This window comes from Paraburkholderia sp. CNPSo 3076, assembly GCF_026343935.1.
In the GTDB taxonomy this organism is placed as follows: domain Bacteria; phylum Pseudomonadota; class Gammaproteobacteria; order Burkholderiales; family Burkholderiaceae; genus Paraburkholderia; species Paraburkholderia nodosa.
The window spans coordinates 1-57,210 of record NZ_JAPMAL010000030.1 but is presented as its reverse complement, the minus strand read 5'-3'; the positions used below and the strand labels follow the sequence as shown (position 1 = coordinate 57,210).

At 61.6% G+C, this 57,210-nt stretch carries 50 protein-coding genes and 8 pseudogenes (1 of these 58 only partly in view); 34 read left to right on the top strand and 24 right to left on the bottom strand.

Annotated features, from left to right (window positions below):
- From M3A49_RS30700 to M3A49_RS30690, 3 genes are all read left to right on the top strand, one after another.
- Window positions 1–443: the 3' portion of an MFS transporter gene (locus M3A49_RS30700; protein ID WP_266232334.1), read on the top strand. 841 nt of this gene lie to the left of the window's left edge; the window shows 443 of its 1,284 coding nt (coding positions 842–1,284); the start codon falls outside the window, past its left edge; it ends in the stop codon at window positions 441–443.
- Between the two features lie 118 nt (window positions 444–561).
- Window positions 562–1,677 carry a porin gene (locus M3A49_RS30695; protein WP_416339046.1) on the top strand — a complete coding sequence of 372 codons (1,116 nt, stop codon included), beginning with the start codon at window positions 562–564 and terminating at the stop codon, window positions 1,675–1,677.
- A gap of 178 nt (window positions 1,678–1,855) precedes the next feature.
- Window positions 1,856–2,473, top strand: coding sequence for a histidine phosphatase family protein (locus M3A49_RS30690; RefSeq protein ID WP_266232332.1), 618 nt, complete (start codon window positions 1,856–1,858; stop codon window positions 2,471–2,473).
- A 20-nt stretch (window positions 2,474–2,493) separates the two neighbouring features.
- Here the strand turns inward: M3A49_RS30690 and M3A49_RS30685 are convergent, their stop codons facing one another.
- Complete coding sequence (locus tag M3A49_RS30685) at window positions 2,494–3,573, bottom strand: serine hydrolase (protein ID WP_323183440.1); 1,080 nt, start codon at window positions 3,571–3,573, stop codon at window positions 2,494–2,496.
- A 206-nt stretch (window positions 3,574–3,779) separates the two neighbouring features.
- On the opposite strand from M3A49_RS30685, the gene M3A49_RS30680 reads away from it, so the two are divergent.
- The 10 genes from M3A49_RS30680 (at window position 3,780) to M3A49_RS30635 (ending at window position 14,020) form a co-directional block, all read left to right on the top strand.
- Entirely contained in the window at window positions 3,780–4,460 is a 681-nt protein-coding gene (locus M3A49_RS30680; RefSeq protein WP_266232330.1) for a MarC family protein, read from the top strand.
- An 85-nt stretch (window positions 4,461–4,545) separates the two neighbouring features.
- Entirely contained in the window at window positions 4,546–5,301 is a 756-nt protein-coding gene (locus M3A49_RS30675) for a GntR family transcriptional regulator (protein WP_266232328.1), read from the top strand.
- A gap of 36 nt (window positions 5,302–5,337) precedes the next feature.
- A complete protein-coding gene (mtnK, locus tag M3A49_RS30670; protein ID WP_266232326.1) occupies window positions 5,338–6,597 on the top strand; it encodes an S-methyl-5-thioribose kinase in 1,260 nt (419 codons plus the stop codon).
- 60 nt (window positions 6,598–6,657) lie between these two features.
- Window positions 6,658–7,734 (top strand): S-methyl-5-thioribose-1-phosphate isomerase, encoded by a 1,077-nt coding sequence (gene mtnA / locus M3A49_RS30665; RefSeq protein ID WP_266232324.1) that lies wholly within the window; start codon window positions 6,658–6,660, stop codon window positions 7,732–7,734.
- 71 nt (window positions 7,735–7,805) lie between these two features.
- Entirely contained in the window at window positions 7,806–8,441 is a 636-nt protein-coding gene (locus tag M3A49_RS30660; RefSeq protein WP_266232383.1) for a class II aldolase/adducin family protein, read from the top strand.
- 137 nt (window positions 8,442–8,578) lie between these two features.
- Window positions 8,579–9,694, top strand: coding sequence for a sugar ABC transporter substrate-binding protein (locus M3A49_RS30655; protein ID WP_266232323.1), 1,116 nt, complete (start codon window positions 8,579–8,581; stop codon window positions 9,692–9,694).
- Between the two features lie 82 nt (window positions 9,695–9,776).
- On the top strand, window positions 9,777–11,315 hold the full coding sequence (locus M3A49_RS30650; protein WP_323183444.1) for a sugar ABC transporter ATP-binding protein: 1,539 nt from the start codon (window positions 9,777–9,779) through the stop codon (window positions 11,313–11,315).
- Window positions 11,312–12,316: an ABC transporter permease gene (locus M3A49_RS30645; RefSeq protein WP_266232321.1), complete on the top strand. Its 1,005-nt coding sequence runs from the start codon at window positions 11,312–11,314 to the stop codon at window positions 12,314–12,316. The genes M3A49_RS30650 and M3A49_RS30645 overlap by 4 nt, the downstream gene beginning before the upstream one ends.
- 58 nt (window positions 12,317–12,374) lie before the next feature.
- A complete protein-coding gene (locus tag M3A49_RS30640) occupies window positions 12,375–13,403 on the top strand; it encodes a dihydroxyacetone kinase subunit DhaK (RefSeq protein WP_266232320.1) in 1,029 nt (342 codons plus the stop codon).
- Complete coding sequence (locus M3A49_RS30635) at window positions 13,400–14,020, top strand: DAK2 domain-containing protein (protein ID WP_266232319.1); 621 nt, start codon at window positions 13,400–13,402, stop codon at window positions 14,018–14,020. Before M3A49_RS30640 ends, M3A49_RS30635 begins: the two co-directional genes overlap by 4 nt.
- A gap of 10 nt (window positions 14,021–14,030) precedes the next feature.
- Here the strand turns inward: M3A49_RS30635 and chrA are convergent, their stop codons facing one another.
- Window positions 14,031–15,266 carry a chromate efflux transporter gene (gene chrA, locus M3A49_RS30630; protein WP_266232317.1) on the bottom strand — a complete coding sequence of 412 codons (1,236 nt, stop codon included), beginning with the start codon at window positions 15,264–15,266 and terminating at the stop codon, window positions 14,031–14,033.
- A gap of 155 nt (window positions 15,267–15,421) precedes the next feature.
- Here chrA and M3A49_RS30625 point away from each other — a divergent pair, with 155 nt between their 5' ends.
- Together M3A49_RS30625 and bfr are read left to right on the top strand one after the other, a co-directional pair.
- Window positions 15,422–16,075 (top strand): hypothetical protein, encoded by a 654-nt coding sequence (locus tag M3A49_RS30625; RefSeq protein WP_266232316.1) that lies wholly within the window; start codon window positions 15,422–15,424, stop codon window positions 16,073–16,075.
- Window positions 16,076–16,250: 175 nt separating this feature from the next.
- On the top strand, window positions 16,251–16,727 hold the full coding sequence (gene bfr, locus M3A49_RS30620) for a bacterioferritin (protein ID WP_254354672.1): 477 nt from the start codon (window positions 16,251–16,253) through the stop codon (window positions 16,725–16,727).
- Window positions 16,728–16,794: 67 nt separating this feature from the next.
- On the opposite strand, the gene M3A49_RS30615 is transcribed toward bfr, so the two are convergent.
- Window positions 16,795–16,980 carry a hypothetical protein gene (locus M3A49_RS30615; RefSeq protein ID WP_266232315.1) on the bottom strand — a complete coding sequence of 62 codons (186 nt, stop codon included), beginning with the start codon at window positions 16,978–16,980 and terminating at the stop codon, window positions 16,795–16,797.
- Between the two features lie 75 nt (window positions 16,981–17,055).
- On the opposite strand from M3A49_RS30615, the gene M3A49_RS30610 reads away from it, so the two are divergent.
- The 4 genes from M3A49_RS30610 (at window position 17,056) to M3A49_RS30595 (ending at window position 21,805) form a co-directional block, all read left to right on the top strand.
- On the top strand, window positions 17,056–17,388 hold the full coding sequence (locus tag M3A49_RS30610; protein WP_266232314.1) for a hypothetical protein: 333 nt from the start codon (window positions 17,056–17,058) through the stop codon (window positions 17,386–17,388).
- A 98-nt stretch (window positions 17,389–17,486) separates the two neighbouring features.
- Complete coding sequence (locus M3A49_RS30605; protein WP_266232313.1) at window positions 17,487–17,669, top strand: hypothetical protein; 183 nt, start codon at window positions 17,487–17,489, stop codon at window positions 17,667–17,669.
- Window positions 17,670–17,918: 249 nt separating this feature from the next.
- Window positions 17,919–19,664 carry a methyl-accepting chemotaxis protein gene (locus M3A49_RS30600; RefSeq protein ID WP_266232312.1) on the top strand — a complete coding sequence of 582 codons (1,746 nt, stop codon included), beginning with the start codon at window positions 17,919–17,921 and terminating at the stop codon, window positions 19,662–19,664.
- Window positions 19,665–20,056: 392 nt separating this feature from the next.
- On the top strand, window positions 20,057–21,805 hold the full coding sequence (locus tag M3A49_RS30595) for a thiamine pyrophosphate-binding protein (RefSeq protein ID WP_266232310.1): 1,749 nt from the start codon (window positions 20,057–20,059) through the stop codon (window positions 21,803–21,805).
- 119 nt (window positions 21,806–21,924) lie between these two features.
- On the opposite strand, the pseudogene M3A49_RS30590 reads toward M3A49_RS30595, so the two are convergent.
- Both M3A49_RS30590 and M3A49_RS30585 read right to left on the bottom strand, forming a co-directional pair.
- Window positions 21,925–22,044: pseudogene (locus M3A49_RS30590) on the bottom strand (site-specific integrase); the annotation flags it as partial.
- A 318-nt stretch (window positions 22,045–22,362) separates the two neighbouring features.
- Entirely contained in the window at window positions 22,363–22,983 is a 621-nt protein-coding gene (locus M3A49_RS30585) for an FMN-dependent NADH-azoreductase (RefSeq protein WP_266232308.1), read from the bottom strand.
- A 109-nt stretch (window positions 22,984–23,092) separates the two neighbouring features.
- Here M3A49_RS30585 and M3A49_RS30580 point away from each other — a divergent pair, with 109 nt between their 5' ends.
- Window positions 23,093–23,527: a winged helix-turn-helix transcriptional regulator gene (locus M3A49_RS30580; RefSeq protein WP_028203666.1), complete on the top strand. Its 435-nt coding sequence runs from the start codon at window positions 23,093–23,095 to the stop codon at window positions 23,525–23,527.
- Between the two features lie 145 nt (window positions 23,528–23,672).
- On the opposite strand, the pseudogene M3A49_RS30575 reads toward M3A49_RS30580, so the two are convergent.
- Window positions 23,673–24,079: pseudogene (locus M3A49_RS30575) on the bottom strand (nuclear transport factor 2 family protein).
- 75 nt (window positions 24,080–24,154) lie between these two features.
- On the opposite strand from M3A49_RS30575, the pseudogene M3A49_RS30570 reads away from it, so the two are divergent.
- A pseudogene (locus M3A49_RS30570) lies at window positions 24,155–24,463 on the top strand (LysR family transcriptional regulator); the annotation flags it as partial.
- Between the two features lie 233 nt (window positions 24,464–24,696).
- Here the strand turns inward: M3A49_RS30570 and M3A49_RS30565 are convergent.
- Window positions 24,697–26,403: a site-specific integrase gene (locus M3A49_RS30565; RefSeq protein ID WP_266232307.1), complete on the bottom strand. Its 1,707-nt coding sequence runs from the start codon at window positions 26,401–26,403 to the stop codon at window positions 24,697–24,699.
- Between the two features lie 333 nt (window positions 26,404–26,736).
- Between M3A49_RS30565 and M3A49_RS30560 the strand changes: the two genes are divergently transcribed.
- Entirely contained in the window at window positions 26,737–27,483 is a 747-nt protein-coding gene (locus tag M3A49_RS30560; RefSeq protein ID WP_266232305.1) for a carbonic anhydrase family protein, read from the top strand.
- An 89-nt stretch (window positions 27,484–27,572) separates the two neighbouring features.
- The gene (locus tag M3A49_RS30555) at window positions 27,573–29,138 is read left to right on the top strand and encodes an alpha/beta hydrolase (protein ID WP_266232304.1); all 1,566 of its coding nucleotides are present in this window, start codon (window positions 27,573–27,575) and stop codon (window positions 29,136–29,138) included.
- Between the two features lie 158 nt (window positions 29,139–29,296).
- Here M3A49_RS30555 and M3A49_RS30550 read toward each other — a convergent pair whose 3' ends face one another.
- The 4 genes and pseudogenes from M3A49_RS30550 to M3A49_RS30535 form a co-directional block, all read right to left on the bottom strand.
- Window positions 29,297–29,557, bottom strand: coding sequence for a DUF4148 domain-containing protein (locus tag M3A49_RS30550; RefSeq protein ID WP_266232303.1), 261 nt, complete (start codon window positions 29,555–29,557; stop codon window positions 29,297–29,299).
- A gap of 222 nt (window positions 29,558–29,779) precedes the next feature.
- Window positions 29,780–31,071, bottom strand: a pseudogene (gene oxlT / locus M3A49_RS30545) (oxalate/formate MFS antiporter).
- A 152-nt stretch (window positions 31,072–31,223) separates the two neighbouring features.
- On the bottom strand, window positions 31,224–32,216 hold the full coding sequence (locus tag M3A49_RS30540) for a YncE family protein (protein WP_266232302.1): 993 nt from the start codon (window positions 32,214–32,216) through the stop codon (window positions 31,224–31,226).
- A gap of 64 nt (window positions 32,217–32,280) precedes the next feature.
- The gene (locus tag M3A49_RS30535; RefSeq protein ID WP_063750823.1) at window positions 32,281–33,444 is read right to left on the bottom strand and encodes a porin; all 1,164 of its coding nucleotides are present in this window, start codon (window positions 33,442–33,444) and stop codon (window positions 32,281–32,283) included.
- Between the two features lie 614 nt (window positions 33,445–34,058).
- Between M3A49_RS30535 and M3A49_RS30530 the strand changes: the two genes are divergently transcribed.
- Window positions 34,059–34,721, top strand: coding sequence for a response regulator (locus M3A49_RS30530; protein ID WP_254354683.1), 663 nt, complete (start codon window positions 34,059–34,061; stop codon window positions 34,719–34,721).
- Between the two features lie 82 nt (window positions 34,722–34,803).
- Window positions 34,804–35,457: a response regulator transcription factor gene (locus tag M3A49_RS30525; protein WP_051481388.1), complete on the top strand. Its 654-nt coding sequence runs from the start codon at window positions 34,804–34,806 to the stop codon at window positions 35,455–35,457.
- 22 nt (window positions 35,458–35,479) lie between these two features.
- Here the strand turns inward: M3A49_RS30525 and M3A49_RS30520 are convergent, their stop codons facing one another.
- Window positions 35,480–36,082 carry a phosphatase PAP2 family protein gene (locus tag M3A49_RS30520; RefSeq protein WP_266232301.1) on the bottom strand — a complete coding sequence of 201 codons (603 nt, stop codon included), beginning with the start codon at window positions 36,080–36,082 and terminating at the stop codon, window positions 35,480–35,482.
- A gap of 315 nt (window positions 36,083–36,397) precedes the next feature.
- On the opposite strand from M3A49_RS30520, the gene bktB reads away from it, so the two are divergent.
- Window positions 36,398–37,585 carry a beta-ketothiolase BktB gene (gene bktB / locus M3A49_RS30515; RefSeq protein WP_266232300.1) on the top strand — a complete coding sequence of 396 codons (1,188 nt, stop codon included), beginning with the start codon at window positions 36,398–36,400 and terminating at the stop codon, window positions 37,583–37,585.
- Between the two features lie 34 nt (window positions 37,586–37,619).
- A complete protein-coding gene (locus tag M3A49_RS30510; protein ID WP_266232299.1) occupies window positions 37,620–38,471 on the top strand; it encodes a 3-hydroxybutyryl-CoA dehydrogenase in 852 nt (283 codons plus the stop codon).
- Window positions 38,472–38,956: 485 nt separating this feature from the next.
- On the opposite strand, the gene M3A49_RS30505 is transcribed toward M3A49_RS30510, so the two are convergent.
- Window positions 38,957–39,403, bottom strand: coding sequence for a hypothetical protein (locus M3A49_RS30505; RefSeq protein WP_266232298.1), 447 nt, complete (start codon window positions 39,401–39,403; stop codon window positions 38,957–38,959).
- A 242-nt stretch (window positions 39,404–39,645) separates the two neighbouring features.
- Window positions 39,646–39,903, bottom strand: a pseudogene (locus M3A49_RS30500) (DUF3331 domain-containing protein); the annotation flags it as partial.
- 138 nt (window positions 39,904–40,041) lie between these two features.
- Between M3A49_RS30500 and M3A49_RS30495 the strand changes: the two are divergent.
- From M3A49_RS30495 to M3A49_RS42780, 4 genes are all read left to right on the top strand, one after another.
- On the top strand, window positions 40,042–40,383 hold the full coding sequence (locus tag M3A49_RS30495) for a hypothetical protein (RefSeq protein WP_266232297.1): 342 nt from the start codon (window positions 40,042–40,044) through the stop codon (window positions 40,381–40,383).
- Window positions 40,376–40,771 (top strand): hypothetical protein, encoded by a 396-nt coding sequence (locus M3A49_RS30490; protein WP_266232295.1) that lies wholly within the window; start codon window positions 40,376–40,378, stop codon window positions 40,769–40,771. Before M3A49_RS30495 ends, M3A49_RS30490 begins: the two co-directional genes overlap by 8 nt.
- Before the next feature lie 124 nt (window positions 40,772–40,895).
- Window positions 40,896–41,537: a DUF6436 domain-containing protein gene (locus tag M3A49_RS30485; protein WP_266232293.1), complete on the top strand. Its 642-nt coding sequence runs from the start codon at window positions 40,896–40,898 to the stop codon at window positions 41,535–41,537.
- Between the two features lie 117 nt (window positions 41,538–41,654).
- A complete protein-coding gene (locus M3A49_RS42780; protein WP_416339045.1) occupies window positions 41,655–41,924 on the top strand; it encodes an SCO family protein in 270 nt (89 codons plus the stop codon).
- Between the two features lie 371 nt (window positions 41,925–42,295).
- On the opposite strand, the gene cyoE is transcribed toward M3A49_RS42780, so the two are convergent.
- The 5 genes from cyoE to cyoA are packed head-to-tail and all read right to left on the bottom strand — an operon-like array spanning window position 42,296 to window position 47,081.
- On the bottom strand, window positions 42,296–43,201 hold the full coding sequence (gene cyoE / locus M3A49_RS30480; protein WP_266232291.1) for a heme o synthase: 906 nt from the start codon (window positions 43,199–43,201) through the stop codon (window positions 42,296–42,298).
- A 36-nt stretch (window positions 43,202–43,237) separates the two neighbouring features.
- Entirely contained in the window at window positions 43,238–43,570 is a 333-nt protein-coding gene (gene cyoD / locus M3A49_RS30475) for a cytochrome o ubiquinol oxidase subunit IV (RefSeq protein ID WP_266232290.1), read from the bottom strand.
- Window positions 43,571–43,572: 2 nt separating this feature from the next.
- Window positions 43,573–44,193, bottom strand: a complete 621-nt coding sequence (gene cyoC / locus M3A49_RS30470; protein WP_266232289.1) for a cytochrome o ubiquinol oxidase subunit III — start codon at window positions 44,191–44,193, stop codon at window positions 43,573–43,575.
- On the bottom strand, window positions 44,171–46,168 hold the full coding sequence (gene cyoB, locus M3A49_RS30465; protein ID WP_266232382.1) for a cytochrome o ubiquinol oxidase subunit I: 1,998 nt from the start codon (window positions 46,166–46,168) through the stop codon (window positions 44,171–44,173). Before cyoB ends, cyoC begins: the two co-directional genes overlap by 23 nt.
- A gap of 7 nt (window positions 46,169–46,175) precedes the next feature.
- On the bottom strand, window positions 46,176–47,081 hold the full coding sequence (gene cyoA / locus M3A49_RS30460) for a ubiquinol oxidase subunit II (protein WP_266232381.1): 906 nt from the start codon (window positions 47,079–47,081) through the stop codon (window positions 46,176–46,178).
- Window positions 47,082–47,637: 556 nt separating this feature from the next.
- Here cyoA and M3A49_RS30455 point away from each other — a divergent pair.
- Complete coding sequence (locus M3A49_RS30455; protein ID WP_266232288.1) at window positions 47,638–48,120, top strand: hypothetical protein; 483 nt, start codon at window positions 47,638–47,640, stop codon at window positions 48,118–48,120.
- A gap of 255 nt (window positions 48,121–48,375) precedes the next feature.
- On the opposite strand, the gene M3A49_RS30450 is transcribed toward M3A49_RS30455, so the two are convergent.
- From M3A49_RS30450 to M3A49_RS30440, 3 genes are read right to left on the bottom strand one after another with little or no spacing between them, the layout of a single operon-like run.
- The gene (locus tag M3A49_RS30450; RefSeq protein WP_266232287.1) at window positions 48,376–49,065 is read right to left on the bottom strand and encodes a response regulator transcription factor; all 690 of its coding nucleotides are present in this window, start codon (window positions 49,063–49,065) and stop codon (window positions 48,376–48,378) included.
- A gap of 31 nt (window positions 49,066–49,096) precedes the next feature.
- Window positions 49,097–49,468, bottom strand: coding sequence for a response regulator (locus M3A49_RS30445; protein ID WP_266232285.1), 372 nt, complete (start codon window positions 49,466–49,468; stop codon window positions 49,097–49,099).
- Window positions 49,468–52,368, bottom strand: a complete 2,901-nt coding sequence (locus tag M3A49_RS30440) for a PAS domain S-box protein (protein ID WP_266232284.1) — start codon at window positions 52,366–52,368, stop codon at window positions 49,468–49,470. The genes M3A49_RS30445 and M3A49_RS30440 overlap by 1 nt, the downstream gene beginning before the upstream one ends.
- Before the next feature lie 357 nt (window positions 52,369–52,725).
- Here M3A49_RS30440 and M3A49_RS30435 point away from each other — a divergent pair, with 357 nt between their 5' ends.
- Window positions 52,726–54,507: a winged helix-turn-helix domain-containing tetratricopeptide repeat protein gene (locus M3A49_RS30435; protein ID WP_266232283.1), complete on the top strand. Its 1,782-nt coding sequence runs from the start codon at window positions 52,726–52,728 to the stop codon at window positions 54,505–54,507.
- Between the two features lie 34 nt (window positions 54,508–54,541).
- Here M3A49_RS30435 and M3A49_RS30430 read toward each other — a convergent pair.
- Window positions 54,542–54,910, bottom strand: a pseudogene (locus M3A49_RS30430) (GlxA family transcriptional regulator); the annotation flags it as partial.
- A gap of 987 nt (window positions 54,911–55,897) precedes the next feature.
- Window positions 55,898–56,161: pseudogene (locus M3A49_RS30425) on the bottom strand (DUF3331 domain-containing protein).
- Window positions 56,162–56,959: 798 nt separating this feature from the next.
- Here M3A49_RS30425 and M3A49_RS30420 point away from each other — a divergent pair.
- A pseudogene (locus M3A49_RS30420) lies at window positions 56,960–57,210 on the top strand (gluconate 2-dehydrogenase subunit 3 family protein); the annotation flags it as partial.

Here is a 57,210-nt window from a genome sequence, read left to right as displayed (position 1 = left end):
GGTTCGCGCTGGCCACGCTCTCGCACATGCTGCTTAGGCGCAACGTCTCGACGCGCATCGCGCGAGGCGTGCTCGTGAGCGCCTGCTGCACGGTCGGCGGCATCTTGCTGTGCGTCTCGTTTGCAGCGTGGCCGCCGCTCGCGAAGGTGGCGCTGGTGGGCTTGGCCTGCGCATTCGCCACTCAGGCGTTCACGTTCGGGCCGCAACTCGTGGCCGAAGTGGTGCCGGGCGCGAACCGCGCGGCCATGCTCTCAAGCGTTCATGCGCTCGCGACGACAGCCGGTTTGTTCGCGCCGGCGCTCATGGGACATCTCGTCGATTCGACTGCGGGCCCACGCGGCTACGAAGCGGGTTTCGGCGCGATGGGCGTGCTGCTCGCCGTAGCGGGCGTGGCGGGCTTTCTGTGGCTGCAGCCTGCAAAGGAGGGCCGTGGGGCGCGCTGAGGTTCGCGTACCCGATTCAACCGGAAGATTTTTGGGCCGGGTTTTTTTAGTAATTCGCAGTGCGATCCATTCCGCCAGCGAGCGGATACCGACAACACAAGAGGAGACATGCATGCGTTTGAAGCTGATTAGCCAGGGTGTGATGGGCGCGACGTTCGCAATGACCGCGAGCGCAGCTTGCGCCCAGACGAGCGTGACGCTCTACGGCGTGGCCGACACGTTCTTCCAGTACCTGAACAACGGCGGTACCGCGTCTGTTTCGCAGCGCAGCGGCGGTTCGACGGGCTCGATGTTCGGCCTGAAGGGTTCCGAAGACCTGGGCAACGGATTCAAGGCCAATTTCGTGCTCGAAAACGGCTACAACATCAACAACGGCGCGGGTTTTGCGGACACGACCGCCTTGTTCTATCGCCAGGCGTGGGTAGGGGTGGCGCACGGTGACTACGGCGCGCTCACGTTCGGCAGGCAGTACCAGCCGAGCTTCCGGGCCGTCTATCCGAGCGATCCGTTTCGCGCCAACGAGGTGCTTTCGCCGCTTTCGGCCGCCGTGCTCGCGACCGATCGCAACACGCTTTCCGCGCAATACGCCGCGGGCCGCACGAGCAACTCGATCCTGTATGTCTCGCCGAAACTGGCCGGGTTTCAGCTCAACGCCATGTATGGCTTCGCTGCGACCGTCACGCAGCCGGTGCCGGCGACCACGGGCAATATTCTCGACGTTTCCGCGACCTACACCGGCTATGGCCTCTTCGTCGGCCTGGCCTACATGAACGAACATGCAGGCACGGAAACCGTGCCGGGCCTGCCGTCCGCCCTCACGCTCGTGGGCACGGAGCACTACACGGCGGCGCTCGCCTACCGTATCGGCATTGTCAACCTGCAGGCGAACTATTCGTATGCGAGCCCGAAAACACCGCCCGCGCATTCGCTCGCGGCTGCGCTCGGCACCGCGCATGCGTATAACGTGACGGAGGTTGGCGCGACGATTCAGGCCACTTCGTTCGACGCGATCCAGATCGCCGGTATTCAGCGCAACATTCACGGCGTCAACGACGAAACACTCGGCATTGAGCTTGGCTACGATCGCCAGATATCGAAGCGCACGAGCCTTTACGCACGCGCGGGCTATCTGAAGAACCACGGCCAGGCGACGATGAGCTGGCCCGGCATTTCCGTCACAGCCCCGCATTCTTCGCAAACGCTTGCGGTGCTCGGCATCTCGCATCTTTTCTGAAGCACATTACTACGGAGTGCAAATAGATGGTGGCGCGGCATGACAGCCTCGTCGCTTTCGATATGCCTTCATTTTGCCATGTGCAACAAGAGGGTAGCGGCACGGCGAAACGCCCTCAAAACAGGTATGCTGCTGGCATCCCGTGTGTCCCGCGCGGGGCACGAACGTGGAGTTCCCGATGTCTGCCAATCCTGTCAGTGTGTCCTCCGGACTGCGCGAAGTCTGGTTGATCCGTCATGGTGAAACGGAATGGAGCCTTTCCGGGCAGCACACCGGTCGCACCGATATCGCGCTCACGGGTCACGGACGCGAGCAGGCGCGCTCGCTGGCGCCGTCGCTCGCCGCACAGCACTTCGACGCGGTGCTTTGCAGCCCGATGGCGCGGGCCATCGAGACGTGCCATCTCGCGGGCCTCGGCGACGAGATGACCATTTCGGCCGAGTTGCACGAGTGGGACTACGGGATTTACGAAGGCCTCAAGACAGCGGATATCCGCAAGACCGAACCCGACTGGAGCGTGTGGCATTCGCCCATCGCGCATGGCGAGGATCTCGCACGCGTCCAGGCGCGCGCTTCGGCGCTGATCGAGGGGCTGCTGGCGATGCGGGGCCGCGTGGCGCTCTTTTCGCACGCGCATTTCCTGCGCGCATTGGGGGGCTGCTGGGCTTCCGGTTCGGCGGCGCTCGGCGAGCATCTGTATCTCGACACGGCTTCGGTCAGCATTCTCGGCTTCGACCACGAAAGCCGCGCCATCCGCCGCTGGAATGCGCTCGGCGAGCGCAGGGCGTTGATGTGAAGGAGCCCCGACGCGCTCGCTCAGCGCAAGGAGCACGACAGCCAGTGCGCGATACGCACGCCGTCCAGGCGCGAGCCCTCGGGCGTGGCGCTCCCTAGCAGGGTGACGATCACGGGCCGCCGGCCGTGCACCATCACGCGCATCACCATATTGTGGCCGGACTCGTTGATGAAGCCGGTTTTCTGCACGCTCGCGCGCACCCGCCCGTAGCGGACCAGCCGATTGCTGTTCACATACTGCAACTGCCCCTGGCCGGTGGTCACGCGTTCCTGATGGTCGATCGAATAGCGGCGAATGAGCGGATAGCCATTGGCTGCGCGCACGAGGCTCGCCAGTTCGCGCGCGGTTGAGACGTTCTGCGGCGAGAGTCCCGTCGCATTGACGAAATGCGTGTGCGTCATGCCAAGACGCTGCGCTTTCGCGTTCATTGCCGCGACGAATGCAGGCCGCCCGCCCGGATAGTCGCGGCTGAGCGCCGAAGCCGCACGATTTTCCGAGGACATCAGCGCAACGTGCAGCATGGTCGCGCGCGTGAGCGACGCTCCCACGCCGAGGCGCGAATGCGTGAACTTGAGCGTGTCGAGATCGGCGGTCGTGACGGAGAGCCGCTGTCGCAGCGGCGCATGCGCACTATCGAGCCAGACGATGGCCGTCATGAGCTTCGACACCGAGGCAATGGGCGCCACCGTATCGGCGTGGCGCGCGTAGAGCGGCGTGTGGGTGTTTTCGTCGACGACGTAGATCGCATGCGAAAAGAGTTGCTTGCGCGATGCCGGCGTAAAGCCGCAGCGGGCGAGCAGGCGAGGGGCGTGCGCGTTGCTGGCGCTCGCGTGCGCGGCGTGATGCGGCACCGGCGGCGGGCCGTGTCTGGGCTTCGCGCGTTTGGTGCGGCGCTTCGGCCCGGAGAGTCTGGTGGAGGGCGCGTCGGCAGGCATCGAACGATGCGCGGGCTTCGTTTTGTGCGCGACTCTCTTTTTCTTTTTTGGCGTGGCGTGGACGGTTCTTTCGGCCACGGTGTGATGAGCGGCTGCATGGGCGCCGACCGGCGCCGCGCCGGCCGCGAGGCCCGCGACGATCAGGGCGAGCAGGCTGGGCAGCAATCGAAGTCGGGAAGCAAGGGGCATCGACAGATGAGCTTGAACGTTGGGTCTGCGCGGCGCGCGTCGAGATTTCGCGGCATTGTTCGAGCCGCATCGGCCCATGAAGTTCCATTCCGGTTCCATAATCGTCATTCAATCGGACCATCGTCGTATTGAACGGGCGGCGAGCCGGCCCGTATACTCCGTGATGCCAAGGGGGAACAGAGATGCTCAACCAACTCTCCGACACCTTCCTGCTCGTCTTCGCCGGACTCTTCCCCGTGCTCAATCCGCCCGCGGCCGGGTTCATCGTGCTGAGCATGCTGCCGCATGCGACCGCCGGCGAACGCGCATTTCTCGCGCGGATCATCGCCATCAACAGCCTGTTCATTCTGCTCGGGGCGCTGCTGATGGGCGCCTATGTGCTCTCGTTCTTCGGCATATCGATACCGGTGTTGCGGGTTGCGGGCGGGCTGGTCATCGCGTTCGCCGGCTGGAATCTGCTGCACAAATCGCCCGATGGCGCGGAGGCGGCACAATCGCAGGCGCCGCCGGACTCGGTGCGCCGGGCGACGCTGCGTGCCACGGCGTTCTATCCGCTCACGCTGCCGGTCACCGTCGGACCGGGGTCGATTGCGGTCGCGATTGCGCTTGGCACTGGCCGGCCGCGCGGTCATGTGCAACTCGTCAATGTCGTCGGCGTGCTGCTCGCCCTGATCGTTCTTTGCGGCTGCATCTATCTCTGTGTGCGTTTCGCGGGGCACGTCGGCAAGCGCCTCGGACCGGTCGGGACGGAAGTGCTCATGCGCCTGCTCGCCTTTGTGCTGCTGTGCATCGGTCTGCAGATCTTGTGGCTCGGGATCGAAGATCTGCTCGAGTCGGTGCCGCTTTCGGTGAGCGTCAAATAGCGCAGCGCGCCGCCGCCGCCCTCGTCATGTTGCGGCGCATGAAAGGGAAAACCACGAGCCCATAACATCAGACGTCTGATGTAGATTGGAGCCCAACGTAGCCAACCCACGCAACCTTGCGGAAGACATGCGCCTGAGCGTCGATCAGTCGATGTGCGAGCGAATCCAGGATTCGCTGCTGGAAATGATCCGCGAGCGCTCGTTCAAGCCGGGCGATCAAATCCCCCCGGAGCCCGAGCTTTGCGAGCTGTTGGGCGTGGGCCGCTCGAGCCTGCGGGAGGCGGTCGCGCAGATGATTTCCCACGGTCTCCTCACGCGTGTGCACGGCAAGGGGACCTTCGTCAGACAAATCACGCTCAAGCTGCAAGGCGGTCTGGATGATCTGATGTCTGTGACGGACATGATACGCAGTGTCGGTGCGGTGCCTTCGACGAGCCGCTTGCAGGTGAAGACGATCGCGGCTTCGGGCAGTCTCGCGCACAAGCTCGGCCTCGCCGAGGGCGAACCCTGCGTGCGGTTCGAGCGCGTGCGGCGTGCCGACGATGCGATCGCCGCTTACTGCATCGACATCGTGCCCAAGGCACTGCTCGAAGGGCAGGAACTGGGCGAGTCGCTGTTCGGCACGCTGGAGCGGGCGGGCGTTCGGCTCTCCCACACCCATAGTTCGATCCAGCCGACCGTTCTCACGCCGCGGGATTTGCCGGAACTACAGGAGAGCATCGGCATGTTCCTGCTGATCGACGAAGTGGATTTCGACGAGACCGGCCGCGCGGTCTGCTACAGCAACGACTATTACAACGCCAGCATTTTCAAGTTCGATCTCGTGCGCAAGCGACGTTAGGCGGGCCAGCGGCCCATTTCCGGACAGGAAGAACGTATGCACTTCGAAGCTTTCAACTCTGCCGAATTGACCGCCTATCTGCTGGGCATTCCGGCCGTTTGCGCAAGGCTCGGCGACGACAGGGAATTACAGGTCGTCGAAGTGGGCGATGGCAATCTGAACTACGTCTACTTCGTGAGCAGCACGCGCGACCCGCGCCTGAGCGTCGTGGTGAAGCAGGCGCCGCCGTACCTGCGGCTGGTCGGCGAAGCGTGGCCCTTGCCGCGCGAGCGCATGGAGCGCGAAGTGGCGGCGTTGCGCCGCTTCGGCGCGCTGTGTCCCGAGCACGTGCCGAGCGTCTTTCACGCGGATAGCGAGAAGTTCCTGATGGTGATGCAGCGGCTCGATTCGCATCGCGTGCTGCGCGGAGGGCTGATAGACGGCATCGTGTATCCGCGGCTCGCCGATCACATTTCCACGTTTCTGGCCCGCACGCTCTTTCATGGCTCCGATCTCTATCTTGCGCCGGATGCCAAGAAAGCGGCCGTCGGCGGCGACATCAACACGGAACTGTGCAGAATTACCGAGGAACTCGTCTTCACGTTTCCGTTCGAAGATCATCCTTCGAACGTCTATAGCCCCGGGCTGCCTGCGGCTGCAATCGAACGGCTGCGCACGCACGAACCGCTGCGGCGTGCGGCAGGCGAGATGAAGTGGGCCTTCATGAACCATGCGGAAACGCTCGTGCACGGCGATCTGCATACGGGCTCGATCATGGCGAACGAGCATGAGACGTATGTGATCGACCCCGAGTTCGCGTTCTACGGGCCGATGGGCTTCGACACGGGCGCGTTCATTGCGAACCTGCTGCTCGCCTGTTACGCGCGCGACTGGCACGACCGCGAGGCGGGACGCGATCCAGCAGCCTATCAGGGCTGGCTGCTCGAGCAGGTGGAGGCCGTGTGGAACGCCTTCGCGCAGAAGTTCGGGCAGATCTGGCGGCTGCACGAGCGCGAAACCGGCCACGCCTATATTGGCGGTCCGGCGGGTACGCGCGCTGCGGACGCTTTCCGCGACGATTTCATCAAACGCCTCTTCGCCGATACGCTCGGCTTTGCGGGCTGCAAGATGATCCGCCGCATCGTCGGCATGGCGAAGGTGGCGGAGATTACGAGCATCAAGGACGACGCGGTGCGCGCGCGCGTGGAAGTGCGCTGCCTGAAGCTCGCCGAAGGGCTGCTGGTACGGCGCCGCGAGCTGGCGTCGATCGAGGCGGTCACCGCGTTGGCCGCACAGGTGCTCACCGAACCTGCGTAAGTGAATACAGACTGCCGCATGAGCGGCAGAGCCCGGACAACCGGCATCGACGGAGAGCTTATGACGTTGCAGGCGCAGCAATCGAGTCTTCCGCCCACCATCGAGTGGCGCGACGGCACCCTTTATCTGCTCGACCAGACGCGATTGCCGCGCGAATGCGTGGTCGAGGCCGTGGACAGTGTCGAGGCCGTCTGGCGCGCGATCCACGAGCTGCGCGTTCGCGGCGCACCCGCGATCGGCGTCGCGGCCGCCTATGGCCTGTGTGTGGCGATGCGGCACGAGCGGGCAGATTCGCGCGATGCGTTCCTTGCGCGTCTTGAAGCGCACGCCGCGTATCTGGACAGCGCGCGGCCCACCGCGGTCAATTTGCGCTGGGCGCTGGAGCGAATGCTCTCACACGCACGCGCGCAGTCCGACGCGACAGGCGCCGCGCTGTATGAAGCGCTCGTTGCCGAGGCGAAGCGCATTCATCAAGAGGATATCGAGCTGTGTGCGCGGATCGGTGAAGCCGGACGCGCCCTGATCGCGCCCGGCAGCGGCGTGCTCACGCACTGCAATGCCGGTGCGCTCGCCACTGCCGGCATCGGCACGGCGACCGCGCCGCTCTATTGCGCGCACCGCGACGGCGTGGCGTTTCGCGTCTATGCAGACGAGACTCGGCCGCTCCTGCAAGGCGCGCGGCTCACCGCTTACGAACTGCAGCAGGCGGGCCTCGACATCACGCTGATCACCGACAGCATGGCGCCGACCCTGATGGCCCAGGGTCTCATCGATCTCGTGATCGTCGGCACGGATCGCGTGGCCGCGAACGGCGACGTCGCGAACAAGATCGGCACGCTCGGCGTGGCGATCGCCGCGAAGCATTTTGGCATTCCCTTTTATGTGGCGTGTCCTTCGTCCACGCTGGATCTGCGCACCGCCAGCGGCGCGGACATCGTGATCGAGGAGCGCGGCGCGGCGGAGGTGACACATCTCGCAGGGCAACGCACCGCGCCCGAGGGCATACAGGTGCGCAACCCCGCGTTCGATGTGACGCCCCATGCGCTCGTGTCCGGCATCGTGACGGAGCGGGGCATCGTGCGCGCGCCGTTCGAGGCGGGTCTTGCCGCGCTTTTCGCGACCGGAGCGGCAGCGTGAGCGGCGCGAGCGAAGGCCGTCGTGCGGGCGAGACGGCGGAACGTGCGCGCGACACGCGGGCGGAAACCGAAGTGCGCCAGCAGATCGTCGATACCGCGCGCGAGATGGAGCGTCTCGGCATCAATCAGGGCACGTCGGGCAACGTGAGCGCGCGCTGGCATGACGGACTCCTGATTACCCCGAGCGGCGTGCCGAGCGCCGCGCTCACGCGCGAGGGCATCGTCTGGATGCCGCTCGACGTGCGCGACGACGATCCGCTCTTCGAAGCGCACCGGCCTTCGTCGGAGTGGCGTTTTCATCGCGACATCCTGCGCGCGCGCGCCGACGTGAACGCCGTGGTCCACACGCATTCGCAAGCCGCGACGGCGCTCGCGATTCACGGCCGCGGCATACCCGCGCACCACTACATGGTGGCCGCGGCGGGCGGCAATTCGATTCGCTGCGCGCCGTATGCGACCTTCGGCAGCCAGGCGCTCTCCGATCACGCGCTCGAAGCGTTGCACGAGCGGCTCGCGTGCCTGCTCGCGCATCACGGCGTTATTGCGCTGGGGCGCGATCTTGCACGGGCGTTGTGGCTGGCGAACGAAGTGGAGGTGCTCGCAAAGCAGTATTTGCTGGCCTGCCAGCTCGGCGAGCCGCCGCTGCTTTCCGACGCGCAAATGGAGGAAGTCATCGAGAAGTTCAAGGGCTACGGCCCGCGCAAGTAATACGCACTCGCTCGCGCGTCCAGGCAGTCGTTGCAATGCAAAACACACGCGGTAGATACGCGGTAGACACGATTACGCAGTCGGTTGGCGGTTCGCAGGTCAGTCAAAAACCAGCAGATCAAAGACAGGAGACGGTGATGGCGTGGAGTTCAGCAGGGTTCGACAGATGGGTGGCGCGCAGCGCGCGCATGGGAGCCGCGGCCGGCGTGACGATGTTCGCCGCCGCGGCAATGCTGGCAGGCTGTTCGAAGAGCGAGTCGCCTTCGACCACGGCGACTGCGTCCGACGCCGCCGCCGCGAGTGCGCCGGCGCAGGCCGCAGCGGCGGCGCCGGCAGTCACGAAGATCAAGGTTGGCTTCTCGATCGCCACGCTCAATAACGCGTTCTTCGTCGGCCTGAAGAATGGTGTGGAGCGCGGCGCGGATAAGCAGGGCTTCGATCTCGTGCAGACGAACGCCAACGGCGACGCACAGCAGCAGGTCAACGACACGCTCAATCTGCTGAGCCAGGGCGTGCAGGCGATCGTGCTCAATCCGATTGATTCGAAGGCGATCATTCCGGCCGTCGAGAAGGCCAATTCGATGAACGTGCCGGTCTTCATGCTCGACCGGGGTTCGGACGGCGGCAAGGTGACCTCGTTCGTCGCTTCGGACAACGTAGCGCTTGGCGCCACCGGCGCGAAGTGGATCGCCGACCAGTTGAGCAAGCGTTATGGCTCGCCGAAGGGCAACGTGGTCGATTTGATCGGCCTTATCGGCACCACGGCGGCGACGGATCGCGAGAAGGGCTTCTCGGAAGAGATCGCGAAGTATCCCGACATCAAGGTCGTCGCGCGCCAGGAAGGAGGCTTCGACCAGGAGAAGTCGCTCAACGCGATGACGAGCATTCTGCAGAAGTATCCGCAGATCGACGCGGTATTCGGCGCCAACGACGACAACACGGTGGGCGCGGAAAAAGCCATCGACAATGCGGGCCGCTACAAGCCGCTCGGCGACCCCGGCCACATTATGGTGATCGGCGCGGACGGCACGGCGCAGGCGCTTTCGGCGATCCGCGCGGGCAAGCAGGACGCGACGATCTCGCAGAACCCGATCGGCATGTCCGCGAAGGCGATGACGTTCATCACCGACTACGAGGCGAAGAAGGACGTGCCCGCGAACTACGCGTGGCCGACCTATCTGATCGACAAGTCGAACATCGATTCGGACGCCGCGAAGCAATACGGTCTGTGGGCTCTCGAAGTCAAGCAGTAACGGGCGGTCTTAAGCGCCGGCCGCGCGCGACGCGTGCGCCGGCGCCCGGGATGAACGGATGAAACGCGAATCAGGTTCCGCAATGGACGTATCGCAGCAGGAGTACACCAGCGCGGGCGGCAGGACAGGCGCGCCGCCGCTGTTGCGCATGAGCGGCATCGTCAAGAGCTTTCCCGGCGTGAAGGCGCTGCGCGGCGTGAGCCTCGAGCTGCATGCGGGGCACGTGATGGCGATCGTCGGCGAGAATGGCGCGGGCAAGTCGTCGCTCATCAAGACGCTATCCGGGGCTTACGAGCCGGACGAAGGCACGATCGAGATCGACGGCGTACGCCTCGCGCGCGGGACCCAGGCCGCGATCGACGCGGGCGTGGCCGTGATCTATCAGGAGCTTTCGCTCGTCAACGACATGACGGTGGCCGAAAACCTCTTTCTTGGCCGCATGCCGCGGCGCTATGGCCTCGTCGATCATCGCAGCGCCAACGCGATGGCGCACGAGGCGCTGGGCCAGGTCGGGCTGGAAGGGGTGCCGCCTGCCATGCGCCTGGGCGATCTGCCGCTCAACAAACGCCAGCTCGTGGAGGTCGCCAAGGCGCTCGCGCGCGACGCCCGCATTCTCGTGATGGACGAGCCCACGGCCGCGCTCCAGCATCATGACATCGAGCATCTCTACGCCGTCGTGCGGCGACTGCGTGCGGCGGGCATGGGCATCATCTTCATTTCGCACCATCTCGAAGAGGTGTTCGAACTGGCCGATTCTGCCGTGGTGATGCGCGACGGCGCAACGGTCGGCGCGCGGCCCATGTCTGAATGGAACGAACCGGCGCTCGTGCAGGCGATGGTCGCGCGCAATCTCGACTCGTTCTATCCGTGGGAGGCGCGGCCTTATGGCGACGTCGTGCTGGAAGCGCACAACGTGGCGAGCGCGCCCGTGCTGCGCGACGCGAGCTTCGGCATTCGCGCGGGCGAGATCGTGGGCATTGGCGGCATCGCGGGCGCGGGGCGCACCGAGCTTCTGAAGACGCTTTGCGGCGCGCTGCCGCTCACCGGCGGCGAACTGCGGCTGCGCGGGCGCAGGCTCGCGCTGCGCTCGCCCGCGCAAGGCATGCGCGCGGGCATTGTCTACACCGCTGAGGACCGCAAGCTCGAAGGGCTCGTGCTCGACGCGAGCATCGAAGAGAACGTCGCGCTTTCGAGCTTGCGGGCGCTGGTGCGCGGCGGCTTCGTGAGCGCGGCGAGAAAGCGCCGGCTCGCGCGCGAGGCGGTCGAGCGCTTCGCGGTGCGCGCGCCTTCGGTCACGTCGCTCACCGGCAATCTTTCGGGCGGCAATCAGCAGAAGGTGATTCTCGGGCGCGCGAGCGCGACCTCGCCGGCCGTGATCCTGCTCGACGAGCCCACGCGCGGCATCGACGTCGGCGCGAAGACTGAGATCTATGCCCATATCGTCGCGATGGCGCGCGCGGGTGCAGCCGTCGTACTCGTGAGCTCCGAACTGCCCGAACTGCTCGGCATGTCGGACCGCGTGCTCGTGATGTATCGCGGCAGCATCGTCGGCGAAGTCGCGCGCGAGCACGCCAGCTCGGAGACGATCATTCAATGGGCTACCACCGGAGTTGCAGCATGACGTCCACCACGGTTCGACCGCGTGAAGAAACGCCAACCCTGCAACAGCGCGTACTGCGCCAGCTGCGCAGCGGCCTCGGGCCGCTCATTGCGGCGCTCGTGCTGATCTGTGTCGCGCTCTCGCTGGCGTCGCCCGAATTTCTCACCACGAGCACGCTCACCAACATCATGGTGCAGGTGTCCGTGGTCGGCATCGCGGCAGTGGGCGGCACGTTCGTGATTATCACGTCGGGCATCGACCTTTCGGTGGGCTCGCTCGTCGCGCTGAGCGGCATGGTGGCCGCGACCGTCATGGCCGGCGCAAGCCCGGACGCAGTCGGGCTCGGCGTGGCGGGGCTCGTCATTGCGCTCGTCACCGGCGCGGCAGTGGGCGCGTTCAACGGCTTCGGGATTGCGTGGCTGCGACTCGTGCCGTTCATCGTCACGCTCGCGATGATGGCGATGGGGCGCGGCCTCACGCTCGCGATTTCGGACGGGCGCACGAAATTCGACTTTCCCACCGTGTTTACCGCGTTCGGCGCGAAGACGTTTGCGGGCCTGCCCGCGCCGATGCTCGTGATGCTGACCGTATTCGTCATTGGCCACGTATTGCTGCGCAAGACCGAATTTGGGCACCAGGTGTTCGCCGTGGGCGGCAACAAGGAAGCGGCGCGGCTCGCGGGCATTCCGGTGAGCCGCGTAATCTTTCTCACCTACATGTTCGCGGGCGTGACCGCGGCCATTGCGGGCATCGTCCTCGCGGGGCGGCTCAATTCGGCGCTGCCTTCCGCGGCCAACGGGCTGGAGCTGCAGGTGATCGCAGGCGTCGTGATCGGGGGCACCTCGCTCGCGGGCGGGCGCGGCTCGATCGTCGGCACTTTCATTGGCGTGGTGCTGATCGGCGTGATCAATGTCGGGCTCTCGCTGCTGGGCGTCAATCCGTTCTGGACGCAGTTCATCCAGGGCGGCGTGATTCTCGCGGCCGTTTTGCTCGACGCGCTGAGCCAACGGCGCAAGCTTTGAACGGAGAAGTCAACGTGAGCGGTGGTGCGAAGACCACCCATTACTGGAGACGCGACACGTGAAAAAGATCATTAATCATCCTGATCATTTTGTCGACGAGATGATCGACGCCTTGCTACTCGCCCATCCGGGCTGGCTCAAGCCGGTCACGGCCGACCGCCGCGCGCTCGTGCGCGCCGACGCGCCGAACGCGGGCAAGGTCGGCATCGTGACGGGCGGCGGCTCCGGGCACCTGCCGGGCTTTCTCGGCTACGTGGGCAAGGGGCTCGCGAGCGGCGTGGCGGTGGGCAACGTGTTTTCGTCGCCATCGTCGGAGCAGATCTACGAGGCCGCCAAGGCGGTGCACGGCGGCGCGGGCGTGCTCTACCTGTACGGCAACTACGGCGGCGACGTCTTCAACTTCGACCTCGCCGCGGACCTGGCCGACGCCGACGGCATCGAGACCCGCACCGTGCTCGTCGCTGACGATGTCGCTTCCGCGCCGTCCGAGCGGGCCTCGGATCGCCGCGGCGTGGCGGGCATGGTGTTCGGCTTCAAGTGTGCGGGCGCGGCAGCCGAACGCGGCGACACGCTCGACGACGTCGCGCGCATTGCCGCAAAGGCGAACGGCGCGACGCGCACGATGGGCGTGGGCCTTTCGCCGACGATCCTGCCGGCGGCAGGCAAGCCCACCTTCACGCTGCCCGATGGCGAGATGGAGATCGGCATCGGCATTCATGGCGAGCCGGGCACGCACCGCGGCAAGCTGGAGAGCGCGGATGCCATCGCCGAGCGGCTTGCGGGCGCGATCCTCGGCGACTTGCAGGCCAAGGCGGGGGCGAGCGTGGCGCTGCTCGTCAACGGACTCGGCGCGACGCCGCTCGAAGAACTGTATCTGCTGTACCGGCGCGCCGCGCAGGCCGTTGCCGCCGCCGGACTGCGCGTGGCGCGCGCCTATGTGGGCGAGTACGTGACGAGCCTCGAAATGGCGGGCGCTTCGATTTCCGTGATGCAACTCGACGACGAACTCGACACGCTGCTCGACGCGCCGGTGCGCTCGCCGTTCTGGCGCGAAGGATGGCGCGTGGACGAGGGAGGTGCGCGATGAGTCTTTCCGTAAGCGAAGTAAGAGCGCGGCTCATCGGCGCGTTGAATGCGATGCCTGCCAGCGCGGAGGAACTGCGCGAGCTCGACGCCGCGCTCGGCGACGGCGACCTGGGCGTGACCGTGAAGGCAGGCTCGCTCGCGGCAGCCGATGCCATCGCGAAGCTGCCGCCCGACGCCGCGCTGGGCGACGTGCTGAACGCTACGGGCAAGGCGTTTTCGACGGCGAACCCTTCGACGTTCGGCGCGCTCGTGGGCGGCGGGCTGCTCGCCGCGGCGAAGACCGTGGTGGGCAGCCACGTTGCGGGCCGGGCCGAAGCGCTCGCCATGGGGCGCGCCGTGGCCGCGCGCATAGCCGAGCGGGGCAAATCGCAGCTCGGCGACAAGACGGTGCTCGATGCACTCGTGCCGAGCCTCGATACGCTCGAAGCGTTCGAATCAGGCGTCGACGAGCGCGCGCTTCTCGACGCGATGATCGACACGGCGCAGCGACAGGTGCGCGCCACGGCCGCGTTGCAGTCGAAGAAAGGGCGCGCGGCCTGGGTGCAGGAACGCAGTATCGGTCACGCCGATCCTGGCGCGACGGCGTGGCTCAGGTTTCTTCAAGCCTGGCGAGGGTGAGTTTCGCCACTCAGCGAAAAAGCATCTCGGCCACGCCGGCCGCCGCCGAAACCACGACGACAACGAGCGGCGGCACTTTCCAGCGCGTGAGCAAAAAGAAGCCGATGGTCGCGACCGCAAAGTCGAACCGTGACTGGACGGCGCTCGTCCACACCGGCGAATAGAGCGCCATGGCGAGCAGTCCGACCACGGCAGCATTTACGCCCGCCAGCATGGCCGCCATGGAGGGATGGGCGCGAAGCGCTTGCCAGTAGGGCAGCGCGGCGAGCACGAGAAGCAGGCCCGGTAAAAAGATGCCCGCCAGCGCCACGAAGGCACCCAGCACATGACTGGACGGACCGCTCATGATCCATCCAAGGAAAGCGGCGAACGTGAAGAGCGGGCCGGGCACGGCCTGGGCGGCTCCGTAGCCCGCAAGAAAGTCGTTCGGCGAGACCCAGCCCGTCGCCACGGTCTCACGCTGCAGCAACGGCAGCACCACGTGACCGCCGCCGAACACGAGGGCGCCCGAGCGGTAGAAGGCGTCGAACACGCGGACGGTATGCGTCGTGTCGAACGCGGCAAGCGCCGGAAGCCCGAAAAGGAGGCCGCAAAAGAGGGCGAGCGCGAACAGACCGGCGGTGCGCGACACGCGAAACTCCTGCGTATGCTGACGCGTACCGGCGATGGTTCCCGCCGTCGTGGACCGGCACAGCACGATACCGAGCGCCGCGCCCAGCACGATGACGATCAACTGTGCATACGCCGTCGTCATGACCGCGAGAAGCACGACCGCAACGAGTGCAATGCCGGCGCGGCGGTGCTCGGGGCACAGGCGGCGCGCCATGTCCCATACGGCTTGCGCGACGACGGCAACGGCGACGAGTTTCAGTCCGTGAATCAGCCCGCTGCCCACGGGCCCGCCGAGTTCAGGCGCGATAATGGCAAAGGCGATCAATAGCGCGACGGATGGCAACGTGAAGCCGCACCAGGCTGCGAGCCCGCCTGGCCAGCCGGCGCGCAGCAGACCGATCGAGAAACCGGTCTGACTACTGGCGGGGCCCGGGAGAAACTGGCAGAGACCGACCAGATCCGTGAAGGTTTCGTCGTCGAGCCAGCGGCGCCGCTCGACGAACTCGCGGCGGAAGTAGCCGATATGGGCAATGGGACCGCCAAAGGACGTCAGGCCCAACTTCAGAAAGACTCGCAGGACTTCGAACACGGAGCCCGCACGGTCCGGCTCTGACGTCGACATATCTGTTTCCATGGAAATTCAGTCGTAAGGAATACGTATGGAACTCGATGCTGCCGCGATCATACCCGATCCGCCGGCACGCTCGCAGGCCGGGAAGCTTTCAGGGGCCGCGAGAGTCCAGCGCGCGCCAGCGAGCATGCGCCGGTGCGCAGGGCTCGGAGATTTCGATGAACACGCAAGCGTGCGAAGAGGTTTATCGACGGCGGGACCTGCCGGTGTGTCTCGGCGTGCGCTTCCTTTCGGAAGCGTCGACGCTTGCGTTGTCCGTCGTGGTTGGATGGACCGTCTACAAGGTTTTGCAGACGCCGCTCACGCTCGGCATCGTCGGCATCGTGGAGTTCATCCCGGCTATGTTGATGACGCTGCCCGTCGGGGAGCTTTGCGATCGCTTGTCGCCGTGCCCGCTCGTTGTTGCCGGCCTCGCGCTTCAAGGTTTCTGCGCGCTTGCATTCTTCGCGTTGTCCACGCTGCATATGAAAGGGCTTGGGTTCTTCTACGGCGTGGCGCGCTCGGCGTGGGTGTCGTGGCTGGCCCTCGCCTTGGTGGGCGCAAGCGACATGGTCAGCGTCAACATCCGCACCTCTCTGATTCAGCTTGCGACGCTCGATGTGATGCGCGGGCGCGTGTCGGCGGCCAACGCACTGTTCATTAGTGCATCGAGCGAACTGGGCGCCATCGAGTCCGGCGCGGCCGCCGCGTGGCTTGGAACGGTTGCGGCCGTGGCGCTTGGCGGAATCGGAACGATCGTCGCCGCAGTGGTGTGGATGATCGTGTTTCCCGCCATCAGGCAAGCGGATCGTGTCGACATCGGGCTGGGTTGATCCGGTTGTTCGCAAACAACGCACGGCCAATGGGCGGGTTAAAGCGTCATTCCTCTGCGTAAACCGAGCGGATAGCACACGGAATTCTTCTTATTGATGCTCTCGTTCGTGCGCTGCCCGCGTCCAATGTCTATGCTCGTTGAAATTGTCCCGACACAGCGCCCCGGAGGGAGTCATGCAAGCAGATCCGAAAGTTATCGAATATCTCAATGCGGAACTGAAGAACGAGCTGACGGCGATTAACCAGTATTTTCTGCACGCGCGGCTTTACGGACACTGGGGTCTCGCAGGACTCGGCAAACATGAATACGACGAGTCGATCGAGGAGATGAAGCATGCCGACAAACTGATCGAGCGGATTCTGATGCTCGACGGCCTGCCCAATCTGCAGGACCTTAGCAAACTTCTGATCGGCGAGGACGTTCGCGAAGTGCTCGAATGCGACCTCAAGCTCGAACGCACTGCGCAGGCACAGTGCAAGGAAGCCATTGCGTACTGCGAATCGGTTCGGGACTTCGTGTCGAGGGAAATATTCGTCGAGATCCTGGACGACACCGAGGATCACATCGACTGGCTGGAAATCCAGCTCGGGTTGGTCGACAAGATCGGCCTTGAAAACTATCAGCAATCGGCGATGGGCTCGGCCAGCTGATACGCGTGGATGCCACTTGCGGGGCACCCACGCACCCCTGCTTCAGGGAGCCAGTGGTCGGCAACGTTTAGTCGTTGTACTTCCAGATGTTGTAGTAGCTCCCGCCTTCGGCTCCCCAATTGAGTTGCACGAGACGCGAAACTCCCGTTGTGAGCGCCGGGAACGAGCACGCGCTGGTACAAGTCTGCACACCGTTTTGCGCGAGGCCGGCCGTCACCGCTTCCGAATACTGACCGTTCTGTGCCGTCGGCACACCCGTCCACCAGCCGTCCACCTCAGCCGGAGTACTCGCGCTCGTGTCCGTCCCTGCCTGAATCTGGATACCAGCGTGACGTTCGCACCCGCGAGCGCGTCGCCGACCGCTACGGTGCCGCCGATGCTCGAAGGAGTGGTCGTTGAGGTGGAGGTTGCCGACTGGCTGCTGCCACCGCCACCGCACGCCGCGAGAGATGACAGTGAAATGGCGCTGGCCAGAAGCGTGAGTTCCGATTTGAAACGCTGCGGGTTCGCCCGCTTATTGTGTTTCATTATTTCCCCGTTGGAGGTGTATGTGGTTCTTTTAGAGAAACGAGCACCGGGAATGCCGCTAAGACCATGGAAAAGCGCCTTAAAAATAAATATTGCGGCAATTGGATATGCAGATAATCTTTGTAAGAAATGACAATGGCGACAGAAAATTACGACTGAATTCTCGCAATCAAGCCGCTGTCGCAAGCTTTTTTCAGTGTTGCCACCGTTCGTTTTGCCGGACATTGGACCATGTCGCGCCAGGAAATAATGAAAGATTTGTGTAATGAAATCGATGGCAAGTCTATGACAGCTGTGTTACTGGAAACGCTTTCGGATTCCCAGGATGCGCCTGTGAGAAGGCACGAGAAATTCCTGCATCTCGCAGCTGCATTGGGCCGCGCGCACGGTTCCAATGGCCTTGCATCGATGTAAAAAAATCTCGCCGGCAGATGAACAATTTGTATGAAGAAATAAATAATGCCGCCGATAACCAGATATGTACCGTGCTGTTTCCGGTGTTGGCGTGGCAGTGCACCGGTGCCAGGCGTCACACGCGCCACGAGTTTGCGCTTGTTTGTTTAGTCGAAACACGGTTGCTGGACTATTCGGGTTGATAGCGCGTCAACCTGTGCACGAACCCGCTTATGCATTCTGGTTCTTTCATCCTCACCAAAGTGAACTATGAATATTGGCAACATGAAACTCGGCGCCAAACTGATCGGCGCTTTCATCCTGGTTTCGGCCATCAGCGCTGCCGTCAGCGGGATCGGTCTGCACAATATGGCGCAAATCAGCGCAAATGCGGACAAGACGTATCGACAGGATCTTGTTGGACTGAATCTGATCCAGCAGGCAAATGCGGACGTACTACGAGTCGGAACCTATCTACGCAATGCGGTTCTGGCCACAACGGCCGAGCAGCGGGCTGGCTCGCTGGACCAGGCTGACAAGGCACTGGCCCAGGCGCGCGATCACCTCAACCAGGCAGAGCCTCTTGTCTATACCGACAAGGGGAAGGCGACCTTCGCCGAGCTTGACCAGGGCTGGCAGGACTACATCCAGGCCTTCAACGAAATGAAAGGCAAGATCAATTCCGCCGCGTTACAGGATCGGGATGGCCTGACTGAATACATGCTGGGTGAGTATCACACGAAGGGTTTCAGGACGCTCGTCCTGATGGGCAATCTGGTTACCCTGAAGCAGGGCGACGCGCAAAGGACGGCGGAATCCAACGACGCCGTGTATGGCGAAGGCCGCAATCTGATGCTTGTCCTCGTGGCGATGTCCGTCTCGATCGGCCTCGGTATCGGCATCTGGATGATGCGTAGCGTAACCCGGCAACTGGGTACGGAGCCTGCGACCGCCGCCGCCGTGGCCAGAAGCGTGGCGGCGGGTGACCTGAACGTGAGTATTGACCTGCGCGCCGGTGACACAAACAGCCTCATGGCATCGCTGAAGTCCATGTGCGAGGCCCTGATGCGGGTCGTGTCGGACGTGCGCGAAAACGCTGAGGGTGTCGCGACTGCGAGCGCGCAGATCGCACAAGGCAACCTCGATCTATCGAGCCGCACCGAGGAGCAGGCCGCGTCGCTCGAAGAAACCGCGTCGAGCATGGAGCAACTGACCGCAGCGGTCCGCCACAACACGGACAATGCAACGCAGGCTGCCACGCTCGCGGGTGCAGCCTCCGGCGTGGCGCAGCGCGGCGGCGAAGTCGTTGGTCGCGTCGTCGAGACGATGCGCGACATCTCCACGAGTTCGACCCGAATGTCCGAGATTATCGGCGTCATCGAGGGCATCGCCTTTCAGACCAACATCCTCGCACTGAATGCAGCAGTCGAGGCGGCTCGCGCAGGAGAACAGGGGCGCGGCTTCGCCGTCGTTGCGGGTGAAGTCCGCACGCTCGCGCAGCGCAGTGCGACTGCCGCGAAGGAGATCAAGGAGTTGATCTCCGACTCCATCAACAGGGTCGAAACAGGCTCGAGGCTTGTCGAAGAAGCAGGCGGCGCAATCAAGGAAGTCGTGCAATCGGTGAAGCGCGTGACGGACGTCGTGGGCGAAATCTCGTCGGCATCGAGCGAGCAAAGCACTGGTATCGAGCAGGTGAATCAGGCGGTCAACCAGATGGACCAGGTCACGCAGCAGAACGCCGCGCTCGTGGAAGAGGCATCGGCGGCCGCGCAGACGATGGCACAGCAGGCGGAGAGCCTGCGTAAAGCCGTGGCCTTCTTCAGGTTCAATGGCAACGAAGCGACTTCATCGCTGGCGACGAAGCGGGAGAAGGCCCCGCAAACCGTCGGCCGGAACCGCCTCACGTCCTCTCCTGCAACAACGACAAAGGCCGCGGTGATGCCAGAGCCGTCCGGGGGCGGGAGTAAGGTTCTGGCTGCCACCGCTGCCGGCACATCGGACTGGCAGACGTTCTGAACCGGACCGCAAGGTTTGGGCGGCGATTCAGAAAGAGCGCAGGCAGGTCGAGATCGAGTGGACGCAGAACCACGATGACGCTCGCCGTATGATCATCGACGGCCAGCGGAAACGGTATCAGCCGCGCAGACAGCGCGTGCGAGTGACGCCGCAGCCGGCGACGAGGAACGCCCTGGATGGAGACACGCGGGCCCGTTACGAGCGGGCCCGGGGAAGTAGCGCGAGACGCGACTGCAGCGGAAAGTGCAGCGCGTCAAAGGCCATCCTGCTGTCTCCCGGCACCGGTTGTCGCCGGCTTCGGTGCGTTTCATGCCCGAAGGCCGCGCATCACCCCGGGATGGAGAGCGGCAGGATTCGATTGTTGATTTCCGCCCGGATCGTAACCAAAGACCATGAGATCTTCCGCTCCGCTCAACGTTTCGAAGATGGTTGTGAAGTCGCTGGAGTCCGCAGGAATCGACCACGTATTCCTGGTTCCCGGAAAGCTGATTTACCCGCTGCTGGATGCAATTGACGAGTCGCCTTCCATTCGCGGCATCGTTGGCGCTCATGAGACGGGCAGCGCTTTCATGGCCGATGGCTATGCGCGCGCCAGCCGCAAATTCGGCGTTTGCGCAGGAATTTCCGGTCCCGGCACGATGAACTTCGTGCCCGGCATGGCCGCAGCTCACGCAGACCGGATTCCGATGCTCTATATTGCAGGAGGCATCTCATCGAGTGCGGAGGGTAAAGGGGCCTTCCAGGATGCGACTTCAGGTGGCATTTTTGAAAGTGGCGTGGTCAAAGGCTTAATGACGAACGTCGTCGAGCTGAAGAACAAGGAAAATGTTCAGGCGGAGCTGCGTCGTGCGACGGACGGGCTGAACTGGATGCGTCGGGCGCGGTCATTCATCAGTATTCCTGTTGATGTTCAAAAGCAGGACGTTCCTCCCGGTCCGCAGGTAGCACGGCAACCCTACGCCCAGCACGAATTCAATATGGGCGAAGCGCCCCCCAACCGTACCGCACTGGACGCCCTGTGCAGCCTGTATTTGCTCCGGTCTAAGAAAGTCGCGTTTTTGATTGGTAGTCGCGGGAATGACGCGGAGACCGCAAGCGCGCTTCTTGAGGTTGCCGAGAAATTTCACGTTCCTGTCGCGACGACGCTGGCAGGCAAGGGTGCGTTTCCCGAGGGACACAAACTCGCGCTGGGCATCTACGGGTTCTCAAGCCATTCGCGCGCCGCACGTGTGGTCAATTCGGACGAGCTTGACGCGCTCGTTGTATTTGGCAGCGATCTGAACCAGCGTGACAGCATGAACTGGAGCAGGAAGCTGACCGAGGGGAAGGATCTGCTTGTCTTCGATGACAGCTTTGATCACCCGCCGATGGGTCACATTGCCCAGCGAAGCATTTTCTCCGGGATTGGGGCCACCTTCCGGTTGCTCGCCAAGATGAACACGGGCACCCACGACGAGTTCCAGAAAGTGCTCGAAAGAAGAAGGGCATGGGTCACCGGGGTCAACCAGATTCCCCTGTACGACAGCCAGTTCGAGGACTTTGCCGCGCGGGCTTCCCGCGACATTGAATCGCTTTATCCTGGCGCTGTCATCAAGCGCCTGTGCCAACTGTTGCCCGGGGACAGCAACGTCGTGGTGGACTCCGGCGCCCATCGTATATTCATGGCCCACTACTGGCTTTCTTCGGGCATGGGCAACTACTTTTCGTCCAACGTACTCGCGCCGATGGGCTGGGCTATCGCAGCCGGAATCGGTGTCAAGCTTGCGGCCCCCGAACGCCCTTGCGTCGTAGTCACGGGCGACGGATGCATGATGATGCACGGAACGGAGATTCAGACGGCAGCTCGCTACGGCGTCAAAGTGATCTACGTCGTCCTCAACAACTCGGCTCACGGCGCAATTCACATCGACGCGCTGAGGGGCGGTCTGATTTCGGAGCAGTTCACCAGACTGCCCCGTCATAGCTGGACCGCGTTTGCATCGTCGCTTGGTGTGGCGGCACGCGTGGTTAACGGAATCGACGAGCTGGATGATGTTCTCGGTGAAGCAAGTCGATATGACGGCCCGTTCCTGATTGAAGTCATGACAGGAGTCTTTCCCGCGCCAAACCGGTACTATTCGGAAGCGCAAGCCTTGTCATGAACAACGGCCTTGATGTGTTTCGCGTTAGACCCGGCGCGTTCATGGACTGCGCGGCCGCTGACGCCTCTTCAGCGCATGCTCAACACGCAGTTCCTCGCTGGGCCGGATGTCGCTGAGCGCTACCTTGCCTTCGCAAATGCGGTGGCGATCTGCCGTGCGCGCTTGACCTCGTCGCTGTGCAGATAGATCGAGGCGGTCGAAACGCAAGCGTGCCGCAGGATGTCACGTACCGTGGTCCTCGAGCCAGAGACGCTTCCATGATGGTTACTCCAGAGGGTGGGAGGGGCGAGCGTCACCTCATGGCCGGCAACTACCCGATACACCTGCGCGGAATCGGTTCCCCGACATCCGATCACCGCCGTGACCGGCGTCTCTCTAGTCCTTTCCACCACTTCACGCCGAAACGACCCGGTCCGGCCGAGTCCGGTTGCAACTGCAACATTCCTGTTAGTAAATCCCAGTAAGTTTGAAAGGCCGCAGCAATCGTTCCTTCATTCAGGACGTCTAATGAGGTTCCAGCGCCAGAAGAGGGCGATCGTCTTTGTGCCGCAATGGAATCAGACAGCCTCCGACAGCAGCGATTGCACTGCCGCCTCGGCGTTGGCGATTGCCGTCTTTGCGGCTTCAGGTCCATAAGCCACGCCTTCCACGCGTAGATGCTCGACGTCAGTCAGCCCGATGAAGCCCAGAAGATGCTTCAGGTAGCCTGACTGGTAGTCCAGCGGTGCGTAGGGACCATCCGAGAAAACGCCGCCGGCGGCAGTGAACAAATAGACCTTCTTACCCGTCAGCAGGCCTTCTACGCCGCTGTTGTCGTACTTGAAGGTCACGCCAGGCCAGGTCACATAATCGAACCATGCTTTGAGTTGCGTGGGCGGTCCGAAATTGATCATGCCCGAGCCGATCACGACCGTGTCGGCGGCGGCCAGCTCGCCAATCAGGGCTTCTGCCACGCCGACAGCCTCTGCCTGCGCTGGGGTACGTGCGTCTGGTGCAAGCGTGCGGCCGACGACGTAGGCTTCATCGATATGGGCCAGCGGATCGGAATAGAGATCCCGAATGGTCAGTGTGCTGCCTGGGTGCTGCTCGCGGAGTCTTTGGGCGAACTCGCTGGCGAATCTCGTTGACAGGCTGTCGGCACCGCGAGGGCTCGAAGTGATCAGCAGGATGTGGCTCATGTTGGCTCCTTGGTATATAACAAGAACTAGGTAACTTTTCGGTTGTCGATTACCTAACCATACGCAGGATGGTATTGTTCCTGTCCTTGCTTCACAAGAAGGCACATGCATGTCACTGAGTCACACTGATCTCCCCTGGGAGATGCCCGAACCCGACGCCGGTGGCTGCAAGGCCACCCGTGAAATCCTCGATCGGATCGGCGACAAATGGAGCCTCTACATCATCGCTACGCTGGCCAGTGAGCCGCGGCGGTTCAATGAACTGAAGCGGAAAATAGACGGCATCTCGCAACGCATGCTGACGCTGACGTTACGTGGGCTTGAACGCGACGGGCTGGTTACCCGCACGATGTATGCGACGATTCCGCCGCGTGTCGACTACGCACTTACCGAAATGGGACGCACGCTGCTGGAGCCGGTAATGGCGTTGGTCAACTGGGCGAACAACAACCAGCCGGCCATTGCTGAAGCGCATCGACGCTTCGACGAAGAACCTGAACCGGATCGCTTCTCACCGCAGGGCGTCGTCTACCAGCGGCGCTGACAAGCAGAGGTCATATAACGCATCGTTAGCGATAGGGCCACGCGCAATCCGGGCACCTTCTGTCGACGAAGCTGGTTTCGCCAGGGGAGGTGATGAACGGCGCGTCGTCCAACTATTGCATCACGCGGCAAAGATCCCGTCGCTGCTACGCGTATTTGTCGCCTACCGTGTTGCGAATGGGATGCGTGTCGTAGACAGATGATCATCTGTTCGATGCGGCCGCTTTCGTCGAATTCCAATACATCGACACACTCGAATTTCACCGCGGAGCCGTCTTTCAGCCCCCAGTCGTAGACGAAATAACCGATCGCACGTCGCGCTCCCGTTGTGCTGACGCAGATGTCAATGGGGCTGATCCGGCTTTCGCCCGACGCGGCATTCACCTTTGCAAAGAAAGGCGCGGGGCGCATCCAGCCGAGAAAAGGCGAGGAATATCTGGGCGTCCGGCGTGAACAAGGCACAGATTGCAGCGACGTCGCCCCGCTCCAGTTCGCTCAGGTAGGTGCGAATCTGCCGCATGTATAGTGCTTCCAGTGATGAACCCACAATCATTCTCCGAACGTAAGTTGACAGGTCTGCCCGCACGAAGGAGCGAGGGTCTGACGCAGCCACGATAGCGACGCAGCAATGACCGAACAATCGAATAATTCGCAACCCGGGTATGCGGATCGTGCATATCCTCTGGCTGACCTCACGCGCGCTTTACCGCCACTGTCTGCATACCAGGCATTCGTCGCCGCGGCAGAACTTGGCAGCATCAGCAAGGCCGCTAACCACCTATGTCGAACGCAGGGGGCGGTGAGCCGTCAGGTTCAGCAACTGGAAGACCATTATCGATGTGCGCTGTTCGTGCGCCATGCGTCAGGGCTGACGCTGACAGCCGAGGGAAATGCTCTGCTGGCAGTGGCCATCGACCTGCTTACGCAACTGAGGCGGGGGCACTCGTCATGCCGTTCAGCGAGGTTGCGCAAAACGGATTGGGCTATTTCCTCGTCTATCCTTCGCAACGCGCCGCACAGACCAAGATTCGCGCACTCGCAGACGTCTTGACCCGGCTCGCGCAAGAAGACCCGACGACGCCGGCCCAATAAGCGGCTGCCAAGTCGCTTATTTCTGCTGACGCCGCCCGTCGCCATTACGACCTCGTGAGCCATCCGGTGCACGTGGATTCATTTCGCTTTGCCGAACGCGTCCGCGATCTGCCGTGCGCGCTTGACCTCGTCGCTGTGCAGATAGATCGAGGTGGTCGAGACAGAAGCGTGCCGCAGGTTGTCGCGCACCGTGGTGAGTTCCGCGCCGCGACCGAGCGCGTGCGTGGCGTGCGTGTGGCGCATCCAGTGCGGACTCGCGCGGCGCAGCTTCTCCGCAAGCGGCGCATGATCGGCCTCGATGGCTTTGGCGGCCAGCAGGAAGAAGCGCCGCAGCACCCCCCACAAACGCACGCTGCTGATCGCGGCGTCGCTGTCGGCCTCGAGACTGCCGATGACCGGAGTCGCCGGATTCCAGCGCACGGGCCCGACAGGCAAGTCGCGTTCGGCCAGATAATGCGCGAGCGCCTCCCACGCGAGCGGCGGCAAGGCAACGCGCGCAAGCTTCTTTCCCTTGCCCGTCACGCGCAGCCAGTGATCGCCGCGTGCATCCGTCTCGACGTGGCCGAGCGTGGCTCCAACCAGCTCGCTCGCGCGCAGGCCGGTCGCATAGCCGAAATCCAGCAGGAAGCGCAGCCGCTGTGCCGCCGGCGCTGACCAGCCGTACGACCACTCGAGGCCGTCTGCGATCGTGCGCACCAGCGCCCATTCCCCTTCGCTGAATGCGTGCGAGGTGTCGAGCGCCTGCGCACCGCTCGCGCCGCGCACTTTCACACCGGAAAACGGATTGGCGAGCACGTAGCGCTGCTCGATGAGCCAGCGGAACAGTGCGCCGAGGATCGACAGCGCATGCGCGACCGAGCGCGCCGAGAGGCTGCCATTGAACGGCCGCCAGTCCGGCGACGTGCGCGCCCGCACAGGGCCGACCCAGCGGCCGCGCGGGGCCGGATGGCGCAGGAACGCGCGGTAGGCGATGGCATCTTCGGTCGAGAGCGACGAGAGCGCGCGGCCACGCTCGACGATCGCCCAGAGGATCAGGCGTTCGGCTTCCTTCCGGTAGGTCCGCTGCGTAGCAGGCGACTCGTGCAGCGCAAGCCAGGTCTGGATGGCTTCATAGTCGTTCGATGCGTCCAGCGTGCAGGTCGCGCGCGGTGCGCGGAAGGTGCCTTCGGAGCCGTCGACTTCGTGCGGCAGCTTCAGGGACTCCCACGGTGCGATGTCGCCGCGCTGGCTCGCCACGATGAGCGCGCGCGCCTTTTCCGTGAGTGCCGGCCAGACCGCAAAGAACGCCTCGATCGCGCGGGCGCTCGCCACGCCGAGTCCCGGCACGGCTTTCCACCACTGGCGGCGGCGCGGGATACGCACGGTGAGATCGGCGAGTGTGGTAATGCCGTGCGCGTACAGCACCCGCACGGCGCGCGGCGTGAACCACTGTGCGATGTCGTCGGCGATCTGGGGTTCGGGAGGGCGCGCGGTGCGCAGGCTGTCGATCGCCTGCGCGACTGCCTTGGCGTGCCGCTCGCGTTCTTCCACCGGATGTTCGAACAGCGCCACCAGATCGTCGCGATGCGCCGCGCGCGCGAGGGCAACGAGCCTGCGCCGGATGCGCCCGAGCACGCCACGCGCCGACTTCCCGTCGCCGAGCGCCGAGGGTAGATAGCGCTCGACGGCGGGCCGCACGGCGAGGCCTGCATACCACGCGCGCAGCATGGCGAGTTCGTCCGCGTCGGGGAATCCGGGCGGCTCGGCGGAAGCGGGTGCGGGAAGGGGTGTGTGACGCGTTTTCATGTGACGAAGTTTAGCGTAGAAATAGTCTTCTTGTGATAAGAAGGATTATCTTTATAGCTGCAGGCGGTACGGATTTTCCGCTGAAACGAGAGATGCTCCCGCAGGAGCCGACCCACGTGCGCTGGCGCACCCTGGCGGCCGCCGAAGGCGAACGCCAGGAGAAGTTTCAACCCTCGTCACAGTGGCGCAGCCAGATATCACGATTTCTCGCGCCGCCTATACTCTGTCTGACCATCTTCACATTTCCTTCACGCTGATTTGAGGTTGTTAGCGAACGTCGATCAAGATCCTTTTCCGAGTCAAGGCTCGACCTCCGTCAAAAAGGAGAATCCAATGTCTGCAAACACGGCGATTGATGTTTCCGACGACCCGGCCGATGGCGGAAGACGCAGATGGATCAAGGCTGGCATAAGCGTGGCGACGCTCGTTGCCGGCATGCCGTTCACTGCGGGCGACATACAGGCGGCGGCGTTGTCCGAATCGCAGCGCAATGCGCTGACTCCCGATCAGATCATCGAAATGATGAAAGCCGGCAACGAACGGTTTCGCAGCGGCAAGATGAAAAAGCAGGACTTTCTCGCGCAGAAGAGAGCGAGCGCTAGTGGCCAGTACCCGGCAGCAATCGTCCTCAGTTGTATCGACTCGCGCGCGCCAGCCGAGATCATTCTGGATATGGGAATCGGCGACACCTTCAATGCAAGGATTGCGGGAAACGTCGCAAACCAGGACATACTCGGCAGTATGGAGTTTGCGTGTGCCGTTGCGGGTGCGAAAGTGATTCTGGTGATGGGCCATACCGCATGCGGGGCGATAAAGGGGGCGATCGACAACGTTCAACTGGGAAATTTGACGGGTTTGCTTCAGAAGATCCAGCCGGCGATCGACGCAACGCAATATTCCGGAGAGCGATCCAGTAAAAATGATGAATTCGTCGATGCTGTCGCGCGATCGAACGTTCAGGGTGCGATAGCCGCTATCCGCAGTGGGAGTCAGATTCTGTCCGATCTGGAAAATAAGGGGAACGTGAAAATGGCGGGCTCGATGTATGACATTCGAAACGGCAAGCTAACGTTCCTATGAGAATTCGAAGCCGGTCGCAAGTGATGCGCGGCTATTGCGAGGTGCGTGTATTTTTGATTCCCCGATATCAATAACGAAAGAGAACGACAATGATACGCACCTCACTAAAGGTAATAAAGATAGGTGCATGGGTTGCAGTCCTGCTGGTGATACTCGCATTCGGCATGCGCGCCTGGTATTCGCAGCGCAGCCCGGATCTCGCGGTCTGGCACACCTACGTGCCGCGCGAAATGACTGTCGAGGAAATGGATGCGGGGGACTGGAACGCCTACATGAATGCGGAAGCACGCATTTTCGAGGCGGTTCGCGTGAACGTCGTCGAGAAATTGAAGCCGTCCGAGCGCATCCCGACGAACCGGTACTACGAAGGGGCGCCGATCTATCCGGGGCACTTCGCGCAAGACTGGAACCGTTCGTACATTCTCGAGCCGCAGGGTCCACCCGTTGGCGCCGTGGTGCTGTTGCATGGCATGACGGATTCGCCGTTCAGTTTGCGTCACATCGCGCGCCACTATCGCGATCGCGGCTTCGTCGCCATCGGCATCCGCTTGCCGGGGCACGGTACGGTGCCGGCCGGGCTGGCAAACGTCCACTGGCAGGAGTGGGCTGCGGCCACCCGGCTCGCCATACGGGAAGCGCGCCGGCGTGTGGGCCCGGACAAGCCGCTCGAACTGGTGGGATTCTCCAACGGCGGGGCGCTGGCATTGCAATACGCGCTCGACGCGATCGAGAATCCCGCGCTGACGCGCCCGAGCCGACTGGTGCTGATTTCCCCGATGATAGGCGTAACGCGCTACGCGCGCTTTGCCGGCCTCGCCGGATTGCCGGCAATATTGCCAGCGTTCGCGCGTGCCGCATGGCTTGGCGTCATTCCGGAATTCAATCCGTTCAAATACAACTCGTTCCCGGTGAACGGCGCGCGTCAATCGTACCTGCTGACCGCCGCGATCCAGGAGCAAATGGCAAGGCTCGAGCGCGAGAACCGTCTCGACACGCTGCCGCCGGTCCTGACCTTCCAGTCCGTGACCGACTTCACGGTCAGCACGCCGGCGATCATGTCGTCGCTCTATGACAAGCTTCCTGAGAACGGCAGCGAAGTGGTGTTATTCGACGTGAACCGCAGCGTGCGTTTCAGGACGTTCCTGCGCGTTGCATCCTACACGGCGATTTCACGGCTGCTGCGTACCGGTCCCCAGAACTATCGCACGACGGTGATTGGCAACGCCTCGCCGGACTCCGCGCATACCGTCGAGCGCAGCACCTACGCGGCTGAAGTGCAGACGAGGACCAAACCGCTGGATATCGATTATCCGCAGGAAATCTTCTCGTTATCGCACGTCGCGATACCGTTCCCGATCACGGACCCGCTGTACGGCATTGCACCGGACGATTCGGAAAATTTCAATGAGCACCTCGGCACGCTTGCGCCGCGCGGCGAGCGCGGCACCCTGATCCTGACGCTCGATTCGATGTTCCGCATCGCGTCGAATCCGTTCTTTCCTTACTTGCTGCAGCGTATCGATGAAGGCATGGGCGCAGTGCCGCCGCCGGTCGTCAAGTCTCCGCCGCGCACCCATGAAACTGCTGCCGGGCAGCCTGACGATTTCTCCGATGACCTGAATGCACTCGACCAGGTTGGGGCCGATGAGCCTTAGACCAGGCTGCTTCAAAGGCGCAATGGGCTCGCCAGCGAGTAGGTCCCGAACAGGAAGCCGCTTCGAAGGGATTAGCCTGGCAGCTGTACGCGTTGAGACGTGCTTGACGAACGTTGAACGTCCGTCAAGCGTCCTGCGAACCACCGTACGACATCGTATCAATCGCTTTGCTCATTCGAGGCGGGCGCGGGTGCTGCTCGCCGTGCCGCGGCTTCAGCTGCAACGCGTGCCTGGGCCGCATGCAGGTCGTCAGGATATTTGTTGTCGCGTCCAGTCGGTTTGTAGCCGGCTCGTACGAGCTGGGCCAACTCCTCGCGAACCTGCGCACGCGTGGGCGATCCATTCGAGGGTTGGGCGAAAGAAAGGGACGGTACCAGCAGGGCGGCCGCAAGCGCGGCCAGTTTGAGTGTCCGGTTCATGGTCTGTGCCTCCAGCCAGGCGTCAGCGCTACGGACCCGGGGTGGGTCGGTAGCTGGCACCGATAGCTTGACGCGGCAGACTTAAGAAACAGTTAACATCGGGCAGGCGACTTGTAATCTCCACATAAGCCGCCTTGCTTACAGAAGCCCGACAATTCGCTGCCTGCTACCGCGACGGTCCGGGCACGCTCCAAAGCCGAACCGTCGCAGCCACCCAACTTCTCATTGTGTTTGCATGGCCGGCGCAACCTCGCTGGACGCAACTGCGAAGCGGTGCTTTCTCATGGGCGCGAGAATGAACTTGGCCGACAGCCCCGCGATGATCGACACGACGGCTGAGCCGATCAGGACGTGCTCCCACGATCCGCCGGCGGCCAAAAGCGAAGCAATCGGGACGAGCAACGACGCCGTGCCCTTGGCGGTATAGAGCGTGCCCGCATTCGACGCCGCGTATTTGCTACCGAACGTATCCGCGCAGATTGCCGGGAAGATCGAAAAGATTTCTCCCCAGCACAGGAAGATCAGCGGCGCGAAGATCAGGAATGCATAAGGATCGTGACCGAACGCATTCATGCCCAGCAACGCCAGCCCCTCGCCAACGAACACGATCAGCATGGTGTTTCGCGGCCGATCTTGTCTGACAGGAGGCCGCAGATGGGGCGGGTCAGCCCGTTGAGCAGATTGTCGATCGATAGCGCCAGCGTCAGCAACGGCAGCGTCGCGCCAAAGAATTGTACTGGCAGCCTGGCAAAGCCAAATGACTTTGCGATCGGGCCGAGTTGGGCGGTCGCGATCAGACCGCCGGCGGCGACGAGCACGAACAACAGATAAATCATCCAGAAGAGAAGCGTTTTGACCATCTGGCGTGGCGTGTAGTCGACTTTGCTCGTCACGACGCGCGCGACGGGCTTGATGCCGGGGCCAGGATTCGGGCGGATCAACGCAATGCTCAGAATGAAGATGGCGATGCCCTGGAATACGCCGAACACGAAGAACGTTTGCCGATAACCCGAGTCGTGAATCATGTTGGCAATCGGTATCACCGTCAGCGCGGCCCCGGCGCCGAAGCCCGCAGCGGTCAGGCCCGCGGCGAGGCCGCGACGGTCGGGGAACCATTTGAGTGCGTTGCCAACACAGGTGCCGTAGACGCAGCCGGCTCCCAGTCAGGCGATCACCGAAGCGGTGTAGAGCATGGGTAGAGTCGTGGCGAACGAATCGAGCACCCAGCTCAGCGCGACGAACGCCGTGCCGCACATGACGACGGGGCGGGGGCCGAAGCGGTCGACGAGCCAGCCTTCGATCGGCACGAGCCAGGTTTCGACCAGAATGAAGATGGAAAACGCTAGCTGGACCGCGGCGCCGGACCAGAGATTTTGCGTTTTCATTGGGATCACAAAAAGTGACCAGGCATATTGAAGGTTGGCGACGAGTGCCATACAGGCAATGCCGATGAAGAGTGGAGTCCACCGGTTTCTCAGGAAAGCATTGCCTGCGGTCGAGGCAGCGGATGACATGACGACTTCTCCCACGAATTGAAGTTCGGACTAGGGCGCGAGGGGGCCGCGCCACGGGCGCGCCGTAGCGTGTTGCATGCAGTGCGGACGCCGGGCGGGCAGGGCAGGGCAGCAGCGCAGACTGCCGCGCTACCCGGGCGCCGCCTGCGATGTCACGACTTCTTCTCGTACACCCCAACCTTGTTGCTTTCGTCGAGATAGACGTAGACGCGATGGGTGGCCGTGTCGACCGTCAGCGTGTGAACTTTGGGCTCGGTACGGATGTGGTCGACGATCTGATTGGAGTCCAGATCGATCACCTCGAGATTGCCGGTCTTGTCGCCGATGAATGCGCGGCGCTTGTCAGTGTCGATCGCGGTCTGGTCGACCGCGCCGGCAACGGCGATGGTCGTGACCAGCTTGCCCGTTGCCGGGTCCACGACGAGCAGCTTCTTGTCGCTGGTGCCGAAGATCAGGTGATTCGTTTTGCTGTCGTAGACGCCGCCCTTGGCGTCCTTCTTCAAACCGAAGTCCCACACCGCTTCGATCTGGTGCGTGTTCGGATCGATCACGTCGATCTTGCCGCCGACCGGTTGATACAGGCGGTCGGTGGAAGCCACATACAGGGCAACGTCTGGGCCGTCCTTGTCGTCTTCGGGCTTCAGCTTGAACGTTGCGGTCAGCTTGTACGGCGACTTTGGCTCAAAGACAGCCTCGTTGTTGCTGTCGTCGTTCGCGAGCAGAATCATGCCCGTTTTCGTGTCGACGTTGACACCGTCGGGAGTCTTGCCGCCGCTGTCGACGGCGGCGATGCGCTCGAACGAATGTTTGTCATAGACAATCAACTTGCCGGTCGTCGCGTCGGTGACGTAGGCGTGGTCTGCGTCGAAATCGATGCCGTTGCCGGAATCGACGCCCGCAAGCGTTTTCTTCACCGCCATGCTGTTTGCGTCGATCACAACGACGTTGTGATCGGGCGACTGGGACAGCCAAACTGCGTGGGTGTCCTTGTCATAGGTGACCCAATCGCCGTGACCGCCCTTGGTTCCCGGCAAATCAATCGTCTTGACGAGTTGATACTGCGACGTTTGCGCGTGGGCCGCAAATGAGCACAGCCCCATTGCTGCCAGACAAACCGTCAATGCTTTGTGCGTGAGAAAAGCCATGTTGCCTCCATAGGAAATGAATGCGCTTGTGTGCCTGGTTCTATCGACTGGCCTGGATGCGAGGTCAGAACTTATGCGTGATGCCGAGGATCGTCACGACTTGCGAGCGTGTGCTCGAACTCGCCGCAAGATCGCCCACCGTGCCGCCCGCCGCGACGATTTGTGAGCCGTCTTCGCTGAACGTCGTGCCGCTGGCGTGGGAATAGGCCACGGCCGTATAGAAGCTCGTGCGCTTGCTCAACGCGTAGGTGGCGTTCACGCCGAAGTTGTTGTACGTCGCCGACGAGGCCCCGCTCGAGTGCGTGTACACATAGTTGAGCGCGGCGGCCAGTTCGGGACTGAACTGGTACTGAAGCGCCGCGCCGCCAACGTTGAAGGTCTGCGTGCGGTTGAACGCGCCATAGTCCGTGTATGGCTTGTACTGCGCGTTGCTGTACCGGATGTTGGCGGTGAGGTTGCCGATGACGTATTGGGCGGCGACCTGAAAGATCTGCCGCGAACCGAACATCGGCGTCGCCCCGTAAAGCGGCGTCACCGAGTTGTTCTGAATGAGGTCCGCCGCGCCGTTGCCGTTCACGTCGTTCTTCATGAACAGATAGCCGGTGGCAAGCGTCAGGCCGCCGTTGTTGTACGCGGCGGCGGCGCCATACGCGTGACCGCCCGTCGTATTGCCGGCAATGCCGCCAACGCCGTACATCAACTCGTACTGGAAGCCGGCGTAAGTGGGGCTCGCGTACTTGATCGAGCTATTGATCCACGCCGAGTTGTCGTTGTTGTCGGCGTCGCCTGGGGTGGTGAAAACCGGGCCCGCGAAGTTGTCGCCGGTGATCGGCTGGATCAGGTCGACCGTCGGGTCGAACTGGCGTCCCATCGTCACCGTGCCATAGGCATCGTCAGAAAGTCCCACCGTGGCCTGGTGGCCGAAAAGACGGCCGCCGGAAAGCGATCCATGCGTGATGTCGAACGAGCTTTCCAGGGTGAAGATCGCGTTCAGACCGCCGCCGAGTTCCTCCTTGCCCTTGAGCCCCCAATACGTCGCTGCGTTGTCGCCGTTTTGCATGGCCACGAGAGAATGGCCGCCGGTGTTGTTGTACCAGGCGACGGCTTCGTCGAGCGAACCGTATAGCGTGACGCTGCTCTGTGCATGCACGGCAGCGGATGAGAATGCGGTAAGTACTCCGACGCAAATAAAGCCTGACCTGAAATGTCTCACAACCTCTCCTTTCATTAATAATAATTTGTAGTGCGAAGTGCGTAATGAAGAATTCAGTGCTTAGGGCTGGTGCCCGGCGCCAGGGCGGCAGGCCTGCGGATCCACGCGAGTCACCCTGTCTGGCGCCAGGGATGGTGCGCTGCGGTGCGTGCTGTCCAGCGGGGATGCGAGGCGGGCATCGGCTGTCCCGGGTCGAACTTTGACGGCGTGCCCAGCTTTCGGATAATCGAATAATTTTATGTGCACGATAAAAGGTTCGTTATGTCTGAAAGCCGTTTAAATGATTGAAGGTTACGGCGCGACCGTCTTAACCTGACCGTTTCCTGACAAGGCCTGCATGCCTGAACGCTGGAAAGCGCCGTGGGAAAAGGCAGACGCCGGTTCGCACTGGCTGCGTCTGCTTGCGCACGGCACGAGCTTGCGCAAGAAGCGGATGAAGGAAAACGTAAAGAGAAGAGAGCGGTGTTCGCCGGTCGATTTGACGCAAGGAGGCGACGGTCAGGGAATTCACTGAGCGCCTGCTGTTGTTCAAACATTCGGCGAGCTAGAGCGTTAACCTTCCCTTAAGGTTGGCGGCGGTAGCCTCACCCACTTTATGTGCAGCACAGGAGTGAACAACGGGGAGCGCCATGCGCATACTGGTGGTGGGAGACGACGCCTCGATAGACGGTGGGTTGAAACGCGGGTTGCGCAAGGAGGGATTTGCCGTCGATTGGGCGAATGATGTCGAAACGGCCATGCTTGCACTTCGAACGACCTCGTATGGTCTGGTGCTGCTCGATATTGGGTCGTCCGGGAATCACGGACTGACGCTGCTCGCGAGATTGCGGCGGCGCAATGATGCGACGCCCGTGATTGTGATGACAGCGCGTAACGCCGGTCCGGACGCAGTCGCCGGCCTCGACGGAGGTGCCGACGACTACCTCGTCAAACCGTTTGCACTCGATGAACTGCTGGCGCGCATGCGCGCTCTTAGCCGCCATCGAACGGGGCGTGTGCAGTCGTCGCTGCAGGTGGGCGTGCTACGGCTCGATCCTGCGCAACACCGTGTGTGGTTGCGTGACAAGGAAGTATCGGTGACGACGCGAGAGTTCGCGCTGCTTCATGAATTGATGCGCGATCCGGCAATCGTCGTCACGCCGGCGCAACTCGAAGAACGGATGTACGGATGGAACGAGGAAATCGAGAGCAACGCCATCCAGGTGCATATCCACAATCTGCGCCGCAAACTGGGGGTAGACGCTATCCTGAACGTGCGCGGCGTGGGTTATCGCATCGGGACACTCGCGTGAGGCAGGCGCGCGGTGGCCTGGAAAGACGGTTGCGCATGACGCAGCGACAATGCCATCCCGGTGGCTGGAGACCCATGTGAGGATGCTACTGGTCCATGACGACGATTCAATCGCGCTGCAGGTCGTGACGCAAATGCACCTCGCGGGATACGAGGTGGATTGGGCGAGCAGCGAATACGAAGCAGAACTGAGTTTGCGGTATCGATGCCACGACATCGTGTTGCTCGCTTTCGGCGAATCTGGCGTGGACGCGTTCGAGCTGTTGCGCCGTTATCGCAGGCTCGGTGGAAATGCCGCGGTCGTCGCACTGATTCCACGCGGTCTGCTGGCGAGTCCGATGGTCGTGCTGGATGGCGGGGCCGACGACTATCTGATCACGCCGTTCGATCTCGAAGATCTGAGGTCGAGGGTTCGCGTTTTGATGCGGCGGCCGCATCGCGTGCAAGGCCCGGTGGTGCTGGGAAATTTGACAGTGAACCAACTCGACGATCTGGTACTGCTCGACGACATGCCGGTGACCTTGAGGCCGAGCGAATACCGGTTGTTGACCGCACTGGTCAACGAGCCCATGCGAGTCTTCTCGCGTTCGGAGCTGGCGCTGCATCTGTTTGGACGCACGCGCGCGGCCTCGGGCAGCGCTGTCGATGTCGTCGTTCACGGCTTGCGGCGCAAGCTTGGCCCGGAGAAGATCGTGACGATACGAGGCGTGGGCTATCGGATGCGCCAGGCCGCGTGACGCAGGCACGGCTCACTTCTCACTAAGGCCGTAACCACCGCAGGCCAATCGGCACAGCGAGAACTTTCCTGTACAGCGCGATCAACGCGCGGGTCATCGCCATGCCAGCAATGCGCCAGAACGGGCTGCCAACCATGCAGGCCAGCCAGGCGACGAACGCCGCGCCGATCATGTCGAATGGCCAGTGCACCCCGACAAAGATGCGAGCCCAGGCTACGGCGATATCGACGATCAAGGCAAGCAAGCCGATTCCACGCTTCCCGCCGGACAGGAGGGTGAACGAGACTGCGGAAAGCAACGTCACATGATCGCTAGGAAACGAAGAATCGGGAGCATGGGCGAGAAACGTATGGCCCATTGCGCTAACGAAAGGGCGGGGGTGATACCACGCCAGACCGATCAGCTGGTTGATGCCGAGGGCCAGCAAGCCGGCAAGACATGCGCGCACGGCCAACGCGCGGCGCTCGTCCGAGCCTGTCAGCCATAGTGCCACCAGCATGGCCGGGACCAGCAGGATCGCATAGTCCGCGATCAGCGTGCCCGCAGCAATGAGCCAATGCGGCGTTGCGGGTGTGGCATTGAGTGCGAGAAAAATGCTTCGGTTCAACGTTTCGACTGCATCCATAGGGGCCCTCTGTTTTCATGCCCGCCTTGCGTGACCGCTGGCAAGCGGTTCCGGTTGTCAGAGGCGATTCTACGCGCCGGCCCCTTAACGAAACCTTAACAGGGGCGACCGGGATCCACGGTCGGGCCGGCGTGGACGGCATGACATGGCCAGTTTTGTCAGTATGTCGGCCGGTTTGATCAGTCTGTCCGGCACCTGTTGGCGCTAGGATTGCCACGGCACGCCCTCGGGACTTCCTGAACGGGTCGGGACGAGGCGTAGAAACAGGCTGTGCCGGCGCTTAGCAGGCGGCAAACAGATAATTGAGGAATCCATATGAGCAGGGAAGTCGTGGTGGTAGGCGGTGTGCGGACCGCGATCGGCAAATTCGGCGGCAGCCTGAAAGACGTGCCGCCAACCGAACTCGGTTCAATCGTCGTGCGCGAACTGCTCGCGCGAAGCCACGTCGAGGCAAAGGACGTGGGGCATGTGGTTTTCGGCAACGTGATCGCCACCGAGCCGCGGGATTTTTACCTGTCTCGCGTCGCCGCGATCAACGCCGGCATTCCCGAATCGACGCCTGCGTTCAACGTCAACCGGCTGTGCGGTTCGGGCCTGCAGGCGATCGTTTCCGCCGCCCAGACCATTCTGCTCGGCGATGCTGAGGTGGCGATCGGCGCTGGCGCCGAGAACATGAGCCGCGCGCCGTACATCTCGACCGAGGCGCGCTTCGGCGCACGGATGGGCGACGCGCGCCTCATCGACATGATGCTGGGCGCGCTCAATGATCCTTTCCACGCCGTGCCGATGGGCGTGACGGCCGAAAATGTCGCGGGCCGCTACGGCATCACGCGCGAGCGTCAGGACCATCTCGCGCTCGAGTCGCATCGCCGCGCGGCGCGAGCGATCGCCGAGGGCCGCTTCACCAGCCAGATCGTGCCGGTCAAGCGCACGGTGAAAGGGCGCGAGACCGTCTTCGACACCGACGAACATTTGCGTCACGATGCAACGATCGACGACTTCGCGAAGCTCAAGCCCGTATTCGCGAAAGAAAACGGTACGGTCACGGCGGGCAACGCTTCCGGCATCAACGACGCAGGCGCAGCCGTCCTGCTGATGTCGCGCGCAGCGGCCGAGGCGCGCGGCCTCGCGCCGATGGCGAAACTCGTGGCGTACGCACACGCGGGCGTCGATCCGCTTTACATGGGCATCGGCCCGGTGCCGGCTACGCGACTTGCGTTGCAGCGCGCGGGACTGTCCGTCGCGGACCTCGACGTGATCGAGTCGAACGAGGCGTTTGCCGCCCAGGCATGCGCGGTCACGCAGGAGCTGGGTCTGGACCCTGAAAAGGTGAACCCCAATGGTTCGGGTATTTCGCTCGGCCATCCGATTGGCGCGACCGGCGCACTGATCGCTGTGAAGGCGCTGTACGAACTCAAGCGCATTGGTGGCCGTTACGCGCTCGTCACGATGTGCATTGGCGGCGGGCAGGGGATCGCCGCCATTTTCGAAAACGTCCAGTAAGTTCAGTGCGCCTTCGGGCGCGCCATATACAGCCATGCAAATCGAAACATTGGGAATCGTCGGCGCCGGGACGATGGGTTCCGGCATCGCGCAGGTCGCCGCGCTCGCTGGCCTGCGCGTAATCGTGGTCGACGTCAACGAAGCCGCGCTCGACAAAGGTCTCGCCGCGCTGAAGGGAAGCCTCGATCGGCTCATTGCGAAAGACAAGCTGGACGCGGCGGCGTGCGATGCCGCGCTCGCGCGCATCGAGACATCCACGGATTATCAGCGGCTCGGTGCTGCTGGGCTGATTATCGAAGCCGCCACCGAAAACCTCGAGCTGAAGCTGCGCATCCTGAAGCAGATTGAAGCAGTCGCGCGTCCCGACGCCATTCTAGCTTCCAATACGTCTTCAATCTCGATCACCACGCTTGGCGCCGCGCTTGCCGACCCGTCGCGCCTCGTCGGCATGCACTTCTTCAATCCGGTGCCGTTGATGCCGCTCGTTGAAATCATCCGGGGCCTCGAAACCGGTAGCGCCGCAGCGGAGGCGGTCCACGAGCTGACGTTGCGGCTCGGAAAGACGCCGATCAGCGTACGCAATTCGCCGGGCTTCGTGGTCAACCGCATTCTCGTGCCGATGATCAACGAGGCTTTCTTCCTGCTCGCCGAAGGCGTCGCGCCAGCCGAGGATATCGATACCGGCATGCGTCTCGGAGCGAATCAGCCGATTGGGCCGCTGGCGCTTGCCGATCTCGTTGGACTCGATGTGGTGCTTTCGGTCATGGACGTTTTTTACAATGACTTCGGCGATTCGAAATACCGCGCGTGCCCGCTGCTTCGTGAACTGGTGGCCGCAGGACGTCTGGGCCGGAAGACTGGGCGCGGGGTCTATCGTTACGGCTAGAAAGATTGTGGCGGAGGTTCCGCGGGCGGTGAGCCCGCGGGCGTCGAGGTCATTGGTGATCTGTAATGCGACGAGTTTATACGTTTGCGAACATTATAAAACTGCGATAATTTGCATTATGTAAAAATATGCGCGAACTGCAAAATCTCGCTACGTTCCTCATGGCGAACGGTTGCCGATGGCTTACGGGTCAAACACCGACAATCGACGGAGCGGCGCCACCACTACGGACAAGGCGAATGTGTTTGCCGTCGCCGTCACCACGCGGGGCGCTCGGTTCTCGTGGGCCGAAGCATATCGAACGGCAGTCGGCCGTGCCCGAGACTACTGCGCACAACGTGGCATGCAGGTCAGCGCGAAACTCGATTTCGTACGAAGCGGACGTGAACCGGAAAAGCAGGAAACGGAGTTGACCTTCGAGTGCCGCTCGACATTTCGACCGCACAGCCCGACCGGTTGAGGGACGGCGGGCGGTCGAAGACAAGCTATATCTCACAAACGACGGCCGACATGACGAGCGGCATGACTTCCTTGACTGTCGCCGAGCTTCCCGTTTCACGAAGGCGTTCGCTAACCGCCTCTTTCCCTGCCAAGACGACAACACCATAGACCTGGTGGGACAGATCACCCCCACCGCTCTTCTGGGCGAACATCTCGTCGTTCGGGGAGAAGCCAAAGACAGCCCGCACCTTGAATCCGAGTGCAGTCAAGTTTTGATTCGGCCTCAGCCGATACGCGTTGACCGAGTTGCCTGACACATTCATCGGTACCGGATCGATCTCCCTTTCTTCGACCAGCTGTTCAATGAATTCGTGGGCGCCGAAATGGCAATCCAGCCTGCTACCAATCTCGTTTGCGTCAATCACATTCGAGACGAGCACTGAGCCGACCGCGGCACATCGAAGCAAATGAGAGACTTTGACGACCAGCAATGCGAGCCTCCAGGAAACGGCGCTGCAGCGCAGCGCCGGCAATGCGGAAGTGAATCCGGGCTACACGCGAGATCCGGATCCCGTTGACTTGACTCCCGTGCTGCGAAGTCTTGCACCAGCTACTCGCGCTCGATGGACTCGTCCCTGTCCTGTGCAGCCTCACACTTAGGTTGGTGAGTCAGTCGCCGGCGTTCGCGCGTCAACCGGAATTCCCTCGGCACTATTTCGAATAACCTGAATGCCTCCACAGAGATCATCGCCGATCCGTTCGCCGGGACGGGCCGCTCGGCCGGGCGAAATACGGCATCGCCGCGTCGGATTGCTCGTTGCGACACAACGCACACTCCCGACACCCTCGCGGAACGACGACGCCAACGTTGCTCGCCATAGTGGCATCGACCGGGCTCAACCCATCGGATAAGGAGTGTGTTTTCAGCCTGTTCGAGAATTTCGACCTGGACCCGTGCAACGTCTTCTGCAGCGTACTCTCTCGTCCTCATTGCCTGCTCCTGGAATCAAGCCGTTTAACTGATATGACGGAAACTCTACGTTGCCAGAGGTGCACCGGTCCATTGCACAATGGTTTAGGTAAACCTTCGTACCCGTGGCACGAAGTGCCATCTTATATGTAACCCAAAGTGCAATTGCGACTGCGCGAGGCTTACTTTAAATTCGTTCGTAGACGGAAGCCTTGTTGTGGACTTGATCAAAGCAGCTGGCACGATCGACGCGAGAGACTACATGAAGGGCCTTTCGCCACGGTTGGCACCGCCGCCACCGCGGCATGGTTTCTCCACCTGCTTTGCGGGCTGAACATCCTCGGCCAACTCGTCACACGCATACCCCTGCGTTTCGTTGGCAACCTCGTGAAAGGCGTGGAGTCTCTTCTCCTTCAGAGCATGGGGATTGGGTTCGAGGTCGCGCTCATCGGCGCACCGTTGATTGTGGCGGCCATGCTGAGCCGCGAGCTGAGTGAATAAGCCAGATTGTTTCTCTCAGTCCGCGTGGGAACAGGACGTTGTCCGGACGACATTATTGCAATATTTAAAATACCTGATTATGTGCGTTGATCTTGAACAGATAAGAAAACAGGCAGAATGGATGACGGGTGAGGTGGCCGATACCCTTCGTCAAGTCGCCAACGAGATCGAGCTGCTTCGCAAGCACCTGGTCGAGGCCCATACCAGCAATGCGGACAGCGAACGGCTCGACTGGTTAAGTGAGCAGGCCCATGACGAGTATTACCGTGAGCTATGCCGCACCTACATAACACTGCCCCGCATCAAGACGCAGAAGAATGGTGTAACCGCAATGACTTTGAGGGAGGCTATCGACCTCGTTCGCAAGCCTCGGGATCGCGATTTCTAGGAAAATTTGTTCGGCCAGCCGCACTACCCTGTTGCGCTTTGCGTGCGGCAACCGACTCGTCGGCCACACCGTCTATGGTCGGTTCCGCCGCTGATCACTAGCCTCGACACCTCGCCTGCCGCACATGTTTCCAGTCAATACCGGGGAACCCCCTCAATCAACCGTTCCCCTGATGCGTCGCCGCCTGGTCATCCTGTTTCTCTATGCAGCTGTATGCATTCTGGTCGGGACCGGCATTGCACTGTGGCGATACTTCGGCGTTGGTGGAGTGACCAGTTACTCGAATCAGGCTGTTCTCTTCGGAGACTCAGACCTGCGTCTGCCGCCGGACCTCGCAGGCAATACCGGACGCATTCGTGTCGTGCATTTCTGGGACCCCGACTGTGCAAGCTGTAACGAGAATACCGACGCCCACTTGAACTATCTCATCACGATGTTCAGAGGCGCGGATATTGACTTCTACAGTGTGCGCAAGCCCGGTACCCACGGACAGTTACCGGCCTTTCTGCGAGGCAAAGTCAAGCCATTACGGGCAATCGAAGGAATGAAGCGCATACCGGCCAGTCCCGCTATCGCTATTTGGGCTGCGGATGGAAAGCTCGCCTACGCGGGACCCTACAGCGCGGGTCTTGTCTGTAGTTCTAACAACAGTTTCGTGGAGCCGATTCTCAACAAGCTGGTCGCAGGGTTACATGTCGAGCCTGTTCCGATGGTCGCCGTCGGCTGCTATTGCCCCTGGAATACCGCCCGCGGCCAGCACGGATAGAGGTGTATCGTTGGTCGCGCTAACGACACGCTGTGCTCCGCACGCGACCAGCTTCGCCCCTGCCTCCCACTCAGGGGGGCAGCATGTCCGAGGCCATGACGCGCCGTCCGTCCCAAAATGCTCCGTCACCGCGTTGCCGCCGTGTGCTCGCTGCTGCGCTCCTTCTCGAGCGGCAAAAGAATCTCATCGAAGCTGCACGGTGTCGATCTGTCATCGATGAAGCTACCGGGGACGTTCCATCTGCGCGATACCAACGGCAATCCGCGAACGCTTGAGGACTTCCGGGGCAATGTGGCCTTGCTTCTCTTCGGATACACGCGGTGTCCAGACGTGTGCCCAACGACTCCGCGCTGCACAGATCAAACGGCTGCTTGGAGATCAGGGTAAGGAGCCGAAGGTAGTCTTTATTTCGCTTGATCCCGCCGGCGATTCTGGAGGCCTACACCGCGGCCTTCGACCCGACGGTTATCGGACTATACGGCGAAGCGATCCTTTGGAGGTTCTACCGGAAAGTCCCGTCCGGCAACCCGTATTCGATGGAACACTCGGTACTCGATTACGTAATCGACACGGAGGGTGCGGTGCGCTTCGCGCTGCAATATGAGGAAAGTGCCGAGGACAGTGCGAACGACCTGATACTTCTGCTCCAGGAAAATGCCGGAGGTCGAATGCGTTCGTCTGCACACCGGTAAGCACGATCGCCCCATTATTGCCATTGCCGAACCTGAATTGCTCGCTTATAGCAAGCTCGCAGCGCGCTACCCCCGGAAACCCCTGGCAATCAGCGCGAGATGGGTTACCGGTTGGGGCGGGGAGCTATCCACCGACATCGCGGCGCTCAATACGCTCACGATGATGATCGACGCAAAGAAGATCTTGCGTGCCCATCTGCCCTCGTTTGCCGCAGTGCGTCCCGCAACGCCGAGCCCGAACCAGTACAACCCCGCCACCAGCGCGGCGAGCATATAGATCGTGCCGGCATAGCCGAGGAAGCCGAGCGTCAGGGCGGCCGCCGTAAAGGCGGCAATGTAGGTCAACATGTGGCGCTTCGCGGCCGCGAAGCCGCGGACGACCGGAAAAACCGGAATCGAAGCCGCGCGGTAATCCTGGGCCCGGAAGATGGCAATCGCGTATGAATGCGGCATCTGCCAGAGACTGAACATGACTAGCAAGGTGACGGCGGCAGCGTCGAATCTGGTGCTAGCCGCACAGTATCCGGCCACTGGCGGCATCGCACCGGCAATGCTGCCGACCAGCGTCCCGTAAATCGAATTTCGCTTCATGTAAAGGCTATACAGCCCGACATACACGGCGTAGCCGAAGAGTATCAGCGCGAGGGGCAGGACGCACCGCGTGCCCGCGTAGAGCACGCTCATGCCCGCGACGCAGAGCACGACACCATACAGTAACGCGAACGGCACCGATACACAGCCCGTCACCATGGGACGCTTGCGTGTTCGCGCCATCAGGCCGTCGATATCCCGGTCGATGACGTTGTTGACCACGCACCCGGACGCGACGACCAGCATGACGCCGACGGCCACCAGACCACCCCGGAGCCAGTCGACGCTGCCGTGTGAACCCAGCAGATAACCGCCCGTGACGGCGATGAGATTGCCGATCACGATACCAGGCTTAGTCAGTTGCAGGTAAGGTCGATACATGGTGCGGGATGTTCTTCGTCGGATGTGCGCGGTGGATCAGTGGATCATCATGTTGAAGTGCATGCTCCAGATGATCCAGACCGAGAGCGCCACGACAATGAACAGGATCACAAGCGTGAACACGAAGCTGATCAGGTTCCAGCCGCCCTCCGAGGAACGGCTCATGTGCAGGAAGTACACGAGGTGCGCCACGAGTTGCAGGACCGCGAATATCACCGCTACGAGCAGCGTCGTCGCACGCGGCAGCATCGGATGCATGACCAGCGCGAACGGGATGGCCGTCAGGACGATCGAGAGGATGAAGCCCGTGTTGTAGGACTTCGCGCTGCCGTGGGCTTGCCCGGCGCGGCTGGTCGCAGCGTTTGCCATGGTCAGAATGCTCCGATCAGATAGACAATCGTGAATACGCAGATCCAGACCAGATCCAGGAAGTGCCAGAAAAGGCTCAGGCACGACAGGCGTGTCACATTGGTGGACGTCAGTCCTTTGGTCGCCACCTGGTGCAGGACCACCGCCATCCAGAGCAGGCCGGACGCGACATGCAGACCGTGTGTGCCGACGAGCGCGAAGAAACCAGACAGGAACCCGCTGCGCTGCGGTCCGAAGCCAAGCGAGACCAGATGATGGAACTCGTGTATTTCCATGCCAACAAAGACAGCGCCCAGAATGAAGGTCAGGCTCAGCCACCGGAGCACGGCGCCCTGATCGTGCCGGTGCACGGCAAGCATCGCGTAGCCGCAGGTGATGCTGGAAAGCAGCAGCACGAACGTCTCGGCGAGCACGTACGGCAGCTCGAAGATGTCCCTCGGGCCGGGACCACCTGCAAATGCGCCGCTCAATACGGCGTACGACGCGAACAGCGAACCGAACAGGATGCAGTCCGACATCAGGTAGATCCACAGGCCCAGCACCTTGCGCGAGCCGGTGTCGTGACCATCCTGCGCGTGTTCCTCCCCTGTCCCGGTTGTTTCAATTAGTGTTTGCGTAGACATGGTTCAGATCTCGCTTCATGAGAGGAACGTGTGCTTTCTCGATCCGTTCGATTTCGTCGGCCGGAACGTAGTAATCAGTATCGTCGTTATAAGAGCGGAGGATCACCGTCGCGATAGTGGCAACGAAGCTGGTGCCCACCAGCCACCAGATGTGCCAGATCAGCGCGAAGCACAGCAGCAGGATGAATACGCTCAGGATGAACGGCACACCGGTGCTGCGCGGCATATGAATCGGCTCGTATTTCCTCGCGGGCGGCGGCACTCCGCGCTTCTTAGCCTCGTAGAATGCGTCGACAGCATTCGCGCGCGGCACCACGGCGAAGTTGTAGAACGGCGGCGGCGATGACGTCGACCACTCCAGCGTGCGCGCATTCCACGGATCGCCGGTGACGTCGAGGTTCTGCTTGCGCTCCCGGATACTGACGACAATCTGCGCGATGAGGAAGACAATCCCCCCAAGGATGAAGACCGCACCCACCCACGCGACCTGGAGATACGGCGTCCACGCCGGGTTGTCGTAGTGATTGAGTCGCCGGGTCATGCCCATGAAGCCGAGCATGTAAAGCGGCATGAACGCGAGATAGAAGCCAATCACCCAGCACCAGAACGAATATTTGCCGAGACGCTCGTTAAGCTTGAAGCCGAAGGCCTTTGGGAACCAGTAGTTCAAGCCGGCGAAATAGCCGAACAATCCGCCGGCGATGACCGTATTGTGGAAGTGGGCGACGAGAAACAGGCTGTTGTGAAGCAGGAAGTCGGCCCCCGGAATCGCGAGCAGCACGCCCGTCATGCCGCCAATCGTGAACGTCACGAGGAACGCCAGCGTCCAGAGCATGGGCGTCGTGAACTCGACGCGCCCGCGGTACATCGTGAACAACCACGTGAAGATCTTCACGCCGGTCGGAACGGCGATGATCATCGTCATAATGCCGAAGAAGCTGTTGACGTCCGCGCCCGAACCCATCGTGAAGAAGTGGTGCAGCCAGACGAGGAACGACAGGATCCCGATTGCCAGCGTCGCGCCCACCATCGACTTGTAGCCGAACAGCTTCTTGCGGGCGAACGTCGAGGTGATCTCGGAGAAAATCCCGAACGACGGGAGAACGAGGATGTACACCTCCGGATGTCCCCACGCCCAGATCAGGTTCACGTACATGGTCGGATTGCCGCCGAGTTCGTTCGTATAAAAATGAAAGCCCAGGTAGCGATCAAGCGCGAGCGCGGCCAGCGCGACGGTCAGGATCGGGAAGGCGGCAATAATGATTGTGCTGGTGACGAACACCGTCCACGTGAAAATCGGCATCTTCATCAGCGTCATGCCAGGTGCACGCATCCGGAGGATGGTCACGAAGAGGTTCACGCCGGTCAGCAGTGTTCCCAGACCCGATGCCTGCAGAGACCATATGTAGTAGTCCACCCCCACTCCGGGACTGAATTTTATGTCCGACAACGGCGGATAGGCGACCCAGCCCGTCTGCGCGAATTCGCCCACGCCGAGCGACAGCATGACCAGCACAACCCCCACGACGAACAGCCAGAAGCTGAAGGCGTTCAGGTAGGGATACGCCATGTCGCGAGCGCCGATCTGAAGCGGCACGGCGATGTTCATCAGGCCCACGACGAACGGCGTCGCCGCGAAGAAGATCATGATTACGCCGTGCGCCGTGAAGATCTGGTCATAGTGATGCGGCGGCAGGTAGCCCAGGTGCCCGGGACCGGCGAGCGCAAGCTGTGTTCGCATCATGATGGCGTCAGCGAATCCGCGGATCAGCATCACGATTGCCACAAAGATGTACATGACGCCAATGCGCTTGTGGTCGACCGAGGTGATCCAGTCGTTCCAGAGCACCGACCATTTTTTGAACCAGGTGATCGCGGCCAGAACCGCCACTCCGCCTGCCACGATGCCCGCAAGGGTGACCGCGATAATGGGCTCGTGCAGCGGCACGTCCGCCCATGTCAATTTGCCGAACATGATTGTGTTACTCCTCTCTTTTCGACGATGCGCTGACGTCGAGAGCTGCATGTGCCGCTGCGTCCGCTCCCGGACCGACGAACTGGTCGATCACTGCCCTGAAAAGGCCTGGCTGAACCCGCGAGAATTGCACGATGGCAATACCCTGGCTGGGCTTTGCCACTTTCTGGAACGTGTTGAAATCGAGCCGGTTAGGTGAGGTCCGGACCTGCTTCACCCAGCGCTGGAAGTCATCCTCGCTGGTGGCGGTCGCAATGAACTTCATGTCGGAGAAGCCGGGTCCGTTGAAATTGCCCGACATGCCGCGGAACTTCCCCTCCTCGTTTGCCATGAGGTGCAGTTGGGTTCGCATGCCCGCCATCGCGTAGATCTGGCCGCCGAGCTGGGGAATGAAGAACGTCCCCATCGTCGAGTTCGAGGTGATGCTGAACGCCACCTGGCGATGTGCGGGGAATACCAGTTGATTGATTGTGGCAATGCCGAGGTCTGGATAGATGAAGATCCACTTCCAGTCGGTTGCGATGACTTCGACGTTGATGGGCTGGCCGGGCACGTCGAGCGGCCGGTACGGATCCAGCTCGTGTGTCGATTTCCACACGATGGTTGCCAGTGTGACGATGATCAGGATCGGGATACCCCACACCACTGCTTCGATCCGCGTGGAATGCGCCCACTCGGGCATATACGTGGCGTTGTGATTCGACGCCCGGTATTGCCCTGCAAAGACAAACGTCAGCACGATGGCCGGTACGACCACGATCAGCATCAACCCGACGCACAGGATGATGAGGTCGCGCTCCTGAAGGCCGACACTGCCCTTCGTGTTGAACAGGACCCAGTTGCAGCCACCGAGGCTTGAGAGCCCGGCGATTACTGCAGCGGGACGAAGAACTTTCCAGCAGATTTCTCTCATACAGGCGCCTTGCTCTATGGCCGCTATGAAAGCGGCAGGGAAAGGGGCGAAGGAAGACTGCACATTCCGGAGAGGAACTTCATTCGGTGGGCCCTCGATGTACCTGCTCGACCTACCGAATCATCGAGCCTCCTTGCTGCCGTGATTGCCTCTCGAGTCGTCCTGATAGTCGCCTTCCAGAGAGAAGGTTAAGCGCAAGGCGGCGCGCAACTCAAATGCACAATGGTGTGGGAACATCGCCGCATCGACGGGAGCAAGTTTCGCTTCCCCCTCATCCAAAGTGTCATTGCGTCCACATTGGGCATGGCCTAGATTCGTTCACAGGCCGACGCTCCAAACGCAGGTCCGCCGCACGCCCACGCGCGGCATCCCCTACGTCGACGCAAATTCCCCGTAAATGCACGCTATGTGCAGCCGCACTGTGCAGCGCCGCTAGAGCCGTGGCAGCAGCATCGCCACCCCGCAACAGCAACGCCCGCTTAATCCATCGAACGTAGCTTGTCTCCATGGCGGGTGCGCGATGAGGACACGTTTCCCGCCCAGAGGAGGATTTCTCGTGGATCCCAAGAAAACAGCCAACATGATCAACCCGATGGACTACGAGGACGTTTTATCCGAACGTATTCCAAAGAACCTCGTCGAGCTAGCGAGAAAAAGCGACTTGCTGTTCAACACATCTGTCATCGCGGTATGCGTCTGGGCAGTGATTGAGACGCCTTTGGAGCTTGGTGGCGTGCTTGATCCGACCGGGCTGCTTGCCTTGGTGACGTCGAAGGTGCTGCTCGGCTTCGTTGGCACGGCTGCCATAGCCAACCTGCGCTTTGCCCGTCGGGTTTTCACGTTCATCTGTGGAGCGGGCGTGTTCGCCATTGCACCGGCGTTACCCCTTGAGTACTCGCGCTGCGTTGCAATTGCAATCTTCTCGACGGTCGAGTGCATCGGCAAAGCAGCATGCGTAGCATCGTTCGTGATCGCGTCGTCGGCAGGAGACAGTGTTGGCGTCCATCTGAGCGTAGGAAAACGCACGACTGACGACTAAACATGAGCTTGTGGGCCCCATTGTATCGGCCGAAGCAGCGCGCCAGGCGGGCAGCGCCGACACTTGCGCGTCACACGCATGGCGTGTACGTGCAATCGCTCATACGAACGCCGCGCTGCATCGGTGCTCGCCCCGCCCGGATCGATGCCCGAATTCGTCGCTAGCCGATCGCGAGAAGCGGGAGCCGGAGCGCACACGGCTTCCTGGTGCATGGTCAGGTCGCTCGCGTAGTCTTCCAGCGATATGCCGACCGCTTTACGCGACTTTTTGCAACGCGGCCTTCGGCGCGCGGTCAGGATGAAGTCTTCGCGCCATGCCTATCAGGTCGGCGAGCGTGCGTGCGTTCATCTTTCGCATGACCTGCCTGCGGTGCATCTTCACAGTGATCTCGGCGATGCCCATCTCGGCTCCCACCTGCTTGTTAAGGAGCCCGGTCACGACCAAGGCCATGACCTCGCGCTCGCGCCCACTGAGTGAGGCGTGGCGATCCCGGATCGACTGTAGTTCTGCTTCCTCGCTCAACGCCACGCGGCTGCGCTCGATCGCGTGCCGAATAGCATCGAGCATGACCTGGTCGTCAAAGGGTTTGGTGAAAAAATCAACCGCTCCAGCTTTCATGGCCTGCACGGTCGTCGGCACGTCGCCGTAGCCGGTGATGAAGATGATCGGTGTGTCGATACGCTCGGCGGCAATGAGATTCTGAAGGTCGAGGCCGCTGAGATCGGGAAGCAAGACGTCCAGCACCAGACAACTCGGGGCCCTGATGCGTGGACGTTCGAGAAAGTCCTGTGCGCACGCGTACGTCTCTGCCCTAAGACCGGCAAAGTGGATCATGGCTTCGAGCGCCTCGCGTACCGAGACATCGTCGTCGACGACGAAGACAACCGGCATGGATTGTGCCGGCGAAAGTTCCGATTCACGTTCGACTACATAGGCTGATTTCATTGAGAACTCCGTTCTTGGGCACCCGGATGAATCATTTGACGTGGAGCGCGGCTTGGATCGCCCCGAGTAGAGCGGTGTCGCTGAATGGTTTGAAGAGACATTCAACGGCGCCCTGTTCTAGCACGCGTAGGCGGAGGGCTTCATCTCCATGCGCTGTAATGAAGATGATCGGGATGGCTTGCCGGCGCCGCAGCAGTTCGCGCTGCAGGTCCCGGCCGGACATTCCGGGCATGCACATATCGGCGATCAGGCAGTGCGCCTCGCCTACACAGCTGGAGGCCAGGAACGCCTCCGCCGACGCAAAGGCGTGCGCTGCGAAGCCGAACTCGCGCAACAGGTCAGGTAGCGATTCGCGTACCGACTCGTCGTCGTCGACCACCGCGATAAGCGAGCGGTCTGCCATCACTGGTCGCTCACGATCTGCGCTATGTCCGAGCGCGGCTGCGGGCTCTTGCCTACAGAACCGTCCGCGGCCGCCATGCGTTCGGCTCGACACGGGATCGAGAATGAAAAGGTGGCGCCAAAGCCCTCGTTTGAAGAAGCCCACAGGCGACCACCGTGGCGCTCGATGATGCAACGGCTTACGGACAGCCCGATGCCCATCCCTTCTCTCTTGGTCGTAAAAAACGCGTCGAAGAGCCTGCCCGCATGCTGCGGGTCGATGCCCATGCCGGAATCAGTCACAGCGAGTCGCAAGCGGTCACCATCGTCGCGCTCTATCTTGACCACCATCTGCCGCGGGCGCTCAGCGATGCCGTTCATCGCCTCCATGGCGTTGAGAAGCAGGTTCAGCACCACCTGCTGGAGTTGCACCCTGTCGCCTGTGACCGGCGGCAGGTTGTCCGCCGTTTCCAGTCGTAGCACGATCCGCTTATTGCGAATCTCTGCGAGCAGCAACTCGATGACGTCGTTCGCAGCTTCGACCAGATCGACGGCATCCTTCGTCACCATCTTCTTGCTGTACAGTGCGCGTAGACGTCTCATCATCTCCGAGGCGCGGTGTCCGTCCCGGATCGTGCGCTTCACGGTCCCGAGCGCGCCCTCGACATTGGGTGGCTGGGCGCTCAGCATGCGCAAACCGGTGCTGGCGTTGGTCATGATGCCGGCCAGCGGCTGGTTGATCTCGTGTGCAATCGAAGCGGTCAGCGCTCCCAGGCTGTTCACCCGACTTGCGTGGGCCAATTCGACGCGCAGACCGTAGAGCGCTTCTTCGGACTCCCGGCGTTCGGTGACATCATGTATAGCACCGATATAGTCCAGCCGGCCCTGCGGATTACGCGTGGCGTGAGCCTGTATGCGCACATGCCGGACCGAACCGTCGGACAGGAGCAGGCGGTGCTCGAACTCCAGGTGCTGGCCGTCTTTCGCCCGCTCGATCATTTCGTGCAGTAGATGAAGGTCGCCAGGGTGGACTCGCGCGGCGATCATGTCCAGCGTGACTCTCACCCCCTGCTCGAAGCCGAAGATTCGATAGAGCTGTGCCGACCAGGTGAATGAACCAGTCTCCGGGCGCCAGCTAAAGCTTCCGCTCAAGGTGAGCTGCTCCACTTTGGCCATCAGCGCCGCGCTCTTGCGCAATTGCGCCTCCGCCTGCTTGCGTGCTGTGATGTCGCGTGTGACGCCCAGTTGCACGATCGCGCCGTCGCTGTCGTGCATCGGCGCGGCATGGGTTTCGAGGTGCCGTCGCTTGTTGTTTGGCGAGATGAAGTCGAACTCCAGGAAGTCACCCCTTCCCGAGCAAATGTTTCTGTTGAACTCGACATACCGCGCTCGATGCTCAGGAGCGACGAAATCGAAGTAGCACGCTCCGATCATGCTGTCCGCGCGCACCGATCCGAATGCGCGGCTTCCAGCCGGATTGACGAGCAATACCGTTCCGTCATTTGCGACGACCGTTACGCAATCCGGTGTCGTGTCCACGATCGCACGGAAACGCTCCTCGCTTCGCTTCAGTGCGCGTTCGCTCCGGGCACGCTCGATGGCGATACTCGCGAGTTGTGTAAGCCGTCCTGTGAGATCGAATTGAAACGGAGTGGGGGTTCCGGGCTCCGACCGGAATATCGTGAACGTTCCCAGCACTTCGTTTGTACGCGACAGAATCGGCGTCGCCCAGCACGCGCGCAGACCATGCGCGAGACTCGAGTCGCGCCATGCCTTTGGCCAGCGTGACTCGGAAGCGATATCTGATACGACTATCTGCTCGCTGAGCGACGCTGCTAATCCGCAAGGTCCCTGGTCCTGCTGGACGCGGCCGCCACTCGAAGGATAGGTGTAGGTCAACGCGAGGCCTGGCGCATTCACCCGCTGGAATGTCATGTCGCCGGGTTCGATCAACGCGATGCTGCAGAGGCAATCGCTCGCGATCTGTTCGACCAGCCCGCACAAGTCATCGAGAACCGTGGGCAAAGGCAGCCCTACGGCGACCATTTCGAGCAGGCGCTTCTCGCCCGCAAGCAGTGCCTCGGCGCGCTTACGGTCGTCGATGTCCGTCTGCAAAAAGTACCAGAGCGCGATTCGCCCTTCCTTATCCTGCAACGGAAAGCCTTGTACCCGAAACCACTGATAAACGCCGTCGGCGCGACGATGGCGGGACTCAAAATCATAAGGCTCGCCGCTTCTGATCGATGCATAAAATCGGGAAACCGTCGCGCGTTGATCGTCCGGATGGATAAAGTCTTTAACAGTCCACTGCTTCAGGTCGTCAACCGTCGCGCCTGAATATTTGAGCGTATGGCGGTTGGCTTGCAACACCTCCCCCTCCGCCGTAAAGAGAATCACACGCGTAGGCAACCTGTCCACGATGAGCCGAAAGCGCTCCTCGTGTGCCCGCATGGACGCCTCGGCCTGCTTACGGTCCTCGATATCCGTGTTGATCCCGCACCACTTCACGACGTTGCCGGCATCGTCAATAACCGGGCTGACACGGCATAGAAACCACCGATAGATGCCATCGAAGCGACGCATTCGCGCTTCCGCCTCGCCCCGCACGCCGGAAGCAACGACGACTTGCCAGGCTTCAAGCAGCGCAGACCTGTCCTCGGGATGGAACGCCGACTGCCAGCCCTCGTCACACGCGTGCTCGACGGAAAGCCCGGTATATTCGCACCAGGGGCGATTGACGAATTCAATGCGGCCGTCCGACAGTGCGGTCCAGACCAGGCCCGGGAGCGCATCTACCGTACGACTGAGTTCATATTCCATCACGGTCCTTCCCTTCGGGCGCGCTACCAGCGCGAGCTTTTCCAATCTGCGCCCGTATTGGCGCGCGCTGCGCTTCTGGCCGTTCCCGGAAGAGATGCGCACGTCGAAGGCTCACGAAAAATTAAGTATTCCCTTCAAAATAAATCGCTCCGACGAGACCATTGTTAGTGTGGAAGTGCCGGGAAGTCGTGAGGAGACGGTGATGTAGGCGTGGAATTTTAGTGAGGATGGCTTTCGGCGATCGGAGCCTTTGGTGGCGCACCTTGAATCCAATCCGCGTCGATGTCGCCTTCCGTCACGACGCGCAGTGTTCCGGCCTGCCTTTGATGATTTCGATGGAGCCTTGACGGTAGTTGTCGAGTATCGCTATACAGCGCCTCGACGTAGGGGGCATGCTCGTGCGGACGATATTCAGCGAAGCTACAATTCGGATATCCGGCCGGCTGGAGGAAAGACACGATGGACGACCTCCGAGTGGGGAACTGGGTGGTCACCCCGAGCCTCAACAGCATTTCTTCCCGAGGCAGGACCGCTCGCCTCGAACCCAAGGTAATGGAAGTCCTGGTGTGCCTGGCCCAGCACCCTGGCGACACGGTTTCCAAAGATCAGCTTTTTCAAGCCGTGTGGCCCAGGACCGTGGTGACCGATGATGTATTGAAGCGCTGCATTGCCGAGTTGCGCCGCGCTTTTGACGACGATGCCCGCGATCCACGCATCATCGAGACAATTTCGAAACGAGGCTATCGGCTGGTCGCCCCGGTAACTGCGTGCAGTGCCACGCCTGCCCCCGCCGAGAGGGTGGCAAGCGATTCCATCGTGGTACTGCCGTTCGTCAACATGAGCGCAGATCCGGAGCACGAATACTTTGCCGACGGAATCACTGAAGAAATTATCGATGCGCTCGCCCAGATCCAGGAGCTTCACGTCGTGGCACGAAGCTCCGCCTTCTCGTTCAAGGGTAAGCACATCGACCTGCGCATTGTTGGCGAGCAACTGAACGTGCGCACTGTTCTCGAGGGAAGTGTGCGCAGAGCAGATAATCGTCTGCGTATCACGGCACAGCTCGTGTCTGCGGTGGACGGATATCATCTCTGGTCGGAGCGCTATGACCGTGAGATGAAGGATGTGTTCGCAATTCAGGAAGAGATTGCCCAAGCGATCGTGCAGCGGTTGAAGATCACGTTCCCGTGGAATACGAGAAACCTGACTAACCCTGGAACCCCGAATCTCGAGGCCTACGAGTCCTACCTGAAGGGTCACGCTCTGCTCTACAAGAGGGGTCCCGCTATTTCACGTGCCCTCGCCTGTTGCCAGCGGTCAGTGGATCTCGATCCAGGCTATGCATTGGCGTGGGCCGATCTTGCCGATTGCTACTCGATGCTTTGCTTCTACGGGTTTGCGGCTCCTCAGGCTTTCATGCCAAAGGCCATAGAGGCCGCTCGACACGCGGTGGCATTAGATCCTTCGCTCGCCGAAGCACACTGCACCTTGGCTCTCGCCTACCTGCTCTGGGCCTGGAACACGGCGGAGGCCGAGCGTGAGTTTCTTTGCGCGCTACAGCTGAATCCGAAGTACATCTCGGCACTCGGCTGGTACGGAAGTGCTTATCTCCAGTTCTCGGAAGGGCGGCTGGCGGAGGGAATGGAACAAGCGAAGTTAGCGCTGACAGCGGACCCCCTATCAGCCTACGCACACGCCTTATACGCCCTGACCTGTATTGTCGCGGGCAAAACCGGGGAAGGCGTGGAGGTCAGCCGGCGCGCCATCCAACTCGACCCCGAGAGCTTCCTTGCTAACTGGGTGCTGCAAATGGCACTGCTGGTGAACGGCCAGTTCGAAGCGTCTATCGCGGCGGGAGAATCGGCATTGGCCATGTCCGGCCGGCACCCTTGGTCCATGGCCTGGCTTGCCGTGGGCCTCGCAAGTTGGGGCAAAGCCACTGAGGCCGAAGCGGTTTTCGCTGAAATGCAGGCCCGTGCCCGTCGTGAATATGTTACGCCGACGGCGCTCGCTATCGCGGCTTGTGCGGTGGCGAGGGACGATGAGGCGATTCGCTACGCCCGCGAAGCGTGCGAAATCCGCGACACCAATTTATTTTACTTTTCCAGATATTTTCCTTTGTCATACCGGTTGTATCGTTATCCGCAGTTTTGCGAAATCATTGCACAGATAGGGCGCAGTGATTGGTTGCGCGATCAACCGCCGCTAACGGTTATGCAGGAGCCACGTGCGCAGGAATGAATCGCGCTCGGTTGCTGATGCTGAGTCACTGAGGCGTCGTGGCACGCAGCTGCGCCAGCAAGCCTGCTTCCGCGAGCACGAATCCGCCGGTGCAGATCGCGCCTATGCGCCTTGCGCTGATGCTCGCTTTGCGCAGGAACACAACTATATCGTCAGCAGGCGGATAACTGAGCGGATCAATGACCCCACCGACGATCCAGGTGTCCACGTCGACACGCTCGTGCAATAATCGTGTGCCCACTCTCGGGCCAAGTGACGAGCGCATATCCCCGCCCTCCTCAGAAAAGGTTTCGAGTGCGTGGAACGACTCTCCCACCACGATGTTCGCCCACTCGAACACCGACTGCGTCGCGAGATCCATGATCTGAAAACCCTCGCTAATCAGAAAGCCAATCCGGCACATGTCCGTTCTCCATCACGTCAGTTGGCGCTCTGTCGGCGCTCGTTGTGTTGCGGCGATCTGCTTCAAGGCCTGTGTCCTGCGTTCTGCTGCTTCTTACTCCTGCTGCGTCCCGCTAGCCAACTCAGGCACGCTGTGGATACCGATTACCCCGGACTCGCTATGAACTTCAGTCATTTCCGCGAAACACTTCGTACAACAGATGACTGTAATATTCGAGCAATAGTTCACGCGCTTCTTGGCGTCCTCTTTCAACTCGCCGCATTCATCGCAGCGAGTCAAGGCACGGACCTGCAACGGTCGTGAGCGCCACCGTTCGAGTGCGTTCATGTCAGCAGCCTTCACGTTGATCTCGGGTGCCGGCGGCGATGATGTTCATCGCCATCTTCCGTAGTTCTGTCGACGTCGGATCGTCTCGGCGTAGCTCAAGCAAATCCCTTGCGTACATGCTAATCATGGTCCTCTCGTTAGATATGAGACTATGGTCAACAGTCCGGTCTTGCCGGATCACGACAGTATGGCGAGCGGGCGTTTGTGGTTCCGCTTCTACAGCCTCACCATCCCGACGCGTCCTTGCCATCTCCTTCAAAAAGATGATTACGACGGGAGCATTATTGGTGTGGATGTGCCCGAAAGTCGTGAGAAGACAGTAATGTCGAAGTGAAATTTTGGTGAGGACGGTACTATCTTCCGATGGAATCTATCGCGAGCTTTTGGCGTGTATACCTCTTCCGGGAACTGCTCGAAGCGCGGCGCGCGCTCGCGTGTGCCAACTCGCCGAACGCCGACCATGCCGTTGGTGGCGACCGAAGCGCTCTATGCTTGCGTATTGCTCGCCGAAATCCGGGATGCATCGGCTGCTTCGTACGTGGGTCGGCCGCTGGCAATCGACCAAATCAGAGCGCCAATATATCCTTCTCGCTAGGGCCGGAGAATCAGTCGCCGGAACTCGCGCGTCCACTGGTATTCTCGGGACGCCTATTCGAATATTCAAAACGCCTCCACAGATATCATCGCGGATGCGTTCGCCCGAGCAGGGCATTCGGCGGGACTAAACGCGGCATCACCTCGGCGGATTGCACGTTGCGATACTACGCACACACCGGGAGCCCTCGCGAAACGACGACGCCAGCGCTGCTCGCCATAATGGCATCGTCCTGGCTCCGCTCACCGGATGATGAGAGTGTCTTCAAACTGTTCAAGAACTTCGATCTGGACGCGCACGAATTCTACTGCAGAGTACTCTCTCATCATCGTTAACTACTCCTGGAATCGAGCCGGTTTCAATCATTCGCGTACCCACATGTTCGAGGCACTTCATACCAACTCAACTTGGAACGGCGAATCATGTGTACGATGCCGTCAGTGAACAGCGCGACATGACAGCACTCCAGGTTGCAATCGGTGTGGCGGTCCACTGCACAATGGCTTACCTACGTCTATGTGTCGATGGGAGGTAGCGCCGTGTCATATGTAACCCAAAGTGTATTTGCGTCTACGCTTGGCTTACTCTAGATTGGCTTGTAGGCGGAAGACTTGTTGTGGATTTCAGGAAGCGCCCGACTTGGTCAACCCGAGAGACTAATGTTCTTTAAAGCCATTGACGCGGCGGCGTAGAGTGTCTTAGTGGCTTGGGTCTCCTCGGCCAGCTTGTCATGCACATACCTCTGAGTTTCGTGGGCAACTTGGTGCCGTAAGGGGTAACGTCCCCGCTACTTCTGGACATACGGATTGGGTTCGAGGTCGTGCTCATCGGCGCAGCGCTTATTGTTACCACGCTGCTGAGCAGCGATATAAATTAGGATGCCGAACATATCTTTATCTGGCTCAAAAGGACGAGGCCCGTGGCATACGGCACCCGATCCAGCACCCATAGAAATGCATCGTTGGTAGCGCTAATCGGTACGCTTACTGGCCGCGATCTAACCCTCGTTGCTACCGCGTCCTGATTGCCGGAGCAATCAGTGGTCTGCTTCACCAATTGGTGATCTCCAGTCCCCGCTTGCCGTCTCAGTCGAAGCCGGCCGCGCAGTCTTGATACGGATTTCAACTATGTCAGACTCTCCTCTCACGACACGCCGCGGTTTCCTGCGCACGGCAGCGGTGCTCGTGCCCGCCAGCGCACTGGCGGGCTGCGAGGGCGGCAAAGCGCCGTCGAGCGAAACCGCCGCGGCAGGCAGCGCCGCCGCGGCGCCCAACGCCAGGCCCGAAGCCGGGCAGGCCGCCGCCTACAAGCCACGCTTCTTCGACGCGCGCGAGTGGGCCTTCGTCGAAGCCGCCGCCGACCGTCTGATTCCCGCCGA

What these genes read in the sequence shown, in the direction of transcription:
- M3A49_RS30690 (WP_266232332.1), top strand. Translation starts at nt 1,856, where the DNA reads ATGTCTGCCAATCCTGTCAGTGTGTCCTCCGGACTGCGCGAAGTCTGG.
- M3A49_RS30680 (WP_266232330.1), top strand. Translation starts at nt 3,780, where the DNA reads ATGCTCAACCAACTCTCCGACACCTTCCTGCTCGTCTTCGCCGGACTC.
- mtnK (WP_266232326.1), top strand. Translation starts at nt 5,338, where the DNA reads ATGCACTTCGAAGCTTTCAACTCTGCCGAATTGACCGCCTATCTGCTG.
- mtnA (WP_266232324.1), top strand. Translation starts at nt 6,658, where the DNA reads ATGACGTTGCAGGCGCAGCAATCGAGTCTTCCGCCCACCATCGAGTGG.
- M3A49_RS30655 (WP_266232323.1), top strand. Translation starts at nt 8,579, where the DNA reads ATGGCGTGGAGTTCAGCAGGGTTCGACAGATGGGTGGCGCGCAGCGCG.
- M3A49_RS30650 (WP_323183444.1), top strand. Translation starts at nt 9,777, where the DNA reads ATGGACGTATCGCAGCAGGAGTACACCAGCGCGGGCGGCAGGACAGGC.
- M3A49_RS30645 (WP_266232321.1), top strand. Translation starts at nt 11,312, where the DNA reads ATGACGTCCACCACGGTTCGACCGCGTGAAGAAACGCCAACCCTGCAA.
- M3A49_RS30635 (WP_266232319.1), top strand. Translation starts at nt 13,400, where the DNA reads ATGAGTCTTTCCGTAAGCGAAGTAAGAGCGCGGCTCATCGGCGCGTTG.
- chrA (WP_266232317.1), bottom strand. Translation starts at nt 15,266, where the DNA reads ATGGAAACAGATATGTCGACGTCAGAGCCGGACCGTGCGGGCTCCGTG.
- M3A49_RS30625 (WP_266232316.1), top strand. Translation starts at nt 15,422, where the DNA reads ATGAACACGCAAGCGTGCGAAGAGGTTTATCGACGGCGGGACCTGCCG.
- bfr (WP_254354672.1), top strand. Translation starts at nt 16,251, where the DNA reads ATGCAAGCAGATCCGAAAGTTATCGAATATCTCAATGCGGAACTGAAG.
- M3A49_RS30605 (WP_266232313.1), top strand. Translation starts at nt 17,487, where the DNA reads ATGTCGCGCCAGGAAATAATGAAAGATTTGTGTAATGAAATCGATGGC.
- M3A49_RS30600 (WP_266232312.1), top strand. Translation starts at nt 17,919, where the DNA reads ATGAATATTGGCAACATGAAACTCGGCGCCAAACTGATCGGCGCTTTC.
- M3A49_RS30595 (WP_266232310.1), top strand. Translation starts at nt 20,057, where the DNA reads ATGAGATCTTCCGCTCCGCTCAACGTTTCGAAGATGGTTGTGAAGTCG.
- M3A49_RS30585 (WP_266232308.1), bottom strand. Translation starts at nt 22,983, where the DNA reads ATGAGCCACATCCTGCTGATCACTTCGAGCCCTCGCGGTGCCGACAGC.
- M3A49_RS30580 (WP_028203666.1), top strand. Translation starts at nt 23,093, where the DNA reads ATGTCACTGAGTCACACTGATCTCCCCTGGGAGATGCCCGAACCCGAC.
- M3A49_RS30565 (WP_266232307.1), bottom strand. Translation starts at nt 26,403, where the DNA reads ATGAAAACGCGTCACACACCCCTTCCCGCACCCGCTTCCGCCGAGCCG.
- M3A49_RS30560 (WP_266232305.1), top strand. Translation starts at nt 26,737, where the DNA reads ATGTCTGCAAACACGGCGATTGATGTTTCCGACGACCCGGCCGATGGC.
- M3A49_RS30555 (WP_266232304.1), top strand. Translation starts at nt 27,573, where the DNA reads ATGATACGCACCTCACTAAAGGTAATAAAGATAGGTGCATGGGTTGCA.
- M3A49_RS30550 (WP_266232303.1), bottom strand. Translation starts at nt 29,557, where the DNA reads ATGAACCGGACACTCAAACTGGCCGCGCTTGCGGCCGCCCTGCTGGTA.
- M3A49_RS30540 (WP_266232302.1), bottom strand. Translation starts at nt 32,216, where the DNA reads ATGGCTTTTCTCACGCACAAAGCATTGACGGTTTGTCTGGCAGCAATG.
- M3A49_RS30535 (WP_063750823.1), bottom strand. Translation starts at nt 33,444, where the DNA reads ATGAAAGGAGAGGTTGTGAGACATTTCAGGTCAGGCTTTATTTGCGTC.
- M3A49_RS30530 (WP_254354683.1), top strand. Translation starts at nt 34,059, where the DNA reads ATGCGCATACTGGTGGTGGGAGACGACGCCTCGATAGACGGTGGGTTG.
- M3A49_RS30525 (WP_051481388.1), top strand. Translation starts at nt 34,804, where the DNA reads ATGCTACTGGTCCATGACGACGATTCAATCGCGCTGCAGGTCGTGACG.
- M3A49_RS30520 (WP_266232301.1), bottom strand. Translation starts at nt 36,082, where the DNA reads ATGGATGCAGTCGAAACGTTGAACCGAAGCATTTTTCTCGCACTCAAT.
- bktB (WP_266232300.1), top strand. Translation starts at nt 36,398, where the DNA reads ATGAGCAGGGAAGTCGTGGTGGTAGGCGGTGTGCGGACCGCGATCGGC.
- M3A49_RS30510 (WP_266232299.1), top strand. Translation starts at nt 37,620, where the DNA reads ATGCAAATCGAAACATTGGGAATCGTCGGCGCCGGGACGATGGGTTCC.
- M3A49_RS30485 (WP_266232293.1), top strand. Translation starts at nt 40,896, where the DNA reads ATGTTTCCAGTCAATACCGGGGAACCCCCTCAATCAACCGTTCCCCTG.
- M3A49_RS42780 (WP_416339045.1), top strand. Translation starts at nt 41,655, where the DNA reads ATGCTCCGTCACCGCGTTGCCGCCGTGTGCTCGCTGCTGCGCTCCTTC.
- cyoE (WP_266232291.1), bottom strand. Translation starts at nt 43,201, where the DNA reads ATGTATCGACCTTACCTGCAACTGACTAAGCCTGGTATCGTGATCGGC.
- cyoD (WP_266232290.1), bottom strand. Translation starts at nt 43,570, where the DNA reads ATGGCAAACGCTGCGACCAGCCGCGCCGGGCAAGCCCACGGCAGCGCG.
- cyoC (WP_266232289.1), bottom strand. Translation starts at nt 44,193, where the DNA reads ATGTCTACGCAAACACTAATTGAAACAACCGGGACAGGGGAGGAACAC.
- cyoB (WP_266232382.1), bottom strand. Translation starts at nt 46,168, where the DNA reads ATGTTCGGCAAATTGACATGGGCGGACGTGCCGCTGCACGAGCCCATT.
- cyoA (WP_266232381.1), bottom strand. Translation starts at nt 47,081, where the DNA reads ATGAGAGAAATCTGCTGGAAAGTTCTTCGTCCCGCTGCAGTAATCGCC.
- M3A49_RS30450 (WP_266232287.1), bottom strand. Translation starts at nt 49,065, where the DNA reads ATGAAATCAGCCTATGTAGTCGAACGTGAATCGGAACTTTCGCCGGCA.
- M3A49_RS30445 (WP_266232285.1), bottom strand. Translation starts at nt 49,468, where the DNA reads ATGGCAGACCGCTCGCTTATCGCGGTGGTCGACGACGACGAGTCGGTA.
- M3A49_RS30435 (WP_266232283.1), top strand. Translation starts at nt 52,726, where the DNA reads ATGGACGACCTCCGAGTGGGGAACTGGGTGGTCACCCCGAGCCTCAAC.